Genomic DNA, 56,884 nt, shown 5'->3' on the forward strand with positions numbered 1-56,884 from the left:
CTAGCTGAGAGAACTCAAAAGTCTTTATCTGAAATAGAAGCTAATACTAATTTACTTGTTCAATCTATCAATGATATGGCAGAAAGTATTAAAGAACAAACTGCAGGTATTACTCAAATCAATGATAGCGTAGCACAAATTGATCAAACTACTAAAGATAATGTTGAAATTGCTAATGAATCAGCTATTATTTCTAGTACAGTAAGTGATATAGCTAATAATATCTTAGAAGATGTTAAGAAGAAGAGGTTTTAATTAGTCATTTATACCTAGTGAAAAACTAGGTATAAATTTTTTCTTCGATTTAAATTTTTCATCAAAATTTCTAAAAAGTTTCCAAATATTTTTATATTTCCATTGTTTTAAATTTTAAATGGAGTAAAAATAAATGGAAAGAATATTGTTTTTAAAAGGTTCAGCTTTAGGTTCTATGGTGGCTTTTTTTAAGTTCAAATTTAAGTGCTGCTATGCTTAAGGATAAGGATTTTCTAGGTTTTAAAGTTGTTGATGCAAGCACACAAGATAAAGTTATAGCACCACAAGGTTATGAAGCAAGGGTTTTAATTTCTTGAGATGATCCACTTTTAGTAAAGCAAAACCTTATGATGAAAATAAAATCATCGATATGAATGCGGTTAAAAATGCTCATTTGGTTTTTTGGAGATAATGATGATGGTATGAATTTTTTCCACTTTCAAAAAACAGAGGAATTTTAGCCGTTAATAATGAATATATAAATCCTGAAATCATATTTAATCATCATGGTAAAAATTAAGCAAAGAAGATATTTTTTTATATGAGCAAGCTAGTGTGGGTGTGAGTATCTTAGAAATCGAAAAAAAGATGATGATTGGACTGTTTTTAGACTCTAAGTATAACCACAGAATCGATGTAAACACTAAAATGCAAGTAAGTGAGCAGCTAAAAAAGAAGTTTTAAAAAATGAAAAATTTATTCATGGAACTTTTGCAAATTATGCAAATGGACAAATACCTTAGGGAGCTTATATCACCTGTGAAGAAAATTTTGACGATTTTTTGAAGTTTAGATGAAAATTTAGAATTTTGATGAAATATTTGATTTAGCTAAAAATATCGACGAAATCAATCTTTTAATATAAAAATATGCTTTAAAAGAACTTCTTTAGGGTGTTTAAACATGTAAATATAGGAATTATCGTAAAAAAGACGGGTTTATATGGGTGAATGACGTGTTATTTTAAATTTATTAGTAAACACAAATATAAAAAAGGTGCTAATATAGCAAAATTATTAGATGAAAGCATTTTGTATATAGGACAGTTTAATGGTAAAGTGGGAGATTTTAAAAGATAGGGAAAATGGATAGCAAGCCATAAACAAAAGTGATTCTAAAGAAGTATTTGCAACACTAACAAATAATAAAAATCGCCAAGAACCTAATGTAGTAAATCCAAAAACAGGGGAAATCAGACGCTTTTTAACAGGGTTTATTGCTTGTGAATTAACAGGGATTGCTTTTAGTGAGGATTATGCTACAATGTTTTGTAGGTATACAACACCCAAGAGAAGGTTTAAAAGGTAGTACTTTTCCTTATGGAAAAACGCCAAGATCGAGTGTAATGATGATAAGAAAACACTTGATGGTGGAGTGATAGGAAGCTAATAAATTCCAAGCTTAAGGCTTGGAATTTAATTACTGCATTAGCAATTACCAGTTTTTAAATATTTTATAATAGCTTCGCTAGCACGATAGGCTAAAGCATTTAGGGTTAAGGTAGGGTTGTAGCTTGGATTATGTGGAAAATTTCCTGCACCTACGACAAAAAGATTGTTAACATCCCAATGTTGTAAATAAGGATTAACTACACTTGTGCTTTTATCTGTACCCATTATAGTTCCGCCAGCAATATGGGTAGAAGTATACCAACCATTTGAAACTACTCCATAATCTCCTAATTTTGGCGAAGTGTAAATATTTTGCGCTCCCATTTCTTGCATGATGCTTTTTAGTTTTGGAAGCATAAAATTATAAAGATTTTTATCTTGTTTGGTAAAATTATAGGTTACGCGGATAAGTGGTAGTCCATAAGCATCTATAAGTTGGATCAAGGGATAAATAATTACCTATATAAGGAATAGATGCACCCTGAGCTCCAATATAAGTAAATCGAGTATAATTATAAATAGAAGCTTTTTTAAATTCGGCTCCCCATGAAGGTATACCTGGTTTAATTGGATTTGATGCTATAGGTCTTGCTCCATTTTGGGAAATTCTAAAGCTTGCTCCATGAATAAAATCAAGTTTGGAATGATCGAAATTATCCCCATTAAAATCATCTATCCAATTGCAAAGTGCCCCAGATCCAAGATAAGAATTAAATGGATCTTTGAAAAAAACCATTAACACTAGGTGTGATTTGATAACTATAATTTTTTCCTAAAGTTCCTTTGCCTGTTTTTGGATTATAAATTTCGCCTATATTAGAAACCATTAAAAGTTTAGCATTGTTGAAAACATAAGAGCCTAGCATAACCACTTCTGCAGGCTGGATAAATTCTTCTAAAGTTAAAGTATTGATAAATTTTACCCCTGTAGCTTTACCATCTTTATGCAAAATTTCTAAAACATTAGCATGCGTTTTAATATCTAAGTTTTTAGTTGCTAAAGCTGAAGGTATAGTTGTTACTATAGGAGAAGCTTTGCACCATATTCACAACCAAAATACTCACAAAAAGCACAATATTGACATGCTCCCAAGCTTTGTTTATCAGGATTTGTATAAGTTTGAGATGAGTTTGAAGCAGGAACCATGCAAGGATGATATCCAAGTTTTTTGGTTGCTTCGTCAATTTTTTAACATAGTTGTTTTTTCTAAAGGAGGATTAGGATAAGGATTGCTTCTTTTTCCTGAGAAAGGACTTTTATCTTTTCCAGAAACTCCCATCATTTTTTCAGCTTTGTCGTAGTAAGGTTCCATTTCATCATAATTTACACCCCAATCTTGAATAGTGTATTCTTTAGAAACTTTATTTTTGCTATATTTTTCTTCTGTTAAAGATTTTATTTGAAAGTCATAAGGTAGAAAACGATAACTCATACCATTCCAATGAACTCCTGCTCCACCAACATTATTACCGACATCAAAAGCATAATTTTTTCTCATTGATTATCATTATTCCTAACACATATACTTTCTTTACTTAAATTTTGTTTCATTGCAGCATTATTTGCATATTTATGTTCATCATGCGCGCCTAAAAAATCCAAAGTATCTTGATGTTTACCTCTCTCTAAAGCGACAACTTTAATCCCTGCTTTAGCACATTCATTTGCAACAATAGAAGAACTCCAACCTAAACCTATAAAACAACATCTGTTTTTTTAAGTATTTTTGCCATTTGTATTCCTTTAATGTGACATATTAGCCAAAGAAATAGGCTCTATCACTTCAAATTTATCTCCATCTAAAACTTGAGCTGCGTAAGTCATTTGAGCGCCTGGGAATTTTTTCATGCGCCAAGCTTGCTATTTGCATTGCCGCCATAAATTGGATCAGCATAAACTCCTGCTATAGTCATGTTTCTTAATTCTGTAAAGAAATCGCTTACTTTTATCTTATCTCCAAAAGAAACTTTTGTTTTATCTTGTTCAAAAGCTCTTAAGACTTCATCTTTTTGTTTCGCATTAAGTTCTATAAAGCTTTTTTTATAACGAAGTTTTGATTCTTCATCTAAAGCATTTACTCCCATTTTAAAAAGTTCGGCTCTAATTAAAGGATATTGATAACCTTGATTTTCTTTCCTTGTATAAAAGGTCCAAAGCGATAATCTTTTGCTCCACTTCCGTAATTTCCTGCAAGTTCATTATCTATAAAAATAGCTACACCTAATTTTTTAGCACCTGGTCCTAAATTATCTTCGGGAAAAATTCTTTCTACTGCTCCACTCAGAATATCAAGTTGTGCAGAATTATTAAAAAAATTCTAGCACGATAATTTTGAGTAGAATTCAAATTGTTTTGATTGTGCGTATGAGCAAAAACCATACTTGGTGCGCTAGCACCTACTAAAGCAAACAAAGATGAGGCTTTAAGAAAATTTCTGCGACTTTGTTTTTTGTCCATGTTTATTCCTTCCTTATTTTTTTAACATAAATAAGTTATAGCTTTTAATATAAAAAATATATTAATTTAAAAAAAATAATATTTTTATATTTTTTTAAATGTATAATTATGTAACAAAATTAAGTATAATTTAAATTATATTTAATAATATTTATAAAACGTTATGAAAAAATATTTTATATTTTTAAGGAGTATTGATATAAAGATTTAGGCTAGGAATTCTAGCCTATAATAAAAAAAATCAATGCAAGCTTTCTATATAAGCCATAGCACTTAATGCAGCTACAGCTCCATCACCTGCAGCACAAATCACTTGCTTAGGTGCATCTTTTCTAAGATCTCCTGCGGCAAAAAGTCCAGCAACACTAGTTTGCATTTTAAGATCAACACTTACTTGCCCACCTTCTTCCATATTGCATAAAAACTTACCATCGTCTTGTTTTAAAATTTCATTTCTTACATTAAGACCAACAAAAGTAAAAATTCCTGGAATATTTAAATCTCTAATGCTACCATCTTTTAATTTTACTTTTACACCAGTAACACCCATTTTATCACCATATACTTCATCTACACTTGCACTAGTAATGAGTTCTATTTTTTCATTTTTCTTAACTTTTTCTACTGTAGATGGAGCTGCTCTAAATTCATCTCTGCGGTGGATAAGATAAACTTTAGAACAAATATTTGCTAGATATAAAGCTTCTTCTAAAGCCGTATCTCCGCCACCTAAAACTGCAACTTCTTTATTTTTATAAAAAAATCCATCACAAGTTGCACAAGTACTTACACCTTTTCCAAAAAATTCATCTTCGCCTTTAAAACCTGCTCTTTTTGGAGCCGAGCCTGTGCAAACTATCACAGCTTTAGTAAGTTCTGTTTTACCACCTTCTAATTTGATGGTAAAACTTCCATCACTATTTTTTAAAATTTGTTCTACTCCAACCATTTCATGTTTTAAACCAAAACGCATACATTGTTCATTCCAAGGAGTCATAAAAGAAATTCCATCCATAACTTGGGCTACACCTGGATAATTTTCTATTTCAGAACTTGAGGTAATTTGTCCACCAGGCATACCTTTTTCAAACATTACTACATTCTTAAGACCACCTCTAGTTGCATAAAGTCCAGCACTAAGTCCAGCAGGACCTCCACCTATGATTGCTACATCTAACATTTATATTTCCTTTATATTGAATTTTATTATTAATAATGATATAAAAATTATTCTTAATAGTAGTTAATAAAAATTATTATTTAGTATAAATTTGAAATTTTTAAGAAGAAGGCTAGTTATACTAGCCTTTAGTTTATAGTAAAGAGTTTAGTTTATCACTAATTGCTTGTTTAGATTGTGCACCAACGAGTTGATCTACAACTTCACCATTTTTAAAGAAAATAAGCGTAGGAATAGAGCGAACACCAAATTCAGCTGCTAAATCACCTTGTTCATCTGTATTTACTTTGCAAATTTTAGCTTTACCATCAAAGTCATTTGCAAGTTCATCAATAACTGGAGCAAGCATTCTACAAGGTCCGCACCATGGAGCCCAAAAATCAACTAAAGCTACACCTTCTTTTGCTTGAGCAAAATTATCACTTGTTAATTCAATATATTTTCCCATAATTTTTCCTTTCTTTAATTTTTGTCTAATTGTATTTTATTTTTTTAAATATCAGCTTAAAAACTTATATTTTCGCAAAATTGTATCATATCATTTTTAATGCAAATCAGATCAATCTGAAAATCCGATGAAATTCCATTTTTAAGATGATAAAATTCTATAGTTTTTAAAATTTTTTCAAGTTTTTTTCTATCCAAACGCTCGGAAGCTTCATAATCATTTTGAGTAAATTTAACCTCTATAAAATGTAAAATTTCATCTTTTTGGGCTATTATATCAATTTCCCCAAATTTAGAATGGAAATTTCTTTTTAAAATTTCAAAGCCTTGTTTTTTTAAAAATTTACAAGCCTTATCTTCACCTAAAATTCCATCTAAATAAGCTTTTACACCCATTATTCTATACGCATCATAAAAGGCTTGGTTTTTATAAAATCTTGTTTGCGTAAAATTTCAAGCAAATTTTGTATGCTTTTTTCATAAGTTAAATGCGTAGTAAAAAATAAAGTACTGTAATTTTCATCATTTTTTTTAGGTTTTTGTAAAAAACTATCGATAGAAATATTATTTTCACTCATCAATTGTGTGATTTTAGATAAAATCCCTATTTTATCTTCAACTTTCACCCTTAAATAATATTTTGTATAAATTTCATCTTTGCTTAAAAGCTCGTATTCTAAAGTATTCACAAAACCAAGCATTGGTGTTTTTACCTGATCTCTTGCTATATCCATAAGATCTGAAATCACAGCACTTGCAGTGGCCTCTCCTCCTGCTCCTGCCCCATAATACAAACTTTCACCCAATAAATCTCCATTAATACTTATAGCATTCATCACTCCATCGACTTTTGCAAGCATTTTTTCTTTATCTATCATAGTAGGATGCACTCTTAATTCTACTTTATCTTCACGCACCTTGGCTATACCTAAAAGTTTTATGGTAAATTCAAACTCATTAGCAAAATACATGTCTTCAGGCGCAATTTCGCTAATACCCTCGATCAAAATATCTTCAGGTTTAGCTTTAAGATTATAAGCGATACTTGATAAAACAAGCAGTTTATGAGCTGCATCTTGTCCTTCTATATCAAAAGTTGGATCAGCTTCTGCATAGCCTAAATTTTGAGCTATTTGTAAGGCTTGTTTAAAACTCATATTTTTTTGACTCATAGAACTTAAAATATAATTACTCGTACCATTTAAAATCCCTTTTATAGCCAAAATATTATTTGCACTTAAACCTTCTTTTAAAACCTTTATAATAGGAATTCCCCCAGCCACACTTGCTTCATAACCAAAGGCTAAATTTTTAGCCAAATTTTCAAGTTCATAACGATGATAAGCAAGCATAGCTTTATTTGCAGTAACAACGGCTTTTTTCTTTTTTAAAATTTCACTCACTATTTTAAAAGCTTCATCCACTCCACCCATTAACTCCACAAAAACATCTACATCAGCATTTAAAATTTCTTCAACGCTATGAGTAATTGGAATTAAAGCGTTTTTTTTAGGACTTCTAGCAAGAGCGATCACAGGAGTTATGCTTTGCCCACATCTCGCACGAATAAGTTTATTGTTTTCTAAAAGAAATTTAACCACTGCACTTCCAACAGTGCCATAACCAAGAATTGCTACTTTCATAACTTACTCTTTTAAATATTTTTTGATATTGCGTGCAGCTTGGCGTATGCGATTTTCATTTTCAATTAAAGCAATTCTTACATACTCATCACCTGCTTCGCCAAAACCTACCCCAGGACTTACTGCAACACTAGCACGTTGTAAAAGTTGCTTTGAAAATTCTAAACTTTTTAAATGTCTTTTGCTTTCAGGGAGTTTTGCCCAAGCAAACATACTTGCTCTTGGTTTTTGAAGTTTCCAGCCTGCATTTTCAAAAGCTTCAAGTAAAATGCGCATTCTTTTATCATAAGTTGCACGGATTTCATCCACACAAGTTTGATCTCCATCTAAAGCTATGGTAGCTGCTACTTGAATAGGTGTATACATACCATAATCAAACCAAGATTTTATTTTTTTAAGCGCGCTGACTAAGCGTTTATTTCCTGCTACAAAACCTACACGCCAGCCTGCCATATTGTAAGATTTTGAAAGAGTGTAAGTTTCTACCGCTACATCTTTTGCACCTTCAATTTCCAAAATAGAAGGAGTTTTATAGTCATCATAAGTTAAATCTGCATATGCAATATCTGAAATAATATAAAATCTTTCTTTTTTTGCCGTTGCTATCAATCTTTCATAAAAACTTTTCTCGCAAGTTACTGTTGTTGGATTATGCGGGAAATTAACAACGACATATTTTGGACGCGGGATACTTTCATTTAAAGTTTTATGTAAATTTTCAAAAAATTGATTTTCATCAAGCTCAAATTTTTCATTATAAGCTAAAGGCATTTTTGCTACATTGCCTCCTGCTATAATAAAAGCTTGAGTATGTATAGGATAAGCAGGAGTTGGTACAATAGCAACATCTCCAGGATTTATAATCGCTCTTGCAAGATTTACAAAACCCTCTTTTGAACCCATGGTAGCTACAACTTCATTTTCAGGATCTAGATTGACATTATATTTTCTTTTATACCAATTACAAATTGCTAAGCGAAGTTTATAAATCCCCATGGATGTAGAATATCCCGAGGTTTTATCTTTGTTAGCGCTTTCACAAAGTTTATCTATAATGTGTTGTGGAGTTTTACCATCGGGATTTCCCATTGAAAAGTCGATGATATCCTCTCCAGCACGTCTTGCTGCCATTTTTATCGCATTTACTTCTGCGAAAACATAATTTGGAAGTCTTTCTATGGTATTAAAACGGATTTCATCAAACATTTCTTAATCCTTTATTTTTTAAGTGTGATTTTTAAACCCCTGCGTATATTATCTAAACTATACATATCGCTTACAATAGCATATATAGCACCATTTGGAATAAGTTCTGAAAAATGATTATTTTTATTTTCGCTTTTTACTGCTTTAATTAGATTTAGATTTTTATCTAAAAAGAAGATTTTAGGAAACCAATTGTCTAAATCATTTGCATCAATAATCAAATTTGTAGCATTTTTTAAATCAAGCACATAGTCTTTAAGGGGTTTTTCTAATGATTTTGGAGTATTTAAATTAACATTTGTATTGGTTTTTAATACAGCATTGGAAAAATTTAAATCATATTCATAATCATATGCCCCAATACGCTTAATATTATCTATATAGACAGAATTTTCTTTTAAGAGATTGTAAAGCGTTCCAGGATCTAAAACATATTGGGATTCTACTTGTATGGTATAGTCAATATTTCCTTCTCTTAAAATCAAATCTGTAGGGATAAAATATATATATCCAGCATCTGTTAAAACATCGGATAAAATTTTAAAAAACATAACTTCATCAGCTTTTGCTTTAAAATTTAGTCTTAGACTTTGAGGATTTGATAGTGTTAAGGCAATTAAAGAATTGGTTTTTAATATTTGAGATATTTTTGCAATATCACAATTTCCATTATTATCTATGTAAGAATTATTTGAAAATAATAATTCTAGTTGAGAATTTTTACTAGGATTGTTTACTAAATTTTTTGCCAAATCAAGACTTGAGATTGCAAAAGATATATTAACATAAAGAGTAAGAATAATAATTTTTTTTACCATTCTTTACCTTTATTTAATTTTGCAAATTCAGCAGCTGAAATACTTGTAATTTTTCCATCTTTAATCAAGAAACGTTTTGAAATTCCTGCAGGAAATTTTTGTTCTTTATTTTCTTGATCAAACATTGTTAAAGCTGCAGCTCCTGTTAAAATTAACTGATCTTTATCTAAAGAAATATTAAAATCTTTTTCTTTAACAAAGCTTGTTTTTTTAAGGCTTTTTAAATCTATCAAACCTATCCAAATCTTGGTAGAGGTTTTAAAATGTGCTTCTTTTAAAGAATCAGTTTTTGGTGTATTTATGTCTTCTTGGATTTGGGTATTTTTTTCTTCATCGAGTAAGGTTGTGTTATTTTCACTGATATTATTTTCTATGCTTATGTTTTTATCATTTTCTTGTAACGAGATGTTTTGGCTTGGTAAAACGCTCTCTGTTTGATTTGTTTCTTGTGCTTTATTGTTGTCTATAACAACAACATTATTTCCACCTAAAGATTTTAAATTTTCTTGTGCTTGTCCTATGATATCTATAACTGTTGTGCTAGTATTATTTTGTTCATCTTTGAAAAAAGTTTTAAGTGTATCAAAATAATAAATTCCACTTCCTATAATCACTAAAACAATAAGAACAATCAAAAAAGGCCAAGCATTAGAGGATTTTTGACTATAAGCATCTAGTTTTGGGGTTATCATTTTTGATTTTGTTTGTGGAGTAGGATTGTTTTCGTTAAGATAAGCTTCATACTCTTCATTAAAATCACTAAAGTCGAGTTCGTATTCTCTGCTTAAAATTTTAACAAAACCTTTAACATTAAAACGACTTAAAACAACAAAATTCTTTTCTGCTAAAGCTTCAAGAAAATCAAGTTCAATTTGCGTTTTTGCTGCAACTTCTTTTAAATTTAATTCTTGTATTTTTTTCCAATTAAGCATTTAACATCCTATCACAAAGTATTGCAAAAGCAGCGCTGACATTAAGACTATCAAAATTATTTTTCATCGCAATGCCCACACATTCATCGCATTTTTTTACAATTTTAGAGCTTAAACCAAAACCCTCACTACCCAAAACTAAAACTTTTTTACCATTGCTTATTTTTACACTGTGAATTTCTTTTCCCGAGCCATCGCTCGCATAAAAATAAAAACCCACTTGTTTTAGTTCATTTATTACACTTAAAGCATCGTTGCTTATCACAATAGGTAAATCAAGAGCCGCTCCGCTGCTTGTGCGAATTACTCCTTCCATGGCTAATTTTTCACCAATAAAAATTAAAGCCCCAACCCCTAAAGCATAAGCTGTACGCGTGATAGCCCCTATATTTCCTACATCGCTAATTCCATAAAGCATAACAATAAAATCATTTTTTTTGATCTCATTTAAATTCGCAAAAGAACTTTCTTTAATATCTAGCAAAAAACCTTGATGATTTCCACCTTTAGCATAAGCTTGAGCAGTTTTAAAATCAAGTTTTTTGATTTTAAAACCTGATTTTGCGATTTTGGAAAAAGTAGTTTTATCACATTCTTTTGCTAAATAAAGCTCATTGATATAGTCTTTATGATATTCTAAAATATAAAAAAATATTTGCTTCCCATAAACTATCATATTAAAATTTTACCTAATCTTGACTTAAAAGCAGTTTTTGATAAATTTCTTTTGCATTTTTTCCATTGATCTTTGATAATAATTTTGCTTTTGCTTTTAAAGACAGCTCTAAATCCATAATATCTTTTTCACAAAGAGTATTTTGCAAAAAATTTTGCTCTTTTGATTGCAGTACTACAACCCATTCACCGTTTAAATTAGACTTTTTTAAAATTTCAAAAAGCTCTTTAGCATTGCCTTTAAATTTATTTTCAAATTTTTTACTGATTTCTTTAATCAAAAAAATTTCTCTTTGGCTGTCTAGAATCATAATTTGTTCTATCAAAGATAAAATACGCTTGGGGGATTCGTAAATAATACTTGGATAAGGAAAGTTTAAAATTTTTTCTATATCTTTTTGTCTTTCTTTGCCTTTATTGGCTAAAAAACCGATAAAGATAAATTCTTTTTGACAAAATGCCGAGCTTACAAGAGCAACTAAGGCTGCATTTGCACCTGGTAAAATTTCATAGGCGATATTATTTTCTTGTGCAAATTCTACCAAAGCCTTGCCAGGGTCACTAATCCCTGGCATTCCTGCATCGCTTAAATAAGCTACATTTTTTTCAAATATTTTTAAATCAATACTTGCTAAAACCTCTTTTTCATTATGGGAGTGTAAGGCTATAAATTTAGAAATATGAATATCAGTGTGAAATTTCGCATTTAATAACGAAATTAAAGACTTACTTATTCTCGTATCTTCGCAAAACACAAGATTGCAAGTCTTTAAAAGTTCTAAGGCTCTAAAAGAAATATCGCTTAAATTTCCTATGGGAGTAGGAATAAAATAAAGCATAATTATTGCATTGCGTATTTTTTCTTAAATTTCTCTACACGACCTGCAGCATCTACAATTTTTTCACTACCTGTAAAAAAAGGATGGCAATTTGAACAAATATCTACTTTTAATTCTGCTTTGTTTGACTTTGTTGTAAAAGTATTTCCACAAGCACAACTTACTTTGCATTCTACGTATTCTGGGTGAATTTCTTTTTTCATTAGTTTTCCTTAAAAATTAAAACAATAAGCCGTGATTATAAATTATTTAACATAAAAAAGAGATTAATTTAAGAAAAGTTAAAGCAAAATTTTTGAAGCTATAGCTATAATAGCTGTTTGACTTTTTAGAATATTAGAGCTTTTAAGAGAGATTTTCCGGTTAAACAATAATCTCTCATCATTGTTAAATCCACCTTCAGGACCTATAAAATATAATTCTTTTTCATCGAAATGACTTTGTTGTTCTCCTTGAAAATCAACCATAATTGCATTTGGAAATTTTTGAACAAATTCTTGAGTGCTTTGATGGATAATTAAATCCATTTTAGTATTTCTACCGCATTGTTCACAAGAAGAAATAATGATTTTTTCAAATCTTTCTAAATCGATTTTAAAATTTCTTTGTGAAAAATTTGTAAAAACCAAATGTAACTTTTTTACTCCAAGTTCATTTAAGAAAGGTAGAGTTTTTTCTAAAATTTTAATATCTATAATGGCTAAGGCTAAGTTTAATTCACTTTGTTTTATATTTTGTGATTTTTTGTTTAAAAATTTTAAAGTGCAAGAATTTCTTGTTAAATTTGTGATTGTATAGTTGTAAAGAAAATTATCTTGTAAATTTCTAAGATTTAGCTCCGAATTTTCCTTTACTCTTCTTACTTTTAAATGGTTAAAGTTTTCACCTTGAAGTTGTATAAACTCTTCTCCAGCTTGCTTGTTATACAAAAATTGCATTTTATAGATATCTTTCTATTAAAAAAGGCAAAAACAATAAAAAAATTTCAAAAGGTAAAATCAAACAACTAATCCATCTAAAAGTGGCATATTTTCTAAATCTTCTTGCTTTTTTAAAACAAACAAAGTGAAAAATTGCTAAGGCAAAAATTAAGATCCAAGAAAAAATCATTACCCAGATATTGACATTCATTTGAAATTGTTTCATTGCTGATAACAAACAACCTGTAAAAATAATCAAAGCTAAAAATAAATAATAAATTGGTAAAAATAATCGTATTCTGCGAATAAAAATGAATTCGGTTTTAAAATTTCCTTGTGTTAGTATAAGATAAAAAAGCATTAAAAAACCGCTCGCATAAAGACTATAAAGATGTAAAGCTAAAAAGAATTCGTAACTTTGATCCATTATTTTCCTTTGTTTATAAAATCAGCTAAATTTTGAATTTGTTCATCGCTTAAAAAACTATGGTTTTTATCTTTTATCGTTTTTATTTTTTGTATAAAAATTTTATTGCCCAAGGTTTTAATGGCTGTGCTGTTTTTGGGTTTTAATTCCCCTTTTTCTCCATGACAAGTGGCGCATTTTTGTTTATATAAAGAGTTGATAATAGTAGGATTGGCTTCATGTTCATCATCTGAACTTTGTGCTTCATCATCTACAGGTAAAGGCAGGTTGGAGTCACTTAATTCTGTTTTTTCATCGTTTTGTTCTATTTGAACTACTTCTTGATCTGTATTTTGAGTCTTGGAAATATTTTTTTCATCATTAGAACAGGCAGATAAAACTAATAAAAAAAAACTTAAGGCAATTAAAATTTTAGCTTTTTGCATTAAATCTCCTTTGGATTTATAAAAATTTCTTCATTTTTTAATTTGTTATAAAAATCTATATCATTCCATTCTGCTTTAATGCCATTGGAAAATTCTATGTCTTGAAGTGAAATTTTTGGCATTAGCTCACTATAGGCATCTTCTCTAAAACCTTGTGCATAGCCTGTTCTTGTTTCATGAACAATGATGCTTTGTAAAGTCACTCCTTGTTCTCCATTTACCATTTTTGTTTGTTTTAATAAAGCATCTATAAGTATGAAAAATACACGACAAAAATTTTCAGCACTTACATTAACAGGCAGGCAAATCCAACGACTTGAATATTTTTTCATTTCTTCTAAATATTTTGCGTCATCATATTTAAAAAGAGTGATAGCATGATCAAAACTATCAATAATTTGGCGTATATAGGTTTTTAAAAGTCCAAAATCATAGACCATTCCAGCATTATCTAAATATTTGCTTTCAAGTAAAACTTCAACTTTGTAAGAATGTCCATGAATGCTACTTTTGCAACGTTTAGAAGAACAAAATCTAACAATGTGTGCGTTTTCAAATTCAAATAATTTTCTTATAATCATACACCCTCTTTATTGTTCCAAAGACGAATATGAATTCTATCAGAGTAATTATAACCATTCTTAATACAAAATTCAGCAATTTTTTGAGCATTTTTTTTAAGATTTTGCTCATTTTCACCCATAGGCATACAAAAAATTTGATTTGGAGCTTCTTTTAGAATTTCATTGATTTCTAAAAATGAATTATCAAGGGTATTGGCATCTAAAACAAATTTATAAAAACTATCTTTTGCGTAATTTTTAAATGCTTTTAAAGCTTTAAAATTTAATCGTTTATCTTTTTTTATCCCGCTATTTTGGAGTTTAACGCTTAAAGCAAAAACACATTCTTTGTAAAAAGGATATCTATCAAAATCAATTTCTATGCTTCCATTGCTTTCAAAGTGTATTTCGAATTTATTTTTTAATAACATTTGGATAAATTCTATAAATTCAGGATTTTCATAATGGATTAATGGCTCTCCACCTGTGATAACAACTATAGGATTAAAGCCTTGTTTTAATTTTATCACTCTTTTTAAAAGTTCATTAGCATTTAAAGTTTCATAACTTTCTTTAAAATCTTTTGTGAAAACAGCTCTTATCGTGTCACATCCGATGAGAGTTTTATTGTTTTTTGATATTTTTACATTAAAACCTAAACAGTTGAAATTACAGCCAGCAAAACGCATAAAAATAGCTAATTTTCCATTATATTTACCTTCTCCTTGAATACTTAAGAAACTTTCAACAAGTTGCAAAATTAACCTCCAGTTTGATAAAAAGCACGAGATGAGGTTTTATTATCAACAACACTCCATTTATTTTTTTCTGGTTTATTTCTTAATACTTCTTGTAATATTTCTACAGCGGCTTTAATATCACCTTTTCGAACCGCTTCTTTTATACTTAATGCTTCATCAAAATAAAGGCAAGGTATTAACAAGCCTTCAGCACTTAAGCGTATACGATTGCAAGAATCGCAAAATTCATGGCTATGAGGATCTATAATTCCGAATTCATAATCATCTGCCTTGTAAATACTCACAGGTGCTTTTTCATCTTTTTTTATAAGTTGAATTTGATATTTTTGACTCAAAATTTGTATAATTTCATCTCTTTTTAATCCTTGTAATTTACCATAAGCATGAGTATTTTCCATAAATTCTATAAAGCGAATTTGAGCTTTTTTTGATTTTGCAAATTCCAAAAGAGATATCAGTTCATCATCGTTTAAATTTTTAAGAGCTACAGTATTAAGTTTTACTTTCAAATCTAGATTTAAAGCTTCATCAATTCCAGATAAAACACTATCTAATACATCTTTTTGCGCAAGAGTTTTTGCTTTTTTGTGATCTAGGGTATCAAGTGAAATATTAAGTCGTTTAAGTCCAGCATTTTTTAAGTCTTTAGCAAAGTCTTTTAGTAAAAATCCATTTGTAGTTATAGCAAGGTCAATATCGCTTTTATAATCGCTAATCATTTTTATAAAAATACTTAAATCTTTTCTTAATAAAGGTTCCCCACCTGTTATACGGATTTTTTCAATTCCTTCGTCTATAGCTGCTTTGATAAATAAAAAAAGTTCTTCGAAGCTTAATAAATTTTCTTTTGGCTGATAATCGAAAGGAATTTTTGGCATACAATAAAGGCAGCGAAAGTTACATCTTTGTGTAACTGAAATTCTAAGATAATTTATTTTTCTACCGAATTGATCTATAAGCATTTATTTTCCATTCTATTTTATTAATTTCTTAAATTTTAAGACAAGTTCTACATTTCCAGTGCCAATGCGTAAATCTTTAGCGATTTGTTCTATGCTTTTTCCTTCTTTGAAAAGATTTTCTATTTTTTGTTCTTCTGTATCGTAATTTGGTGTAAGTTTAGCCATGCTTTGTGCTTTTTGTTCCAAATTTAAAAGACGATTTTGTTGTTCATTTTGAAAATCTTCTATGATATGTTCCATAGTTTTTAGTGTTCTTAAAACAGGAGTGATTTTTGAACTGATTTGTTTATCAAGTTCAATCATAATTTCTTCTTTTAAAAGAGAGATTTTATAGTCTTCATCCTCTTCGCTATCATCTTTAACCCCTAATTCTTTACGAAAATAATGAAGTTCTTTGGTAATATCTTCTATCACATTTTGAAGTTTTGCTATTTTTGCATTATTTTCTCTTTCTTTGATATTCATATAGGCTAGCATTGCAATTAAAAGCACAATTATAAAAACTAAATAAAGTACATCATCACTCATTCTTGGCCTTTCTTATTTCTTATCATATTTCTTTGAATTTCAACAACAAAAGCATCAAAAGCCATTTTGTCTTCGGGCTTAATTTTGATAATTTTTGCCAATGTTTGACTTTGAGCTTTGATAAAAATAGCTATTTTTTGATTATTTAAATCAAATCTTAAATAATATTCTTTATCTTCTTCTAAAATAGTATCCAAAAAATTTAGATATTCAAAATTCAAAGATTCTACTACCCCTTTTTGCTTAAGCGGTATAAGTTCTTTATTTTTATCTAAAGAATTTTCAAGCCTTAAAATATCTTCTTTTAGACTTAAAAGAAGATCAAAAATAATTTTTTCACCTTCGTCAAAATCAATGCGTAAAGCAAGTTTTTTCCATTTTAAAATTTGAGAAATTGCTCCAAGTTTTAGGTATTCTCCAAGAAAACGGTTATTTTCTATTTTACAACATTCTAAATGAGCTTCAAATCCTGCTTTAAAAAGTGTTAATTCCATAATAAATCAATCCAAATAAAAATAAAAAAGATAATACTTAAATAACCATTGAGAGTAAAAAATGCTCTATCAATATGAGCAAAATTCTTGTGAACAATTTTATGTTCCAAGGCTAAAATAATACCGCTTATAATTACCCCAGTAAGTGCTATTTTTCCAAGTGCTACACCCCAAACTTCCCACACAAAAAGAAGCCAAAATAATACCGCTAAAATATGGCAAAAAGCTGATATAAATAAAGTAGCCTTTGAGCCAAATTTAGTAGGGATAGAGTGAAGTCCTATTTTTTTATCATACTCCATATCTTGTAAAGAATAAAGCAGATCAAACCCAGCTGTCCAAAAAGTTACACCTAAACATAAAATAACGCTATAAATGTGAATTTCACCCATAATTATAACGCTTCCTGCAATAGGCGCAAGTCCTAAACAAAATCCTAAAACTAAATGCGCTAAAGAACTAAAGCGTTTAAAAGCTGAATAAATAGCCAATACAAAAAGCACAGGAAAAGACAAATAAAAAGCCAAGGTATTAATAAAATAAGAACATAATATAAAAATAAGTGCATTAATAATAATAAAAATCCATACGCTTTTTCTACCTATTTTTCCACTGACATTAGGACGATTTGCACAACGAGGATTATCCTTATCTATATCTTCATCCATTAAACGATTTGTAGCCATGGCAAAATTTCTTGCACTTACCGCACAAATAATGCCTAAAATCAATGCCTTAAAACCAAACCAAGCAGTGTCATTTGCAAGTTTTGATGCTACAATCATAGAGGAAAATAAAAAAGGCAAAGCAAAAATAGAATGCTTAAATACTACAAGTTCTAAAATATCTTTAAATTTTATCCAGAATGTGTTCATTTTTCTACTTTAAAATATTTTTTGCTATGATTTTACTAAAATTTTTATAAATTTTAGGATAAATATTAAAATGTTTTTTGAAATAGCATTAATAGGAACAACCGCGAGTGGAAAAACATACATAGCTAATACTTTAGCAAGAGAATTTGATGCTGTTGTTTTAAGTCTTGATAGTCTTTGTGTTTATAAAGAAATTAATATAGCAAGTGCCAAGCCTTCACAAGATGATCTTGCGAGTATAAAATACTTTGGGGTAAATTTATTGAGTGTGAATGAACATTTTAATGTTGAGCTATTCATAAGAGAATATCAAAAAGCAAAAGAATTTGCTTTAGCTAGAAATTTACCTCTAATTATAGTAGGTGGAACTGGATTTTATTTAAAAACTATGATAGATGGTTTGAGTGAAAAAACCTTAGAGTCAAAGAGTTCTTTAAATAATGATGAAATTTATGCTCTTTTATTAAATATTGATCCAAACTATAAAATAGAAAAAAATGATACTTATAGATTAAAAAAATGGCTGGGTATTTATGAGCAAACAAGAGAAATTCCTAGTGAATTTTTAAAAAGAACACAAAAAACTGGGGTGCTTAAAGATATAGAAATTTATGAGCTTGAGTGGGATAAAGAAATTTTAAAAAAACGTATTCAAACTAGAACAAAAGAAATGCTTGATAATGGACTTTTAGATGAAGCAAAAATTCTTTTTTCTAAATTTGATCATAAGCTTAAAGCATTAAATTCTATAGGTTTGAAAGAGTGTAAAGAATATTTAGATGGAGAAATTTCCTTTAAAGAGCTTGAAAATTTAATCTCGATACATACTACGCAACTTGCCAAAAGACAAAGAACTTTTAATAAAAAATTTCAAAGTAAAGCCTTGGAATTTGATAAAGCTTTAGCTACTTTAAGAATGAAATTTTCAATCGAAAAATAAATGTTCTACTAGAATTTTTACTCCTAATATAATTAAAACCAATCCGCCTAAAAGTTCAGCTTTATTTTTAAGATAAATTCCAAATTTATTTCCTATTTTTAGAGCAATGATACATAAAATGAAGGTAATAATACCTATTAAAAATATGGCTAATAATAAATTTACATTTAAAAATGCAAAACTCACACCAACTGCTAGTGCATCGATACTCGTAGCAATTGCTAAAGCTAGCATGGTTTTAAAGCCAAATTGGTTGGCATTACTATCGCAATTTTCATTTTCCAATGACTCTTTGATCATTTTTAATCCTATTAAAGAAAGTAAAATAAAAGCTATCCAATGATCAATACTCGCAATAAAAGATGCAAAAGTTATACCTATAAAATAACCAATAGTTGGCATCAAGGCTTGAAATCCACCAAAATAAATTCCAACAATAAGATAATGTTTTAAATGTAGTTTTTTAACACTAAAACCTTTGCATAGTGATACAGCAAAAGCATCCATTCCTAAAGCACAGGATAAAAAAATAAGACTATAAAAATCCATAATAAATCCTAAAATTTTATAAAAAATTGAAGATGAAATTATAATCAAACAAAGATAAAAATCACATAATTTTGATATATTTAATTAAATTTTAAGAAATAAATATATATAATTCAATTTCATTTTTATTTTTTACTCCTTAAAAGTGGCCCATTCGTCTAGCGGTTAGGACATCGCCCTTTCACGGCGGTAACACGAGTTCGAGTCTCGTATGGGTCACCACTTTTTAATTTTTCTTTTAAAATAACTATTTTTTCATTTTTCTATTAAAATTTAATAAATATTAATAATTTATTTTGTAGAATACGGATAGCTTTTGATATAAGTCTATTATAGACTTATATCAAGGCTGGGCATTATTGAGCTGGTGTTTGCTCTTTTGTTTTTTTGTGAGTTTTAGCTTCATGTTTTTTATCAGCTTTAGCTTTTGAATGATGAGCTTTTGTATGTGTTTGATTCACATCGCTTGGAGTATTAGCTGCAAAAACATTAGCTGCGAGAGCACCTAGTAATGCTGAGATTAGTACAACTTTTTTCATATTTTCCTCCTTATGAATAATTTTTAGTTGCAAATTAATTGTAATTATTAAAAACCAACAAATAGATATTTTTTGTAAAAATATTTCAAAAAAATATAATTTTTTATATACATTTAAATTATTATTAAAATATATTATAAATATATCTTATTTTATTTAGATTAAATAAATAGAAATTTTACCCACTAAGCTTTTAAGATATTTTTACTCTTTTTAATATTATTATGGTAATATTTTCAATATCAAACTAAAAATAAAGGAGAAATTATGTTTGAATTAAGAAAATTACCTTATGATACCAATGCTTTTGGTGATTTTTTGAGTGCTGAAACTTTTAGCTATCATCATGGAAAACATCACAATACTTATGTTACAAATCTAAATAATCTTATCAAAGATACTGAATTTGCAGGTAAAGATCTTGTAAGTATTATCAAAACTTCAAATGGGGGCGTATTTAATAACGCAGCTCAAGTTTATAATCATGATTTTTATTTTGATTGCATTAAGCCAAGTACAGGCTGTGGTTGTGGCGGTTCATGTCAAAGTATAGATGCTAATTTACAAGCGGCGCTAGAAAAAGAATTTGGATCTTTAGAAAATTTCAAAGCTGAATTCATCAAAGGTGCTACAGGAGTTTTTGGTTCAGGATGGTTTTGGTTAGTTTATAATACTAAAAATCAAAAGCTAGAATTTGTAGGCACTTCAAACGCAGCTACACCGATTACTGAAGATAAAGTTCCTTTACTTGTTGTAGATGTTTGGGAACATGCTTATTATGTAGATCATCGTAATGCACGCCCTGCTTATTTAGAGAAATTCTATGCTCATATCAATTGGGAATTTGTTGCAAAAGCTTATGAATGGGCTTTAAAAGAAGGTATGGGATCAGTTAGTTTTTATGCAAATGAACTTCACCCTGTAAAATAATTTTAATCCTTTTTGTGTTAGAATGAATTTTGGCTTAATGTCAAAATTCTATACGAAAAGGAGCAAAAAATGGATAATTCTTTATCTGCATATACTCAAAAATATGACAAAGAAGGTTATGGACTTCAATATCCTGATGGTCATGTTATAAGATTTTACGAGAGAATCTTAAAATACAAACTAAGCAAAACAAGTGGAAAATTACTTGATTTTGGTTGCGGAAATGGAGTGCATTCTAAGTATTTTAAAAATATAACTGGGGGGGGGTATAGAGCCTTATGGCATTGATATAGTTCCTAGTTTAAAAAAAGTTTGGGAAAAAGATCCTTGCTTAGATTCTAAAAATTTTCACATCATATCTCCTAATTCTAGCTTTAAAAAACTCTTCAATACAAAAATGGATTTTATATTTGCAAATCAAAGCTTATATTATCTTACAAAACAAGCTTTTAAAGAAGCTGTGCAAGAATTTTATGAACTATGCAATGAAGGAGCTATTATATTTGCAACTATGATGAGTGATAAAGGCTATAGTATGTATGAAAGAGGAGAACTTATGGATAATGGCTTACGTGAAGTAAAAGGATGTCCAAGTGGTAGATTGAGCGGTTCTTCATATATACGCTTTACTAAAGACATAGAAGAATTAAAAGAAGATTTTAAACCTTTTAAACCTTTATTTTGGGGAGATTATGAATTAATTAATCTATATAATTTTGAAGGCAGTGTGGAGCACTTTATTTATATAGGACAAAAGTAAGTGCTCTAGCACTTACTCTCCTAAGCTTGGAGTCATTTCGATAATCTTCCAAGGAAGTCCTTGAGAATTCAGCTCTTCCATAAAAGGCTTAGCGTCAAATTCTTCCATATTAAACACGCCTTTTCCTTGCCAAATTCCTTTAGCGATTAATTTCGTACCTATCATAGCAGGAACACCTGTAGTATAGCTCACAGCTTGTGCACCAGTTTCTTTATAACATTCTTCATGATTGCAAACATTATAAATATAAACTTGCTTGTCTTTTCCATCTTTTTTACCACGAATCACACAACCTATATTGGTATAACCTTTGGTGCGTGGTCCCAAACTTGCAGGATCAGGAAGTAAGGTTTTTAAAAATTCTATAGGAATGATTTCTTTTCCTTGGTGCATCACAGGTTTAATCCCTAGCATTCCAACATTTTCAAGGCATTTCATATGAGTTAAATAACTTTGTCCAAAAGTCATAAAAAAGCGTATTCTTTTTAAACCTTTGATATTTTTTACCAAGCTTTCAAGTTCTTCATGATAAAGCAAATAGCTATCTTTCACACCTACTTCTGGATAATCCCACTCCATTTTTATTTCCATAGGCTCTGTTTCTATCCACTTGCCATTTTCCCAATAACGCCCTTTAGCAGAAACCTCACGTAGATTGATTTCAGGGTTGAAATTGGTCGCAAAAGCATAGCCATGATCACCTGCATTGCAATCTAAAATATCTATATAAGAAATTTCATCAAATAAATTTTGCTGTGCATAGGCACAAAAAACATTAGTTACACCAGGATCAAATCCACTTCCTAAAAGTCCTAAAATTCCTGCTTGTTTAAACTCATCATTTCTCGCCCATTGCTCTTTGTATTCAAATTTAGCTAAATCAGGATGTTCATAATTTGCCGTATCTACATAATCAATCCCTGCTTTTATACAAGCATCCATTAAACTCAAATCTTGATAAGGCAAAGCAACATTGAGTAAAATTTGCGCTCCTGTTTTCTTGATAAGTTCTACAACCGCATTGCTATCATCAGCATCAATTTGCGCCGTTTCAATTTGAACCCCTAAACGCTCTTTGATAAAAGCAGCGATCTCATCACATTTGCTTTTTGTTCTACTAGCTAAAGTGATTTTGCTAAAAGTATCAGAATTCATTGCGCATTTTACAGTAGCCACACGACTTACCCCACCTGCGCCTATGATTAAAAGATTTTTCATGAAATTTGTCCTTAAAAGATTTTTAGGAATTTTAACTAAAAATTGATAATATCAAAATTTATTTTTTCTTCTAAGTTATAATTTGAACTTAATAACATAAAAAATTCTATATTTTTATATCTTAACTTAAGTCTATAAAAAGCCCCTAAAAATTCTTTTTGTAAAATTTTAGCCTCAAAGCGATTTCCTATTTTAAGCTCTGCATAACCAAAAATATAATTTTTTGAAGCTATCCAAGCAAAAAATTCATCTTCTAAATCAAGTTTTTCTTCTATGATATTTAAATCAGGTAAAATTTGCGCACTTTTAAAATCAGGCTTAAAATAAAGCTCTTTAGGATTTGCATGAGCTAAGATTTTTCCTTTTTCTAAAAAAGCGATTTGATCAGACATGCAATAAGCATCTTCAATATCATGAGTTACCATAATAGCCGTAATGCCTTGATTTTCTATCATTTTTTTCAATTCTCTTCTTAAATCCTGTTTTAAATTTTGATCCAAATTAGAAAAAGGTTCATCTAAAAGCAAAAGCTTACATCCTCTTGCTATAGCTCTAGCAAAAGCCACTCTTTGCGCTTGCCCTCCTGAAATTTCATCGATTTTTTTATATCTTAAATCTTCAATTTCAAAAGTTTTAAGCAAATGATTTAAAATTTGATTTTTATCTTTTTTATCGTAAAGTGCAAAAAGTATGTTTTTCTCAACATTTAAATGAGGAAATAAAGCATAATTTTGAAACATCAAAGCCACTTCACCTTTGCAAGAAAACAAATCATAAGAACTAGCTTGTTCAAGCTTAGCAATAATCCTTAAAAGCGTGCTTTTTCCGCTTCCACTACCTCCTAAAATGCTTAAAAATTCTCCTTCTTTGACATGAAGATTGATATTTTCTAAAGCTTGTATTTTTCCAAAATTTTTAGATAAATTTTTAATTTCTAACATCATCTTTCCTTGTGATTTTATCCATCCAAACAACAACCATTAAAGAAAGAAAAACGATAAACAAGGAAGGCAAAGCTGCATCATAAATTCTTTCATCACTTGCAAACCAGAAAGCTTTAACACTTAAAGTTTCAAAGCCAAAAGGTGCTAAAATTCTACTTAAAGGAAGTTCTTTAATCGTATCAATAAAAACAATAATAAAAGCTAAAAATAAAAAATGTTTCATTAAAGGTGTGTGAATTTTAAAAAATAAAATAAAATAACTCGCTCTTAAATTTAAACTTGCCTCATCAATATTTAGATGAATTTTATTATATCCTCCTTCTAAAGAATAAATTGCACTCGCTAAAAAACGAATTATATAAGTAAAAACAAGAACAAATAAAGAATTTCCCAATAAACTCATGTGAAAAATTTTATCCAAAAATACAAAAAGCACTATAATGCTAATCCCTAAAGCAGCAGCAGGTATAGAATAACCCAAAGAACTTATTTTTAAAATAAATAAATTAAAAAAATGATTTTTAACTATCCTAGAACTAAACATCAAAAAATAAGCTAAAAAAGTGGTAATTAAAGCAGTGATTAAAGCTAAGATTATAGTTTGAAAACTGATAATATAAAATTGTGATTCAAAAAGCTTATGATCTTTTAGCCCCCAATAAACTAGCCAAATAAAAGGTAAAATAAAACCTACCAAAGCAATCATAAAACAATAAATACAGGATAGAATTTGTTTAATAGGATTTAATTTCCTTTTTTTGATAAAAAGAGTTAAATTTTGATTAAAACTATAATGATGTTTATTTTTATAATAATAATCCACATACATAATCAAAAATACAAAAAGCATTAAAATACCCGATAAAACACTAGAAGAATAAGAATCATTCAAATCATACCAGAGTTTAAAAATTCCAGCCGAAAAAGTATCCACTCCCAAATAAGCACTTGCACCATAATCACTTAAAGTTTCCATTAAAACCAATAAAGCTCCAGAAAAAATGGCAGGTCTTGCGCTCAAAAGTGCCACGCGTGTAAAAATTCTAAATTCAGAATATTTCATAATTTTAGCTACTTCATAAGCCTCTTTAGCTTCACTCTTAAAAGCTGTTTTAGCAAATAAATAAATATAAGGATATAAAGAAATAGCCAAAACAAAAATAACACCATAATGATTGAAAAAATCTATCCTAAAGCCAAAATTTTCATGAAAAAATCCTTGAAAATCCATAATTCCCACATAAACAAAGGCTAAAATATAAGCAGGTATGGCCAAGGGTAAAATGAGTAATTTTTCTAAAATTTTACAGAAATAAAAATCATAATTTGCGATCAAATAAGCAGAACTCACACCCAAAATCAAGCTTAAACACAATACTCCCACGCTAATTATAAAAGTATCTTTGATGAATTTTAAAAATAAATAATCAAAAAAATGACTCAAATTTTCTTTAATAGATGAAAATTGGGTTAAAACATTTGTGTTAAAATTTTGAAATAAAATATAAAAAAGTTCAGCAAAAATACCAAAAATAGGCAAAGCAAGAAAAAGGGCAAGTAAAATTGCCCCGAGTTTATAGTATTTTAAGGTTTTATACATTATCTAAAACCGACTTCATCGTAAATTTTAACAGCTTCTTTAATATTTTCTGCTATCTTACTCACAGGAATTTGATCTTCTTTAAAAGTTCCAAAATCCTTTACCGTTTGGCTTAATTCTACATCATTTCTTATAGGAAATTCATAATTACTATCAGTAAGAATTTTTTGAATTTCAGGACTTAACATAAATTCCATAAATTTTTTAGCCGCATCTTGATTTTTACTTGATTTTGTCATAGCAATACCGCTAATGTTAATATGCGTTCCTCTATTGTCTTGATTAGGAAAAATAATACCCAAAGAATTCCCCACTTCTACATCTTTTGGATTTTTAGAATTCTTTAAAAGCCCTATATAATAAGTATTCATAACTGCAAATTTAGCTTCGCCTGCAAATACTTGTCTGGCTTGATCTCTATCCCCACCCTTTGGGTTTGTCGCAAGATTCTCAAGTACACCTTTAGCCCATGCTTTAGCCTCTTTACTTCCATCATTAGCTATAATAGATGCTAAAAGAGTTTTGCTATAAGGAGCTGTAGCACTTCTCATGACAATTTCTCCTTTAAATTCAGCTTTTGCTAAATCTTCATAATTTTTCATTTTGCTAATGTCGATATTTGCGTTTTTATTGTAAGCAATAATTCTTGCTCTTTTTGTAATCGCAAACCATTCTTTATCCTTATCTCTTAAATGAGCAGGTATAAATTCTTCTAAATATTTTGATGAAACAGGGGATAAAAGTCCTAAATTTTTAGCTTCTGTAAGATTTGAAATATCAGCTGTGATGAAAATATCAGCAGGAGAGTTATTTCCTTCAAGAGAAAGCCTTTTAATAAGTTCTGAAGCTTTAGCTTGAGTATGATTGACCTTAATGCCTGTTTTTTCTTCGAATTTTTTTATGATTTCAAAATCAGCATCATAATGTCTTGCTGAGTAAATATTAAGCTCGCTAGCACCTAAAAATGAAAAAGCCGTTAAAAACATAAAGAAGATTTTTTTCATATTTTATCCTTTATTGAGAATTATACTTGGTTTTATTAAGATCTTTAAAATCAGTATGAGAATGTTCAGAGCAAGCAAAAGCAAAGCCAACGCATAGTAAAAATAAAATTATTTTTTTCATAGACATTAATTCCTTTTTTAGATATTTTGATAAGAAATATTAATATTAAAAAGTAAATATGACGTAATATTTATATTTTTATATTTCTTTAAAGAATAAAGAGGTTTATTTTTGACACATATATTGATAAATTTATGATTTTTAATAAACTCTTGATTAAATAAAGTTGATTAAAATTTTTCTTTTAAAAGGTGGTAGCATGTTTTCTTCATTTTTTAAAAGTAAAAAATGGGCTTTATGGGCTTATTTAGGACTTTTTTTACTCTTATTTTTTCTTTTTATTCAAACAAGTCTTAATGTTGCTATAAATTCATGGTATAGTGATTTTTACAATGTTTTACAAAAGCCAAAAATAGAACTTTTGGATTCTAATTCTACGCAAAAAATAGAAACTAATTTCGAAAATAATGCCACTTTAATCCAAGAGGCTAATCAAAGAGCTGAGCAAAATTTCCAAAAAGCTAATTTTATCAATAAAGGCGCATTGTATTATTATCAAAATTTATTAGAATATTTTTTCAACTCTAGGGCTATGATTGAAAAGCCAAATTATTCAGCAAATGATTTTTATGCTTTGATTTTAGTTTTTTTGGCTATTGCTATTCCTTATGTTTTAATCGCTACGATTAATATCTATTTTGCTAGCGTCTATGCTTTTAAGTGGCGTGAGGCTATGACTTTTTCTTATTTAAAATTTTGGAAAAATAAAGATGACAATATAGAAGGAAGTTCGCAAAGAATCCAAGAAGATACTTATAATTTTTCCAAAATCGTAGAGAGTTTAGGACTTAGTTTTATAAAAGCTTTGATGACCCTTGTAGCATTTATTCCGATTTTATGGAGTTTAAGTGATGTTGTGAGTAAAGCTTTATTTGCAAATTTAAGCGAAAATTCTTCTTTTTATTTTTTAAAAAACATTGATGGTTTGCTTGTTTATATTGCACTTTTGATTTCTTTAGGAGGCTTGGTTGTGTCATGGTTTGTAGGTATTAAGCTTCCTGGACTTGAATATAACAATCAAAAAGCTGAAGCAGCTTTTAGAAAAGAGCTTGTTTATGCTGAGGATAATCGCAAAGAATATGCTAAAAATGAGACTATGATAGAGCTTTTTACAGGGCTTAAATTTAACTATAAAAGACTTTTTTTACATTATGGATATTTTAATATTTGGCTCATTTTATTTGAGCAAATGATAGTTATAGTGCCATTTTTAATCATGGCACCAGGGCTTTTTGCTGGAGCTATAGGACTTGGTATTGTAATGCAGATTAACAATGCTTTTGATCAAGTACGAAGCTCTTTTAGTGTTTTTATCACAAACTGGACAACTATCACTCAACTTAGAAGCATATATAAGCGTTTAAAAGAATTTGAGAAAAATATTTCTTATAAGTCTTAGCTTTTATCTTAATAAGATACAAGAAAAAATTCAAATATTAAATTTACTTTTAATTGTGTATAATAAGGTTTAATAATATTTTATTTCTTAAGGAGCTTCATTGGACCCCAGTCAGGTTTTGGATTTAAACCAAACTTCTACAGCATCTTTTGATGCAGGATATTCTATACTTATGGTTGTTGTTGCACTTGCTCTAGTGTTTTTAAATGGTTTTTTTGTTTTGTCTGAATTTAGTATTGTTAAAGTACGTCGTTCCAAGCTTGAAGAGATGGTAAAAGAAAAAAAAGCTGGTGCCAAGAAAGCTTTGGAGGTTACTTCAAGACTCGATACTTATCTTAGTGCTTGTCAATTAGGAATCACTTTAAGTTCTCTAGCTCTTGGTTGGATAGGTGAACCTGCTATTGCAAAAATGCTAGAAATTCCGCTTATTAATCTTGGTTTTAGCACTGTTATTATCCATACTATAGCTTTTATTATTGCTTTTAGCATTATTACTCTTTTACATGTGGTTTTAGGAGAACTTGTGCCAAAAAGTATAGCTATTGCAGTTGCGGATAAAGCAGTTTTATTTATAGCTAGACCGCTTCATTGGTTTTGGATACTCTTTTTGCCTTGTATTAAAATTTTCGATTTTTTAGCAGCTATAAGTTTGAAACTTTTTGGAATAAAACCTGCTAAAGAAAGCGAGCTAACTCATAGCGAAGAAGAAATTAAAATCATAGCAAGTGAGAGTCAAAAAGGTGGAGTTTTAGATGAATTTGAAACAGAGATCATACGCAATGCTGTTGATTTTTCAGATACTGTTGCTAAAGAGATTATGACTCCTAGAAAAGATATGATTTGTCTAAATAAACAAAAAAGTTACGAAGAAAATATGCAAATCATTTGTGAACATAAACATACTCGCTTTCCTTATATTGACGGTTCTAAAGATACTATTTTAGGGATGATACACATACGAGATATAATACAAAATGAATTAAGCCATAAAAGTCAAAATTTAGATACTTTTGTTAAACCTTTGATTTTGGTTCCTGAAAATATCAGCATTTCAAAAGTACTTGTAATGATGAATAAAGAACGCTCTCATACTGCATTAGTAGTTGATGAGTATGGTGGAACTGCTGGAATTTTAACCATGGAAGATATCATGGAAGAAATTATTGGCGAAATTAAAAGCGAGCATGAAGAAGACAGCTATAAAAAACTTGCCGAAAATATCTATGAATTTCAAGGACGATGCGATATAGAAACTGTTGAAGAAATGCTTGTAATAAACTATGATGAGGATTTAGAACAAGTTACTATAGGTGGATATGTATTTAATCTTTTAGGACGCTTGCCTATAGTAGGAGATCGCATTGAAGATGAACTTTGTTACTATGAAGTTAAAAAAATGGATGGGAATTCTATAGAGCGTGTTAAGGTAGTTAAAAAAACAAATAAAGATGAAGAATAAGCCTCTTTAGGCTTATTTCTTTTTGTAAATTTGGTTTTTAATTTCAATACACTCAAAACCTTTTTTATCTAGTGTAACTACGCGTAAATATCCACCATCATCTATTTTACCCTCGCATAAAAATACTCTTTTGGCTATTTTCATAGGAAGTTTTTCTTTATTTCTGTGTCCAAAGATTTGATAAAGATTGTCCGAGGTGAAATTACAAAATTGATTTGCCACTTTTTGACTGTCTTCATATCCACCTACACCATAAATAAAATCATGGCTTGGTATAAAACTTATTTTTTCAGGTTTGGAGGGTATAAAATTTACTCCTCCATGTGAACAAAATATGAATTTATTTTGGAATTTGTAGTATAAACATTCTTTTAGATGAGGATAGAGTTTTCTAGCATCTCTTGGAGTAAGTTTTTCTTTTCTAAAATCCTTTAAAGTATTTTCATTAAATTCTTTGGAATTTGACAATTCTCCATTAGCCCATTTTATAAGATGTCTTTCGTGATTTCCTTCTAATAAGCATACATTTTCTTTTTCGCAAATTTTTAAAAGAAATTTTATTACTTTGCCATTTTCTATACCTCTGTTGATATAATCTCCCAAAAATATATAAAATTCATCTTCTTTGATTGTTTTAATGTATTCTTTTAAAACACTATAACAACCTTGTAAATCTCCTATATGATGAATTTTTTTATATTTACTTAAATTTGGCATTTGGTAAAGACATTTTTTCCAATCGCTCGAGTCTAAAATTGGGTATTTTTTTGGATTTTTTTTGAGCAAATCTTGAGTTTTTTCCAAAAGAGCATAAGGGATGATATATCCATTTTTTTTAGCTTCTAAAAGATTTTTTTCTTGACATTGTTTTAAAGAGCTATCAAAAACAATAACATACATTTTATAGCGATATTGTTTAGCTAAGTCTTTGTAAATTTTTAATGTTTCATTGTAAGCGTTTATGATGCAAAACTCACCTTTTTGCATACGCATTTCTAGAAGTTTGAGTAAAATTTTACTCAAATCTTCATCATTTTTAACATTTAAAATTTTATATTCACTGACTATATTTTTAACGCTTCCTGATAAAAGACGCAAAGCATTTAAATCAAGTGTATAATTTTGAAGTTTATTATTTTTGATAAATTCTTCTTGTCCTGCGTAATAATTCCCTCTTAAAACAAGTAAGATTCGCACATTCTTTGCCTAGATTTTCTTTAAAAATTCAGTTTTTAAAACAATAACGCCAAATTTATCTACTCTAGCCTCAATTTCATTTTCTTTAGAAGTGAACTTAATATTTTTTATAGTAGTTCCACGTTTTAAAGTTGTACTTGCACCTTTAACCTTAAGATCTTTTATTACACTCACGCTATCACCTGCGTTAAGTTCTGTTCCATTAGCGTCTTTAGCCATTTTTTTCCTTTCTTTGATTTAAAATATTTAAAATTTGCACCACTAAAGCAAAAGCCATAGCAGTATAAATATATGCCTTATCAATATGAATATCAAAACTTTCAGCAACTAAAACTACGCCTATTAGCACCAAAAAAGCTAAGGCTAAAATTTTAATGCTTGGATATTTTTCAACAAAATCTGCTATAGGTTTAGAAGCAAAAAGCATCACAGCTACTGCGATAATAACAGCGATAATCATGATGGTTACATCTTGAGCAATTCCTACTGCGGTAATAACACTATCAAGTGAAAATACTATATCAATCACAGCAATTTCAGCTACAACTATCCAAAGTTTATTGCTTGCTTTAAAATGACTTTGGCTTTCTTCTTGATGAGAAATTTGCTCTTTAATTTCTTTAATAGACTTTACAATCAAGAAAAGCCCACCTAGTAAAAGAACTAGATCTCTACCTGAAATTTCATTGCCCAATACACTAAACAAAGGTGTTACAAGTTTCATCACCCAAAAAAGAGATAAAAGAAGTAAAATTCTTGTAATCATTGCAAAAGCTAAACCTAAGATACGTCCTTTATCACGATGTTCAGGGGGTAGTTTACTTACTAAAATAGCTAAAAAAATGATATTATCTATCCCTAGTACAATTTCAAGAGCACTTAAAGTAGCTAAAGTAATCCAAGCATCAATACTAAATATCCATTCAAACATAAATTTCCTTGAAAATTTTAAAATTTTTTTTAAAGCGACATTTTATAGTTTTAAAGCAAATACCTTTAATTCTTTAAGAAAAAATTTCAATCACACTTAAGGGTAAAATTTCATGTTCTAGGCTATGAATTTTTTCTTCAAATTCTTCAAAACTCAAATTTCTTTTTTCAAAAGCTTTTTGAGCTATAATCATCCCACCATCAAGTTCTTCATTGACCCAATGCACACTCACGCCAGCCACTTTCATATCACTTTCATAGCTTTCTTTAATCGCATGTGCTCCTTTAAAAAGTGGCAATAAAGAAGGATGAAGGTTGATCGCTTTAATATTTTTTGTAAAAACAGGACTTAAAATTCTCATAAAACCTGCTAATACAGTAAGATTTGCTCCACTTTCTTTGATTTTTTGTACTAAAATCGTATCAAATTCTTCACGAGTATTATAAGCCTTATGATCAACAATCACAGTATCAAGACCAAATTTTTTTGCCCTTTGTATACCAAAAGCATCTTTTTTATTGCAAAGGCAAAGTACTACTTCATAGGTATTTTCTCCTATAGTTTTTTTATGAAGTTTTTCTAAAATATTTTCTAAATTACTTCCATTTCCACTAAAAAGTACAGCTAATTTTACAAGCATTTTAATCCTTTGATAAGTTTTAAAGCATCAAAGCTATTTTTATTAAATTTATATTTCTTTGCAACAAGTCCATGGGCTAAAGTAGCATTTTTTGCTGCTTCTAAAGCACTAAAACCAAAACCTAAATGCGCAGCAATCATTCCACTTAAAACATCTCCACTCCCACCTTTAGCTAAGGCTTGATTTCCTAAATTTACAACAAATAATTTTTCTTTTTGTACAATAATAGGATTTGCTCCTTTTAAAACAAGAACACAATCATAATTTTGTGAAAATTTTCTAGCGTAGAAAAAGCGATTTTTTTGCAATGTTTCTATATTTAAATCCTCATCAAAGCATATTTTATAAAGTCTTATAAATTCTTTTGGATGAGGGGTTATAACAACATCTTTTCTGTTTAAATACCAAAGCAAAGCTTCACTTAAAAAGCAGTTTGCATCCAAGATCAAAGGAGTGTTTTGCAAAATTTCATCTTTTAGAAAATCCAAATTTTCAAGCCCCATACCTAAAGCAATAGCACTTGCATTATTTTCAATTTTTTCTTTTAACATCAAAAGAGGCGAGAAGCTTTTTTGTGCTACTAAAGAAACAAGACCTGCTCCAAAATTTAAGGCTCCAAGTCCTGCTAAAGTTCCAGCGCTTGCATTGGCAACTATATAAATATGGCCAAAATTTCCTTTATTAGCGTTGATTTTTCTATCTATAGTTTTTAAATCTTTTTTTTTAAGCAAAAAAGCTTGAGAATTAGGGTAAAATTTCTTAGAGCTAATGCCTAAATTGGCTATTTTAATCCTTCCTACAAATTCCTTAGCAAAATCTTCAAGTAAAATTTCCTTTAAGGCTCCCATGCAAAGTGTAATATTAGCTTTAAAACAAGGATAAAATCCCAAATTTGTAGGCATATCACAAGCTATTTTTAAAGCCTTGCTTTGATTAGCTTTTTGAATTATTAAACTTGTTTTTTCATCTAAGCAACGATTTAAGCCTGTGCCTAAAATACAATCAATGATAATATGAAATTTTTTAAAATCAGGTTCTTTTTTACAAAATTTAAAAGCATAATTTTGTAAAATTTGCTCTTGTTTTTTAAAAAGCGTATTTTCTTTAAAGCCTACTTTATAAGCTTTAGCGTGTTTTAAATTTCTTAAAGCCACCAAGCCATCTGAAGCGTTGTTACCCCCGCCTAATAAAAAAAGTATTTTTACTTTTTTAATCTTGCGTTGAATGCAGATTTTTTTAGCTTCTTTTTTAATTAGTTTGGCTAAATTTAATCCCGCATTTTCCATTAAAATAAGCTCATCTAAGCCTTTATTTATAGCATTTTGTTCTAAAATGTTTATATTATCAATAATAGCTTTCATAATCTTTTTTCACCAAAAAATATATATTTTTTTCTCTTTCTTCTTCAAATTTTTTCATTTTAGGTAAAAATTTCTGGATCAAAGCACGAAAATTCTTAAAACCATAATTTTGCGGATGAAAATCCGAGTATTTGCGGTTCATATTAGTGCGTATTAGTGCGTATTCGGCACGCCCCTTTTCATCGATGAGCTGTTCGGTGATATTGATTAAAGCTCTTAAATAATCCTTACTTAAAATATCTTCTTTTTTACTCTCATCTTTATCTAAATAAAAAAATTCACTAAAGGCATTTACATAGGATTTTATAGATTTTTCAAGCCCCATTCCTATAACCTGTTTTTTATTTTCTCTTAATTTTTGAATGAGTGAAGTATAATCGCTATCGCTTGAAACAATAACAAAAATATCTATGTTTTTTTCATAAAATATGGACATGATTTCAGTGATTAAATACATATCGCTTGAGTTTTTGTTGGCTGCAAAATTAAATTGTTGCATAGCAATTAAAGAATATTCAGCAATTTGCTCTCTCCAACCTTGTATATTTTTTTGAGTCCAATCTCCATAAATGCGTTTAATGATAACCTCTCCATAATCTGAAGCGATATCAAAAATACTTTTAGCGTATTTTGCAGGGATATTTTCTGCATCTATAAAGATAGCTATACTTTTATTTTCCATTTTAATTCCTTGCTCTAAAGCTTAAAGCTTCTAAAATATGGGTTTTGTTAATATTAAGACTTTGTTCTAAATCCGCTATACTTCTTGAAACTTTTAAAATTTTATTGAGTGATCGCAAAGAAAGATTATAACGTGAAATTGCTAAATCTAGTGTATCTTTGGCATCTTTTTCCAATACACAAAAACGACTTAAATCTTCATCTTTTAATTTCCCATTAAATTCTTTTTGCCCCCGTTTTTTACCAAAAATAAAAGCTTGTAAAATTTTTTCACTCATTTCTTTAGAACTTATACTCGTTTTATCATCCTTACTAATCTCATCCATAGCTACATAAAGATCAATCCTATCCATAATAGGAGCTGAAATGTGATTTTTGTATTTTTTAATCTCATTTTCACTACAAACACAAGAAAGATTTTTAGAAAATAAATTTCCGCAAGGACAAGGATTTTGAGCGGCTATAAAGCTAAATTTTGTTTCATAAGTGATTTTAGAATTTACTCTTGAAATATGAATTTTATAATCCTCTAAAGGTTCTCTTAAACTCTCTATGATTTGCTTGTTAAAATGTGGAAATTCATCAAAAAACAATACTCCACCATTTGCAAGTGCGACTTCTCCAATTCTAGCATTTTTTGTTCCTCCGCCAAAAATACTTGCTCTTGTAGAAGTATGATGAGGATGACGAAAAGCACGAATTTTAGTAAATTCACAATCTTTTGAATCTAAAGACATATAAGCATTTTGCATTAAAATTTCACTTAAACTTTGAGGAGGCATGATATAAACAAGACGTTTAGCACACATACTTTTACCACTTCCTGGACTTCCTTCAAATAAGATATTATGCATACCTAAAGCAGCTATCATACAAGCTCTTTTAGCTTTTTCTTGCCCTTTGATGTCTTTAAAATCAAGTTTAAAATCCATATTTTGTAAAAAAATTTCATTTTCTATTTGCAAAGGGTTTGTAAATAAAGGATGATTGTGCGAGAAGTGAAAATTTTCATAATTTTTTTCTTTAAAAAACTCTATTGCTTCATTTAAATTTTCAAGTCCATAAACCTCTAAATTCGGTATCATGGAAGCTTTTTGTGCTATACTTTTTGGAACAACGATTTTAGCTTTTTTAATTTTAGCAGAAAGAAACAAAAGCAAAGAAAAAAGCTCATTTGTGCTTTTAATACTTCCATCAAGTCCTAATTCTCCTACTACAAAAAAGTCATCTAATTCTTCATTTTGTAAAAGGATTAATAAAGCAATGGCCAAATCAAAATGAGATCCCTTTTTTGGGATGCCTGAAGGACTAAGATTGATAGTAATTTTTTTAGCAGGAAAAGCAAAATCACAACTTAAAAGCATGGCTTTGATGCGTTCGACACTTTCCTTAATCGCTACACTTGCAAGTCCTACTATGCTTAAATTTGGCAAACCTCTTGTAAAAGTGGATTCTACCTCTATAATGTCTAAGCCTTCATGAAAGCTTATGCACTTTAGTTTTTTCATTTCTCTTTTTTATGATTTTTCTTCTTTTTCTTAAATTCTTTATCGAATTTTTGACGCTTAGCAAAAGAAATTTTTTCTATAAATAAATGTCCATTCAAATGATCATTTTCGTGTTGAATAGCCACAGCTAAAAAACCTTTTGCTTCAAGTTCTTTAAATTCTCCAAAGCGATCTTGATATTTAAGTAAGATATGATTATAGCGTTTTACTTCTTCGAAAAAATCTGGCACACTCAAACACCCTTCGGTACAAGTGATCATTTCTTCATCTAAAGGAATAATTTCAGGATTAATAATCTCTAGCAAATCTTCTTTTTTTTGTTCATCATTTTCATCAAAAATATTCACAAGTAAAGCACGCAAAGGAATATCCACTTGAATAGCTGCTAAACCTACTCCATTACTTGCTATCATAGTTTCATACATATCATCAAGCAAGGTGTGAAGTTCTGTATCAAATTTATTTACAATTTCAGAGTTTAAAAAAAGTCTAGGATTAGGATAAGTGATAATTTTTCTAACCATTAAAAAACCTTTGTTTTAAATGATCTCCAAAGAAATCATTTAAAACTTTTTTCCAAAACCTTATCAATCAGTCCATATTCTTTAGCTTCTTGTGCTGACATGAAAAAATCTCTTTCTGTATCTTTTGCTATTTTTGTAACTTTTTGCTTAGTATTTTTTGCCAAAATATCATTAAGTATAGTTTTAAGTCTTAAAATTTCTTTAGCTTGAATTTCAATATCTGTGGCTTGACCTCTAGCTCCACCTAAAGGTTGATGAATCATAATGCGTGAATTAGGCAAAGCAAAACGTTTTCCTTCTGCGCCACAACTAAGCAAAAATGCTCCCATAGAAGCAGCTTGTCCTATGCAAATCGTACAAACATCAGGTTTGATATAGTTCATAGTATCATAAATACTAAAACCACTTGTAATGACACCGCCTGGAGAATTGATATAAAGATAAATATCTTTTGTAGGATCTTCAGCTTCTAAAAAAAGAAGTTGTGCTACGATAGAAGCAGCAAGTTCATCATGAATTTCGCCACTTAGCATAATAATTCTATCTTTTAAAAGGCGTGAATAAATGTCATAACTTCTTTCACCACGACTGGATTTTTCAATAACATAAGGAATAAACATTATTTATCTTCTTTCTCTTTTTTGCTCGCTTTTTCCGATTTTTCTGTTTTTGGCATAAAAATATCATTAAAAAGTTTTTCTTCAATTAAAGCCATTTTCACAGCAGGTAAAGCTCCTTGTTTTTTATAGTTTTCTAAATGCTCTTTTGGATTCATACCATAGCGATATGCTTCAAAATAAATCGCTTGAATCAATTCTTGATCATTTACTTCAATCTTACGCAATTTTGCAAGCTCATCAATAATAAAAGTAAGTTTTACACTTTTTTGCGCTTCTTCTTTAAAAGAATCACGTTTTTCTTGATATTTTTCTTTACTTGCTTTAAGCTCTTCAATTTCTTTTTCGCTAAAAGTATTAAAAGCTGCACGCATTTGCATATCAGTTTCTTGTTCTACTATGCCTTTAGGTAAATCAAAATTATATTTTTCAATCAAAGCATCTGCAAATTTACCTTTTAATTCGTCATTTACAAGTTTAAAAAGCTTTTCGTTTTTGATTTGCTCTTTTAATTTTTCATCTAAAACTTCAACACTAGTTTTTTCTTCTCCTGGTAAAAGTTTTTTAAGCATTTCTTCATCAAGTTCTGGAATTTTAAGCTCTTGAATTTCATGTAGTTTTACTTTAAATACGGCATCTTTACCCGCTAAATGCGCTGCACCGTATTCTTTAGGGAAAGTTACTTTGATATCTTTTTCTTCACCTATTTTCATTCCTACCATACCATCTTCAAAACCTGGAATAAATTGCTTAGAACCAATTTCTAAAACATAATTTTCAGCTTTACCACCTTCAAAAGCTTTATCATCTACAAAACCTTCAAAATCAAATTTTGCAAAATCACCTTCTTTTAAAGCTCTTTTTGTTTTTATAGCTTCAGGAGTAGCAAAACGCTTTAAAAGTTCATCTTTTTTCTCATCAATTTCTTTTTTACCTACTTTTGGAGTTTGGTATTCAGGAATGAGTTTTTCATAACCCTCAAGTTTGATTTCAGGTTTAAAAGAAAGTATTAACTCAGCAATAATTTCTCCATCTTTACGATCAAATTTTTCAAAATATGGCTCACCTACAAGCTCTTTACTTTCTTTTTTAAGTTCTTGTAAAGCACTATTTACAGCAGATTTAAAAAGATTTTGTTCCGCGTCTTGAGTGAGTTCTCTTTCATATCTTTTAAGTACAGCACTTACAGGAACTTTTCCTGGTCTAAACCCATCCATTTTTACACTTTTAGAAGCTTTTTTTGCTAAATTTTCTACTTCACTTTTGATCATTCCTGAAGGAATTTTTACACTAGCAGTCGCATTAACAGAATCTAGTTGCTTTGCCTTTACTTCCATAGTTTTTTTCCTTATAAAATAAAATTTGCTTTCAATCATAGCAAATTTTTCCTTATTACTTGCATAAAATTTTAAAGTAATTTATGATAAAATTGCAATATTACATTATTATTAAAATAATAAAAATATTTTTGGAGAAAAATTTGCAAAAAAAATTTGAAGATTGTGTTAAAACTATGCTTGAAATTATAGGAGAAAATCCAAATCGTGAAGGACTGATTAAAACACCAAATCGTGTTTTTAAAGCTTATGAATTTCTTGCTAGTGGTTATACGCAAAATGTCAAAGATATTTTAAATAATGCTTTATTTGAAAGCTCTAATAATGAAATGGTTTTGGTGCGTGATATAGAATTTTACAGTCTTTGCGAACATCATCTTTTACCTTTTTTTGGGCGTGCTCATGTAGCCTATATCCCTAATAAAAAAGTAGTAGGTTTAAGCAAAATTCCACGCCTTGTAGAAGTGTTTGCAAGAAGACTTCAAATTCAAGAACAACTTACCGAACAAATCGCACAAGCTTTAATGGAAAATGTCGATGCAAAAGGTGTGGGTGTAGTCATAGAAGCAAGACATATGTGTGTTGAAATGCGTGGAGTACAAAAAGCTAATTCCACCACTACAACTTCAGCTTTGCGTGGAATTTTCTTGAAAAATGAAAAAACTAGAGAGGAATTTTTTTCTCTCATAAACTCTGCTAAACAGGTAAGATTTTAATGAATCTTGAAAAACTACGTTCCAAACTTGGTAAAGAAAATTTAAGTGCTATTTTTGGAGAGATTACAAAAATTTCTGCTACAAGTATAGAAATTCGTGGGCTTAAAACAGGGGTTGGAGATATAGTGAAGTTAGTTTCCAATGAAAATGAAAATTTAAACACTCTAGCTATGGTCGTAGAAATCAAAGAACAATTTAGCTATTTAAGCCCATTTTCTTTTATAGAAGGTTTTAAGATAGGCGATCGTGCTTTCATAAGTGATGCAGGTATGCAAATAGGCGTTAGCGATGAACTTTTAGGCAGAGTAGTAGATCCTTTTATGCGTCCAAAAGATGGTAAAGGAGCTATAGAAGTAAGTAAATATATGCCTATAATGCGTGCACCTATTGATGCGATGAAAAGAGGGCTTATAGAAGAAGTTTTTCCCGTGGGTGTTAAAACCATAGACGCACTTTTAACTTGTGGTGTAGGGCAAAAACTTGGTATTTTTGCAGGAAGCGGGGTAGGAAAATCCACTCTTATGGGAATGATAGTTAAAAATTCCAAAGCTCCTATAAAGGTAGTGGCACTCATAGGAGAAAGGGGGCGTGAAATTCCTGAATTTATACAAAAAAATTTAGGCGGAAAGCTCGATGATACAGTGATTATTGTTGCTACAAGTGATGATAGTGCTTTGATGCGTAAATACGGTGCTTTTTGTGCAATGAGTGTGGCAGAATACTTTAAAGAACAAGGTAAAGATGTACTTTTTATCATGGATAGTGTAACGCGTTTTGCTATGGCGCAAAGAGAAATAGGACTAGCTCTTGGAGAACCTCCTACAACCAAAGGTTATCCACCAAGTGTTTTAAGTCTTTTGCCTCAACTCATGGAAAGAACGGGTAAAGAAGAAGGTAAAGGCACTATAACAGCCTTTTTTACCGTTTTGGTAGATGGAGATGATATGAGCGATCCAATTGCTGATCAAAGTCGTTCTATCTTAGATGGACACATTGTTTTAAGTCGTGAATTAACAGACTTTGGAATTTATCCTCCTATTAATATACAAAACTCTGCTTCAAGGGTGATGAGTGACATTATAAGTCCTGAACATAAACTTTGGGCAAGAAAATTTAAGCGTTTAAACTCGCTTTTAAAAGAAAATGAAGTATTGCTTCGCATCGGTGCCTATCAAAAAGGAAGTGATAAAGAACTTGATGAAGCTATTTCTAAAAAAGAATTTATGCAAAAATTCTTAGGGCAAAATCCTGAAGAAAGCTTCGAATTTAATCAAACTTTAGAGCTTTTAAGTCAAATTGATACACCAAATACTCCTTTGCCACCAGCTCAAAATATAAATGTAGGAAGTGCAAGTGCAACCTTGCCTAATCCTAATTTAAAATAAAATTATTTAATAAAATAATCCCCATCAAAACTGATTAAAGAATATTTCCTTTCATTGCCTATGCTTTGGGTTAATTCTTCTATGCTTAAAAAACTTAGCGTATCAGCTTCTACATATTCACGCACTTCTTCAGTATTTTTATTTGCGCTGATAAGTTCTTCAAAAGTTGGAGTATCTATGCCATAAGTATCAGGAAATTTGATCTCAGGACAAGCTATGGCAAGATGGATTTTGCTCGCTCCTGCAGCACGAAGTAAAGAAATTATTTTTTTAGAAGTAGTGCCACGCACCAAGCTATCATCAATGACTACAATTTCTTTGCCTTCTAAAACTTTACGCATAGGGTTAAGCTTTAGTTTTACTTTTAAATTTCTAAGCTCTTGAGTTGGCTCTATAAAGGTTCTTCCTACATAATGATTTCTTACTATTGCCATTTCAAGAGGAATTTGTAAATATTGCGCAAAACCTATAGCTGCACTTACTCCACTATCTGGCACAGGCACGACAAAGTCTGCTTTATAAACAAATTTTTTAGCTAAAGCTTCGCCCATTTTTTTACGCACTTCATACACGCTTTTGCCTTCTACTATGCTATCAGGTCTAGCAAAATAAATGTATTCAAAAGCACAAATTCTAGGAGTTTGAGAAAAAAGTTCTATACTTTCAAATTTATCATTTCCTTGAGTAAAAATAAGCATTTCCCCTGGTTTAACATCACGAATAAATTCAGCCTCTATAAGATCAAAAGCACAAGTTTCACTAGCAACTATATAGCCTCCATCTTTTAAACGTCCTAAAGATAAAGGACGTACTCCATGAGGATCTCTTACAACATAAAGTTTATCTTTGCTTGCTAAAACAAAACAATAAGCCCCTATACATTCTTTTAAACTCTCAATAAATCTATCTTTTAAGCTTTCTTGCTTACTTCTTGCGATAAGATGGACAACATTTTCTGTATCCATATTGGTTTGAAAAATAGCCCCATCTTGAATAAGTCTTGATCTTACTTCTTCTTTATTAACTAAATTTCCATTATGCGCTAAAGCAATATCACCTAAAACCGAAGTAGCTGCTATGGGCTGAGCGTCATTTAAACTTGAATTTCCTGCTGTAGAATAGCGATTATGCCCTATAGCGATTTCACCTTCTAAAGTTTTTAGATTATCAGGATTAAAAATTTGACTCACTTCACCTTTAGCTTTAATAGTCTTAATATTTTTACCATTGCTTACACTAATACCACTTGCCTCTTGCCCACGGTGTTGCATAGCAAAAAGTGCATAATACGCATAAGTGCTAGCATTTTTTGAATTGATAACTCCTACAACTGCACACATTTTAAATTCCTAAAAAATCATTGATTGAATACATTTTTGCTTCTTGCTTACTAAGCCAAATAGCGATTTTAATCGCACCTTTAGCAAAAGTCGCCCTTGAAGTAGCGGTATGATTAAGTTCTAAAAATTCCCCATCTTCATAAAAACCTACTGTATGACGTCCTACTATATCGCCACCCCTTAAACTCATCACGGCAATCTCATCTTTGCTTCTTTCACCTATAATGCCATCTCTTCCACTTACTCTTACTTTTTCAAGTTCTAAATTTCTAGCTTTTGCTATACTTTGGGCTAAAGTCATAGCCGTACCACTTGGTGCATCTTTTTTATGGCGATGATGCATTTCTAAAATTTCTATATCAAAATTTCTTAGCATTTGACTGGCTTTACTAGCAAGATAGTTTAAAACTGCAACACCTAAAGACATATTGGTCGCATAAAAAATCGGCATCACTTCACTAGCACTTTGCATCAAATGTAAAATTTTCTCATCAAGTCCTGTTGTACCTATTACCAAAGGTTTAGGCATAGTTCTTGCATAATTTAAAAGCTCATGAGTTCCACTTGGGGAAGAAAAATCAATAATCACATCGCTTTTTTCAAAAAGCTCTTCTAAATTTCCACCCTTATTATAAAGTATCGAAATTTGTGCTTGCGTTTCGCTTTTTAAACATTCTTCAATCTGTTTTCCCATGCGTCCTTTAGCGCCATAAATTCCTATTTTAATCATCTTTTTCCTTGAAAATAAAATATTGATTTTAGCATTTATTTTGTAAATTTTAAATAATAAAATTAAGCTTTATAATTTTTTAATTTATATAAATTATCTAACAATTTTGCTTCTTCTCCTAAGCCCTTGCTATGATAAAATTTTAAATTTTTACTAAGATATTTTTGCTCTACCCAGCCACCAAAATCATGTGGATAAAGATAGTTTTGTTTTTCTTGATGATTGTTGTTAAGATAATTAGGTATTTCTAAAGCTTCATTATTTTTTACATAGTTTAAAGCTTCATTGATAGCTTTGTAGCTTGCATTAGATTTGATTGTGCTTGCTAAATAAACTACGCATTGGGCTAGGATAATTCTTGCTTCAGGATAACCTATATTTTTAACAGCCTCTAGAGTCGAAACCGCTAAATTTAAAGCATTTGGATCGGCATTTCCGACATCTTCACTTGAAAAAATCACCAAACGCCTAGCGATAAAATCCGCACTTTCTCCTGCATCAATAAGTCTTGCAAGATAATAAATAGCTGCATCAACGTCACTTCCGCGTAAACTTTTTATCATTGCACTTGCTAAAATATAATGTGTATCTTTTGAGCTAACACCTTCACTATTTATGGTGTTGCGAAGTTTTTTAAGATTTTCAAGACTGATATGTTTTTCATCTAAAACCAAGACAAATTCAAGCAAATTTAGCATAGCTCTTGCATCAGCACTTTTAAGTAGAAAATCTTTAGCTTCTTTATCAATACTAAATTTCATTTTTTCTTGTACACGCAAAAGTAAAGTTTCAAGTTCCTTTACCCCTAAAGATTTAAATTCGAAAAGCATGGAACGACTTCTTATGCCAGAACTTAAAACAAAATAGGGATTTTCAGTGCTTGCGCCGATTAAAATTAAACGGTAATTTTCCATAGGAATTAAAAGCATTTCTTGTTGGGTTTTGCTAAGGCGGTGAATTTCATCAATAAAAATTAAAGGCTTATAAAGACTATTTTTATAATTATCTAAAATTTTTCTTAGTTCTTCGAGTTTAAAATTTCCTCCATCAAATTCATAAAAATCTAAGCCAAATTCTTTGGCTACAACTCTAGCAAAAGTTGTTTTTCCAGAACCTGCTGTTCCAAAAAAAATACTATGAGGAAGTTTTTGTAAAGCAGTAAATTTTTTGAAAATTTCTATAAGCTCATATTGTCCTAAAATATCATCAAAATTTTCAGGGCGAAAGGTTAAAGCTAGGCTCATTAATTTAAATCCATATTTGAAAATTCACTACCATTAATTTTTAGCTGAGGATTGGCTAAGCTATCATAAGATAAATTTAGAAAAAAGTTATTATTTTCTTTTAAAAAATATTGATTTAAACCTCCATAATCCTTTGTCCAAGGAAAAATTTCATCTGGCTCATCTGAACTGATAACTTGTAATTTTGCTTGATAAGAGTTGTTAATATTTAAATTGCCTTGTAGACTGATATTTTGTTTATTTTTTTCAAGAATTAAATTTTGTATTTTTAGATCAAGATTTTTTTGAATAAAATGAGAGATATTGAAATTTGAGTTAAGAAATTTATTTATGGTTATGTTAAATTTTGTTTTGTCAAAATTCAAATTCTGACCCAATAAAGATTTAAGATCAATATTAATTTCATTGGATTTTCCTTGTATGTTTAAGTTTATTGCTGAATTTTCTTCATTAAAATTTACTTGGTTTTTGCTATAAAAAGAATTGATTTTATTGTTATCTAGCACAAGATAATCAAAGTTGATCTCTTGTTGGCTATCGCTAAATAAATTTAACTCATAAAATTGTACAGGATTGTTAAAAAATTGTTCGTAATTTAAATTTTGCAATACAAATTTAGTATAAAATTGAGAAAAATCAATCATATCAAAATGTATTTTAATGTTTTTAATTTCTAAATTTTTATTCATTAAAGCTTCAATATATCCGCCGTTTATGATGGTATCTCCACCTTCATTGCTTAAATTTATATCTTTAATATTTAGAAATATTTTAGAGTTGTTATCGTGTAATTTAAGAGTAAAAGTTCCTAATTTATTGTTTTTTAATGCTTCATCTAAAAAATCAAAAGGATTTGTAAAATTTCCTTTTATAATTTTATTTAAGAAAAAATAATTATTAAATTTAAGGTTGATTTTGGTTGAAAGCTGTGTATGAGAGTGATTTAAAGTAAAACTTCCTTTAGAAGTTAAAAAACCTTTTTTGAAGTAAATATCTGTAATTGTATAATCAGGATTGCTGTTTTTAATAAATTTATTAAATAAAAGTTCGTTAGTGTATCCTATATAAAATATATGAATAATAAAACCTAATATAAAACAAAAAACAATAAAAATCCATTTTTTCATTATTTGCCTTAGATGAAAATATAAGTGTTATTTTATAAATTGCTTGTTAAAAAAGAGTTTAAATTTTTATTTAAGAGTGATGAAGTAGTTTAGTAAAGAATGATTTTTATAAATCCCTTGTTAAGGGATTTATATTAATAAGCTTTTTTATAACATTGAATTTCAATTTTTCTAGCTACTGGAATAGCCTGAGTATTTGGCGTAGCAGGTGTTCCATAAGAAATTTTACTTTCTAAAAAATTTCCAACCTTTAAATCTTTAAAAGTTCCATCTTTATCTGTTCCAAAAATACCACAATCATCCATTTCTATTTCGGTATTTGGTAGAACTTTTATAGCCATTTGTCCGCCATAAATCGAGTCAATAAGCAAGGTTTTATTGTTATCATAAATTTGTGCAATAGTACCTTCAAGTTTTAGACTATCTGCAAAAAGCATTGAGCTAGCTAAAAGTGCTGATGCAAATAAAATACTTTTTTTCATAATTATTTCTCCTTCAATGTAAAGTGATAACATTATAAACTTTTTAAGTGAAGTGAATGTGAAGTTAAAATTTTGACTTTTTAGTTTTGATAATATTATGCAACTTATTATATTTTGACTATCGTTACTTCTAGTTGTAAATTTAAAAGAGTGAATACTTTATCAAAAATAATTAAAAATTATTTTTTTATTCTTGTTTAAAATGGTTACATTAAAAAATATATTTTTTCCAAAAAGCTATAAATTTAAACACATATAAGTTGGACTTAAAATATCCTATTTTATTATCGAATAAAAATGATACAAAAGGATAGGATATGGAAATTTTTTTAGCTTTATTGGGTTTTTTCTCATTAGGATTGATAGTTTGGCTTTTGCTAAAAGATTATACTACTCCAGCATTAGCTTTTATAAGTGTAAGTATTAGTGTAGCTTGTATTTTACTTATTCTTGAACAACTTGGTTTTGGCGTGGGTGCAGCTTTAGGGGTTAAAGGAGGTGTTTTTGATATTAAAACATTGGTTGCTTTTATTAAAGATGGAGTCAAAAGCGTAACGGATACGGCAGCTTTGTTTGTTTTTTCTATACTCTTTTTTAGTGTTTTAAATGCAAGTGGTTTTTTTACTAAAATTTTAAATGCATTTTTATCAAAAATGAAAGCTAATGTATATCAAGTTTGCATTCTTACTGTTTTTATTGCTGCTGCTGTGCATTTAGATGGTTCAGGTGCTTCTACTTTTCTTATTGTAATACCTGCATTATTACCTATTTATGAGCGTTTAGGTATAAGAAAGACTTCAATGTTATTGATTATTACTTCGGCTATGGGGGTTATGAATGTTATTCCTTGGGGTGGTCCTACTTTAAGAGCGGCTACTAATATAGGAATGGATGCAAATTTGCTTTGGCACCATATTATACCTATTCAGATTGTAGGTTTGGTATTATCCCTTCTTTTGGCAATTTGGATTGCTAAGATAGAAATAAAAAGAGGTGCAGGCGCAGGTAACTTGTCTGGAATAAATTTAAATATAGAAAAAAGCGAACACCATAATGAAAAATGGTTTTGGTTAAATTTACTTGTAGCTATTGGGGTTATTGGGCTTTTAATTAGTGGTATTTTTCCTAGTTATATTTGCTTTATGATAGGACTTGCAATAATTTTACCGCTTAATTATCCTAATTTAAAAATAGCTAAAAAAGTTTTAGATCGTGCAAGTGCTGGTGCAATGCTTATGTATATTACTTTAATTGGTGCTGGGATATTAATAGGCGTATTTGATAAAAGTGGTATTATGGAGAAAATGGGTGTTTTGATTTTAAATTTTGTTCCAGATTATTTAGGTGCTTATATTCCTTTGATGGTAGGGGTATTGGCTGTTCCAATGGCAATTATTTTTTGTACAGATTCTTATTTTTATGGAGTGATGCCTATAGTTTTGAGTGTAACTAAGGCTTTTGGCGCTGAACCTTTGACTATAGCTATTATCATGGTGATAGCAAGAAATTGTGCGACATTTATTTCTCCTGTTGTGCCTGCAACTTTGCTAGGTTGTGGTTTAGCAGAGGTTAATATTAAAGATCATATCAAAAGAAGCTTTTTTTATATATGGGGTATAAGTATTATTTGCTTGATTTTTGCTGAGGTAGCTGGGATAATATAATTAAAATAAAAGAACTTTTGATTTTTCAATGATTGGTTCATTGTTTTATGATATTTTTGAGTCAAAAATTTATAAAAATATAAGCGTTTTTTTGTATTATTTTATTTTGCTTTAGAGAAAAATTATAAATTTAAACTTATAAGAATATTTTTTAAGTTGAAAGTAAATTTTAAAACGGAGAAATGATGTACAAAAAACAAAATTTACCAGAACTTACCTTAAGGGGTTTGATTTTGGGAAGCATTTTAACTATTATTTTTACAGCTTCAAATGTATATTTGGGGTTAAAAGTGGGACTTACTTTTTCATCATCAATTCCAGCTGTGGTCATCTCCATGGCGGTTTTGAGTCTTTTTAAGACTTCAAATATTTTAGAAAATAATATGGTTCAAACTCAAGCTTCAGCAGCAGGAACTTTATCATCAGTTATTTTTGTTATCCCAGGGCTTTTTATGTGTGGGTATTGGAGTGAATTTCCACTTTGGCAAACTTTTATGATATGTCTTTGTGGTGGCGGACTTGGAGTGCTTTTTACTATACCATTAAGAAGGGCTATGGTAGTTGAAAGTAAACTTGCTTATCCTGAAGGTAGAGCCGCAGCTGAAATTTTAAAAGTAGCCAATAAAGATCAGAGTAATAAAAAAGGAAAACAAGGCATTAAAGAAATAGCATTAGGCTCTTTTATAGCTGCTATTTTTAGTTTATTAAGCAATGGTTTTAAACTCGCTGCAAGTGAGAGTAGTTTTGCTTTTATTTGGAATAAAATGGCTTTTGGTTTTTCTATGGGATATTCTTTGGCACTTTTAGGAGCAGGTTATTTAGTTGGTTTAGCAGGTGCTATAGCTCTTTTTGTAGGTATGTTTTTAGCTTGGGGTATTTTTACTCCCTATCTTTCAAATTTTGAATTCGATAGTGCAAAAAATGCCGTAGATTTAGCTTCTAGTGTATGGAGTTCTAAAGTAAGGCTTATAGGAACAGGAGCTATTGCTATAGCAGCGTTTTGGACTTTAATAGAACTTTTAAAACCCGTTATTGAAGGTATTAAAGAAATTGTTAAAAATGTTAAAATTACTAATCAAGAAAAAAATGAAAGAACAAATATAGATCTTTCTTTAAAAAGTATTTTTATACTTTTTGTTTTAATGGTTGTGGGTTTATTTATTACTTTTTATAGTTTTGTTGAAGATGCTAACTTAAGTATTTATTATCAAATGCTATTTTCATTTGTTGGAACTTTAGTTTCTGTTTTAATAGGTTTTTTTGTTGCAGCAGCTTGCGGATATATGGCAGGACTTGTAGGATCTTCTTCTAGTCCTATTTCTGGAATCGGACTTATTGGTGTTATTATTTCTTCTATTGTTTTTTTGGTTTTAGGTGTGGAACTTTTTCAAGATCCTATGCTTTCTAAATTTGCAGTAGCATTAGCTATTTTTACTACTAGTGTTATTTTGGCTACAGCTGCTATTTCGAATGATAATTTACAAGATTTAAAGACAGGACATTTAGTTGGAGCTACTCCTTGGAAGCAACAAGTTGCTTTACTTGTAGGCTGTGTTTTTGGTGCTTTGGCTATAGTTCCTGTTTTAAATTTGCTTTATCAAGCCTATGGTTTTGTTGGGGCAATGCCAAGAGAAGGTATGGATGCTTCATCGGCTTTAGCAGCACCGCAAGCGAATTTAATGAGTACTATCGCTCAAGGAATTTTTCATCACAATATAGAGTGGGGTTATATGGCTTTTGGTGTATTTGTAGGAATTTTAATGATTATTATAGATAAAATTTTAAGAAGAACACAGAAGATGTCTTTGCCACCTTTAGCCGTTGGAATAGGTATTTACCTTCCACCTGCTGTAAATATACCTTTAGTTATAGGCGGAATTTTAAAATATATTGTAATGCAATACTTAACTAAAAAATATACAAAAAATTCTCATAAAGAAGAAAAACTTGCAAGTTGTGAGCAAAGAGGCACGCTTTTTGCTTCAGGGCTTATAGTGGGTGAAAGTATTTTTGGGGTAATTATCGCAGGAATTACTGTATTTTCAGTAAGCATGGGTGGTAGTGAAAATCCTTTAGCTTTAAATTTAACAAATTTTCATGATAGCGAGCTTTTAGCACTTATCTTTTTTGTGGGAGTTGTATTATATTTCATTAAGCGTATTGTTAAAAAAGATGCTTAATTTTTGGGGTTAAAACTCCATTTAATCCATTCTGATATAATTTTTCTTTTGCAATTATCATTCAAGGATTAAAATGGAAAATTTATATGCTTTAATACTTGGAATTATAGAAGGTCTGACTGAGTTTTTACCTATTTCTTCAACAGGACATATGATTTTAGGTACGACTATTTTAGGTATCGATATAGATGAGTTTTGGAAAAGCTTTTTGATTATCATCCAGCTTGGTTCTATTTTGGCGGTCATTTTTGTATTTTGGCGTAAATTGTTTCAAGGGCTTGATATTTGGTTAAAACTTGCAGTTGGATTTTTTCCTACCGGAGTTATAGGGCTTTTTGTGGCAAAATACTTAAATGCTTTATTTAATGGTTGGGTTGTGGTTGGAATGCTCATTTTTGGCGGTGTTGTGTTTATTCTTATAGAACTTGCACATAAAAATAAACAATATTGTATCAATTCTTTAGAAGAAATAAGTTTTAAACAAGCTTTTTGCATAGGTATTTTTCAATCTTTAGCCATGATTCCTGGTACTTCAAGAAGTGGAGCAAGTATTATTGGTGGACTTTTGCTAGAATTTAATAGAAAAGTTGCGGCTGAGTTTAGTTTTTTGCTTGCCATTCCAACGATGATTATCGCTACAGCTTATAGCATTTATAAAGAGCCTGAGCTTCTTGGCAATGCAAATTCTTTAATTCCTTTAGGCATAGGTTTTATCACTGCTTTTATTGTTGCAGTTTTAGTTATAAAATTTTTCTTAAAATTTATTTCTAAATTCGACTTTATCCCTTTTGGAATTTATCGTATTATTTTAGGATTTGTTTTCTTTTATTTGTATTATAGTGGGATTTTAAATGCTGGAAGTGAATTTAAGCTATAAATAAATATTAAATTTATTCTAAGATTTTTTTAAAAATAAGCTGAATTTCAAAAATAATTAAGTCTTAGAAAGTTAAAATTAGAACTTTATAAACACTCACAGGGTAAGTGAGCGACAAAGGGTTAAAAATATGGAAAAAGAAGTTATTGCGTATTTGAACAATGAGACAATAATTGACTCTCAAAGTGTGAAAAATACAAATTTAAAAGAAATTTATTTTGATAATTCTAAAGAAAGTTTAGAGGTAATCCGTCATTCTTGTGCGCATTTAATGGCACAGGCGATTAAGAGTTTGTATCCTGAAGCTAAATTTTTCGTTGGTCCTGTTATAGAAGATGGATTTTATTATGATTTTCGTGTGGAAAGTAAGATTGGCGAAGAAGATTTAGTAAAAATTGAAAAAAAGATGAAAGAACTTGCTGAAGCAAAGATTGAAATTTTAAAATATGAAATCACAAAAAACGAAGCTTTGGCTAAATTTCAAAATGATGATTTAAAACAAGAAGTTTTATTGCGTATTCCTGATGGAGCTGTAAGTATTTATAAACAAGGTGAATTTGAAGATTTGTGTCGTGGTCCTCATGTGCCAAATACGAAATTTTTACGCTTTTTTAAACTCACTCGTGTTGCAGGAGCGTATTTGGGTGGCGATGAAAAAAGAGAAATGCTTACTCGAATTTATGGCACCGCTTTTGCAGATAAGGAAAGTTTAAAAGAGTATTTAACCATTATTGAAGAAGCTAAAAAACGTGATCATAGAAAGCTTGGAACAGAGCTTAAGCTTTTTACTTTTGATGATGAGATCGGAGGAGGTCTTCCTATTTGGTTGAGTAACGGTGCAAGACTTAGATCTAAACTTGAACATATGCTTTATAAGATCCATCGTTTACGTGGTTATGAGCCTGTGCGTGGGCCTGAACTTTTAAAAGCAGATGCATGGAAAATCAGTGGGCATTATGCAAACTATAAAGAAAATATGTATTTTACACAAATTGATGAACAAGAATATGGCATTAAGCCTATGAACTGTGTGGGACATATTAAAATTTATCAAAGTGATGTAAGAAGTTATCGTGATTTGCCTTTGAAATTTTTTGAATACGGCGTGGTACATCGTCATGAAAAAAGTGGCGTTTTGCATGGACTTTTTAGAGTGAGAGAATTCACTCAAGATGATGCACATATTTTTTGTATGCCAAGTCAGATTAAAGAGCAGGTTTTAGAAATTTTAGCTTTTGTGGATAATTTGATGAAATTATTTGATTTTAGCTATGAAATGGAAATTTCAACTAAACCTGAAAAAGCCATAGGTGATGATGAAATTTGGGAAATAGCGACTAAGGCTTTAAAAGAAGCTTTAGATGAACAAGGTTTAAAATACGGTATTGATGAAGGTGGCGGGGCTTTTTATGGGCCAAAGATTGATATTAAAATCACCGATGCTTTAAAAAGAAAGTGGCAATGTGGAACCATACAAGTAGATTTTAACCTGCCAAGTCGTTTTAAACTCGAATATACTGATAGTGATAATGAAAAAAAACAACCTGTAATGTTGCATCGTGCGATTTTAGGTTCTTTTGAAAGATTTATAGGAATTTTAACCGAGCATTGTGCGGGTGAGTTTCCATTTTTTATCGCACCAACCGCAGTGGGTATAGTGCCAATAGGCGAAGCACATATTGCTTACGCAAAAGAAATTCAAAAAGAATTATTAGAGCTTAATATCGATAGCGAGGTGTATGAAAAAAATGAGAGCTTAAGTAAAAAAATTCGTATCGCTGAAAAGCAAAAATTACCTATGATTTTAGTTTTAGGCGATGATGAGGTGGCAAAGCGTAGCGTTGCTTTAAGAGATAGAAGAGCTAAAGAACAAAAAAATCTTAGCTTGGACGAATTTATTAAATTAGTTAAGGAGAAAATGAGTGAGGTACACTTTTGAGTAAAGAAAAAGAAGTATTGCTCAATGAAGAAATAAGAGCGGATGAAATCAGATGTGTTGGCGATGATGGCAAAGTTTATGGTATTATCAGTAGTGATGAAGCTTTAGAAATTGCAAATCGTTTAGGACTTGATCTTGTAATGATAGCTGCAGATGCTAAGCCACCTGTTTGCAAGATCATGGACTATGGTAAATTCCGTTATCAACAAGAGAAAAAACAAAAAGAAGCAAAGAAAAAACAAAAAGTGATTGATATAAAAGAAATCAAACTTTCTGTAAAAATTGCTCAAAATGATATTAATTACAAGGTAAAACATGCTTTAGAATTTTTAGAACAAGGTAAGCATGTGAGATTTCGTGTGTTCTTAAAAGGACGTGAAATGGCAACTCCTGAAGCAGGTGTAGTTTTGCTTGAAAAAATTTGGACTATGATAGAAAATGAAGCTAATCGTGACAAAGAGCCAAATTTTGAAGGTCGTTATGTAAATATGCTTGTAACTCCAAAAAAAGCTTAATCCACTTTTGTGGATAAGGCTTTTAAAGGTTTTAAATTTTGAAAGAAAATCCTTCTTTTTTAAAAGAGCAAATTATAACTTATCTTGGAAATAAAAGAGCACTTTTAAGTTTTTTAAATAAGGGCTTTAAGGTAGCTAAAAAAGAACTTGGTAAAGATAAATTTAGTTTTTGTGATATGTTTAGTGGCTCAGGTATTGTAAGTCGCTTTGCAAAGGCATACTCGAGTTATATTTTAGCTAATGATTTAGAAGATTATTCAAAACTTATCAATAAGTGTTATCTTGCTAATAAAGACAAAGATTTACTCCAAAATCTAAAAAAGTGTTATAAAAATTTAACCCAAAATTTAGATTTTCAAAAAGGTTTTATCAGTGAGCTTTATGCTCCAAAAGATGATGATGATATTAAAAAAAATGAAAGGGTTTTTTATACTTTTAAAAATGCTTTATATCTTGATACTATGAGACAAAGAATTGAAAATGAAATTCCAAAAGAATTAAAGCATTTTTTTATAGCCCCTTTAATTTATGAAGCTAGTGTGCATTCAAATACTAGTGGAGTTTTTAAAGGTTTTTATAAGGGTAAGGATGGTATCGGAAAATTTGGTGGCGAAGGACAAAATGCACTTAAACGCATTAAAGGAGAAATAGAGCTTAAAATGCCTATTTTTTCAAATTTTTCTTGCGAATTTGAAGTGATGCAAAAGGATGCAAGCATGCTTGCAAAAGAACTTGATTTTTTTGATGTGGTTTATCTTGATCCTCCTTACAATCAACATCCTTATAGCTCTAATTACTTTATGTTAAATTTAATCGCAAATTATAAAAAACCTGAAGAAATTTCCAAAATCAGTGGCATTCCAAAAGATTGGAATCGTAGTACTTTTAATAAGTCAAAATTTGCCCAAGACGCTTTATTTGAACTTATTAATGATTTAAAAGCAAGAGTGATTTTACTTTCTTATAATTGCGAAGGTTTTATAAAAAAAGAAATTTTTTTAAAGCGTTTAAGTACTCTTGGAAAATGTCGTATTTTAGAACAAAAATATAATACTTTTAGAGCTTCTCGCAATCTTAAAAATCGTAATATTCATCTTCATGAACAACTTTATATTTTAGTTAAAAATTAAATTCTTGTTGCTAAAATTATTTTTTATTTTGCATGATTAAATTAATTTTATTTTTTCAGATGTTTTGATTTTCGAGCAATAAAGATAAGGTTAAAGAGAATAATAGTTAAAATTTTTAACTTTTTTTGTTTATAATATTTGCTTTTACATTTAAAGGATAAAGATGAAAATAAAAGTTGGGATTTTAGGAGCGAGTGGTTATGCAGGTAATGAGCTTGTACGCATTTTGCTTAATCATCCCAAAGTTGAAATTTCTTATTTAGGTTCGAGTTCTAGCGTGGGACAAAATTATCAAGATCTTTATCCTAATACCCCTTTAAATTTATGTTTTGAAAATAAAAATTTAGATGAACTTGAACTTGATCTTTTGTTTTTGGCTACTCCGCATGAATTTAGCGCTAAGCTTTTAAATGAGAATTTGTTAAAAAAGATGAAAATCATTGATTTAAGTGCAGATTTTCGTCTTAAAAATCCTAAAGATTATGAGCTTTGGTATAAATTCACTCATCCTAATCAAGAGCTTTTGCAAAATGCAGTTTATGGACTTTGCGAGCTTTATAAAGAAGAGATAAAAAAAGCAAGTTTGGTGGCAAATCCAGGTTGCTATACCACTTGTTCTATCTTAAGTCTTTATCCGCTTTTTAAAGAAAAAATCATCGATTTTAACTCAGTTATCATTGATGCAAAAAGTGGAGTAAGCGGAGCAGGAAGAAGTGCAAAGATGGAAAATCTTTTTTGCGAAGTTAATGAAAATATCAAAGCTTATGGTTTGGCTTCGCACCGCCATACTCCCGAAATTGAAGAGCATTTAAGCTATGCGGCCAAAGAGAAAATCACTCTACAATTTACCCCTCATCTTGTACCTATGCAAAGAGGAATTTTAATCAGTGCTTATGCAAATTTAAAAGAGAATTTGCAAGAACAAGATATACGCGATATTTATACAAAATACTATCAAAACAATAAATTCATAAGGCTTTTACCGCCGCAGTCGTTTCCGCAGACTCGGTGGGTTAAATCAAGCAATTTTGCGGATATAAATTTTAGTATAGATCAACGCACAAGGCGTGTTATTGTGCTTGGTGCTATTGATAATTTAATTAAAGGCGCAGCAGGACAAGCTGTTCAAAATATGAATTTAATGTTTGATTTTGATGAAGATGAAGGACTTAAATTCTTTGCAAATTTGTAAAGGATAAAAATGATAATACGAGCTATGCAAAAAAGTGATTATGAAGTCGTTTATAAGCTTTGGTGCGAGATAAAAGGCTTTGGGATAAGAAGCATTGATGATAGCAAAGAAAATATAGAAAATTTTTTAGATAGAAACCCAAATCTTAGCGTTGTAGCAGTGATTGATGAAGAAATTGTAGGAAGTATACTTTGCGGGCATGATGGACGCACAGGGGGATTCTATCATGTATGTGTGCATAAAGATCATAGAAAAAAGGGTATAGCACACGAGATGACAAAATTTTGTCTCGAGGCTTTAAAAGCTCAAAAGATCAATAAAATCGCCTTAATCGCTTTTAAAAACAATGATTTAGGCAATGAGTTTTGGAAACATTATGGTTTTACTTTAAGAGAGGATGCGAATTATTACGATCTTTCTTTAAATGAGTATAATCAAACCAGCTTTAATGTTTAAGGAATGATCATGCAAAAATATTTAGAAAAAGCCAATGTCTTAATCGAAGCTTTACCTTATATACGCAAATTTAATTCTAAGATTATACTTATAAAATACGGTGGATCAGCTATGGAAGATGAAGAGCTAAAGCATTGTGTGATGCAAGATATAGCTCTTTTAAAACTTGTGGGTTTAAAGCCTATCATTGTACATGGCGGGGGAAAAGATATTTCTGCTATGTGTGAAAAATTAGGCGTAAAGAGTGAGTTTAAAAACGGTCTTAGAGTTAGTGATAAAGCCACTACTGAAGTAGCAAGCATGGTTTTAAATCATATCAATAAAAATTTAGTTCATAGTTTGCAAAATTTAGGAGTTAAAGCCATAGGGCTTTGTGGTAAAGATGGTGCACTTTTAGAATGTGTGAAAAAAGATGTAAATTTAGCTTTTGTTGGCACGATACAAAAGGTAAATTCGAAAATTTTAGAAGAGCTTTTAGAAAAAGATTTTTTACCTATCATTGCTCCTATTGGCATGGATGAGGATTTTAATACTTATAATATTAACGCTGATGACGCAGCTTGTGCGATTGCTAAGGCTTTAAGGGCTGAAAAACTTGCTTTTTTAACCGATACTGCAGGGCTTTATGAGGATTTTAATGATAAAAATTCTTTGATTTCTAAAATCAGTCTTGAACAAGCTAAAATTTTAGCTCCTAAAATAGAAGGCGGTATGCATGTAAAATTAAAATCTTGCATTGATGCTTGTGAAAATGGAGTTAAAAAGGTGCATATTTTAGATGGGCGCGTGAAGCATTCTTTGTTGCTTGAGTTTTTTACTGATGAAGGTATAGGCACTTTGGTGGGTTAAAGAATGAAAATGGATTATAAAGAACAAAGTCATATTATCCCTACTTATAAGCGTTTTGATATAGTTTTAGAAAAAGGGCAGGGGGTTTATCTTTTTGATGATAAGGCTAAAAAATATCTTGATTTTTCAAGTGGTATAGGCGTTTGTGCTTTAGGATATAATCATGCTAAATTTAATGCTAAAATCAAAGCTCAAGTGGATAAGCTTTTACATACTAGCAATTTATATTATAATGAAAACATAGCCGCTGCAGCTAAAAATTTAGCCAAAGCTAGTGCTTTAGAGCGTGTTTTTTTTACAAATTCTGGCACAGAAAGTATAGAAGGAGCGATGAAAACAGCTAGAAAATACGCCTTTAACAAAGGTATTAAGGGCGGACAATTTATCGCTTTTAAGCATTCTTTTCATGGGCGTACTTTAGGGGCTTTATCGCTTACTGCTAATGAAAAATATCAAAAGCCTTTTAAACCTTTAATTTCAGGGGTTAAATTTGCAAAATATAATGATATTTTAAGCGTTGAAAAACTAGTAAATGAAAAAACTTGCGCCATTATCTTAGAAAGCGTGCAAGGAGAAGGTGGGATAAATCCTGCAAATAAAGATTTTTACAAAGCCTTAAGAAAGCTTTGCGATGAAAAAGATATATTATTAATCGCTGATGAAATTCAATGTGGCATGGGTAGAAGTGGAAAATTTTTTGCCTATGAGCACGCACAAATTTTGCCTGATATTATGACTTCAGCTAAGGCCTTAGGTTGTGGGCTTAGTGTGGGTGCTTTTGTAATAAATCAAAAAGTAGCAAGCAATTCTTTAGAAGCAGGCGATCATGGTAGCACTTATGGGGGAAATCCTTTGGTTTGCGCAGGAGTGAATGCAGTTTTTGAAATTTTTAAAGAAGAAAAAATTTTAGAAAATGTCAATAAACTCACGCCTTATTTAGAGCAAAGTTTAGATGAGTTGATAAAAGAATTTGATTTTTGTAAAAAACGCAAAGGCTTAG

63 protein-coding genes, 1 tRNA gene and 3 pseudogenes (1 of these 67 cut by a window edge) are annotated in these 56,884 nt (G+C 29.8%); 22 read left to right on the forward strand and 45 right to left on the reverse strand.

Features of this window, described 5'->3' with window-relative positions; genetic code table 11:
• The 3 genes and pseudogenes from AJ930_RS04060 to AJ930_RS10820 form a co-directional block, all read left to right on the forward strand.
• Positions 1-255 (forward strand): methyl-accepting chemotaxis protein (locus AJ930_RS04060; RefSeq protein WP_032600453.1); only part of this gene is annotated, 255 nt, incomplete at its 5' end.
• 133 nt (positions 256-388) lie between these two features.
• Positions 389-1,524: pseudogene (locus AJ930_RS04065) on the forward strand (PhoX family protein); the annotation flags it as partial.
• Positions 1,511-1,633, forward strand: coding sequence for a hypothetical protein (locus AJ930_RS10820; RefSeq protein WP_435370149.1), 123 nt, complete (start codon positions 1,511-1,513; stop codon positions 1,631-1,633). The pseudogene AJ930_RS04065 and the gene AJ930_RS10820, both read left to right, overlap by 14 nt.
• A 49-nt stretch (positions 1,634-1,682) precedes the next feature.
• Here the strand turns inward: AJ930_RS10820 and AJ930_RS10755 are convergent.
• The 23 genes and pseudogenes from AJ930_RS10755 to mqnP form a co-directional block, all read right to left on the reverse strand.
• Positions 1,683-3,380, reverse strand: a pseudogene (locus AJ930_RS10755) (GMC family oxidoreductase).
• A gap of 111 nt (positions 3,381-3,491) precedes the next feature.
• Positions 3,492-3,752 carry a gluconate 2-dehydrogenase subunit 3 family protein gene (locus AJ930_RS10265; protein WP_261659493.1) on the reverse strand — a complete coding sequence of 87 codons (261 nt, stop codon included), beginning with the start codon at positions 3,750-3,752 and terminating at the stop codon, positions 3,492-3,494.
• Positions 3,752-3,934: a gluconate 2-dehydrogenase subunit 3 family protein gene (locus tag AJ930_RS10825; RefSeq protein WP_186820858.1), complete on the reverse strand. Its 183-nt coding sequence runs from the start codon at positions 3,932-3,934 to the stop codon at positions 3,752-3,754. The genes AJ930_RS10265 and AJ930_RS10825 overlap by 1 nt, the downstream gene beginning before the upstream one ends.
• Positions 3,928-4,104 carry a twin-arginine translocation signal domain-containing protein gene (locus AJ930_RS10275; protein ID WP_172671516.1) on the reverse strand — a complete coding sequence of 59 codons (177 nt, stop codon included), beginning with the start codon at positions 4,102-4,104 and terminating at the stop codon, positions 3,928-3,930. Before AJ930_RS10275 ends, AJ930_RS10825 begins: the two co-directional genes overlap by 7 nt.
• A gap of 241 nt (positions 4,105-4,345) precedes the next feature.
• Entirely contained in the window at positions 4,346-5,284 is a 939-nt protein-coding gene (gene trxB, locus AJ930_RS04080) for a thioredoxin-disulfide reductase (protein ID WP_070274887.1), read from the reverse strand.
• A 133-nt stretch (positions 5,285-5,417) separates the two neighbouring features.
• A complete protein-coding gene (gene trxA / locus AJ930_RS04085; RefSeq protein WP_002778629.1) occupies positions 5,418-5,732 on the reverse strand; it encodes a thioredoxin in 315 nt (104 codons plus the stop codon).
• A gap of 56 nt (positions 5,733-5,788) precedes the next feature.
• Positions 5,789-6,127 carry a YraN family protein gene (locus AJ930_RS04090; protein WP_070274888.1) on the reverse strand — a complete coding sequence of 113 codons (339 nt, stop codon included), beginning with the start codon at positions 6,125-6,127 and terminating at the stop codon, positions 5,789-5,791.
• Positions 6,127-7,374, reverse strand: coding sequence for a homoserine dehydrogenase (locus tag AJ930_RS04095; RefSeq protein ID WP_070274889.1), 1,248 nt, complete (start codon positions 7,372-7,374; stop codon positions 6,127-6,129). Before AJ930_RS04095 ends, AJ930_RS04090 begins: the two co-directional genes overlap by 1 nt.
• Before the next feature lie 3 nt (positions 7,375-7,377).
• Positions 7,378-8,580, reverse strand: coding sequence for an LL-diaminopimelate aminotransferase (locus AJ930_RS04100; protein WP_070274890.1), 1,203 nt, complete (start codon positions 8,578-8,580; stop codon positions 7,378-7,380).
• An 11-nt stretch (positions 8,581-8,591) separates the two neighbouring features.
• On the reverse strand, positions 8,592-9,398 hold the full coding sequence (locus AJ930_RS04105; RefSeq protein ID WP_002860973.1) for a hypothetical protein: 807 nt from the start codon (positions 9,396-9,398) through the stop codon (positions 8,592-8,594).
• Entirely contained in the window at positions 9,392-10,330 is a 939-nt protein-coding gene (locus tag AJ930_RS04110; protein WP_070239759.1) for a hypothetical protein, read from the reverse strand. The genes AJ930_RS04105 and AJ930_RS04110 overlap by 7 nt, the downstream gene beginning before the upstream one ends.
• Positions 10,323-11,006, reverse strand: coding sequence for a 23S rRNA (guanosine(2251)-2'-O)-methyltransferase RlmB (gene rlmB, locus AJ930_RS04115; protein WP_070210175.1), 684 nt, complete (start codon positions 11,004-11,006; stop codon positions 10,323-10,325). The genes AJ930_RS04110 and rlmB overlap by 8 nt, the downstream gene beginning before the upstream one ends.
• A 13-nt stretch (positions 11,007-11,019) precedes the next feature.
• The gene (gene rsmI, locus AJ930_RS04120) at positions 11,020-11,844 is read right to left on the reverse strand and encodes a 16S rRNA (cytidine(1402)-2'-O)-methyltransferase (protein WP_070210174.1); all 825 of its coding nucleotides are present in this window, start codon (positions 11,842-11,844) and stop codon (positions 11,020-11,022) included.
• A 2-nt stretch (positions 11,845-11,846) separates the two neighbouring features.
• Entirely contained in the window at positions 11,847-12,047 is a 201-nt protein-coding gene (gene rpmE, locus AJ930_RS04125; RefSeq protein WP_002860977.1) for a 50S ribosomal protein L31, read from the reverse strand.
• A gap of 78 nt (positions 12,048-12,125) precedes the next feature.
• Positions 12,126-12,782, reverse strand: coding sequence for a 16S rRNA (uracil(1498)-N(3))-methyltransferase (locus tag AJ930_RS04130; RefSeq protein ID WP_002851903.1), 657 nt, complete (start codon positions 12,780-12,782; stop codon positions 12,126-12,128).
• A gap of 1 nt (position 12,783) precedes the next feature.
• Positions 12,784-13,191, reverse strand: coding sequence for a membrane protein (locus AJ930_RS04135; protein ID WP_002851635.1), 408 nt, complete (start codon positions 13,189-13,191; stop codon positions 12,784-12,786).
• Positions 13,191-13,616, reverse strand: coding sequence for a c-type cytochrome (locus tag AJ930_RS04140; protein WP_002860979.1), 426 nt, complete (start codon positions 13,614-13,616; stop codon positions 13,191-13,193). The genes AJ930_RS04135 and AJ930_RS04140 overlap by 1 nt, the downstream gene beginning before the upstream one ends.
• Positions 13,616-14,197, reverse strand: a complete 582-nt coding sequence (locus tag AJ930_RS04145; RefSeq protein WP_002858675.1) for a 6-pyruvoyl trahydropterin synthase family protein — start codon at positions 14,195-14,197, stop codon at positions 13,616-13,618. Before AJ930_RS04145 ends, AJ930_RS04140 begins: the two co-directional genes overlap by 1 nt.
• Positions 14,194-14,937, reverse strand: a complete 744-nt coding sequence (locus AJ930_RS04150) for a 7-carboxy-7-deazaguanine synthase QueE (protein ID WP_070274891.1) — start codon at positions 14,935-14,937, stop codon at positions 14,194-14,196. The genes AJ930_RS04145 and AJ930_RS04150 overlap by 4 nt, the downstream gene beginning before the upstream one ends.
• Positions 14,938-14,939: 2 nt before the next feature.
• Positions 14,940-15,902, reverse strand: a complete 963-nt coding sequence (gene moaA / locus AJ930_RS04155) for a GTP 3',8-cyclase MoaA (RefSeq protein WP_002860981.1) — start codon at positions 15,900-15,902, stop codon at positions 14,940-14,942.
• A gap of 12 nt (positions 15,903-15,914) precedes the next feature.
• On the reverse strand, positions 15,915-16,430 hold the full coding sequence (locus tag AJ930_RS04160) for a DUF6115 domain-containing protein (protein ID WP_044778712.1): 516 nt from the start codon (positions 16,428-16,430) through the stop codon (positions 15,915-15,917).
• Positions 16,427-16,924, reverse strand: coding sequence for a hypothetical protein (locus AJ930_RS04165; RefSeq protein WP_002860983.1), 498 nt, complete (start codon positions 16,922-16,924; stop codon positions 16,427-16,429). The genes AJ930_RS04160 and AJ930_RS04165 overlap by 4 nt, the downstream gene beginning before the upstream one ends.
• Positions 16,915-17,799: a menaquinone biosynthesis prenyltransferase MqnP gene (gene mqnP / locus AJ930_RS04170; RefSeq protein WP_070239763.1), complete on the reverse strand. Its 885-nt coding sequence runs from the start codon at positions 17,797-17,799 to the stop codon at positions 16,915-16,917. The genes AJ930_RS04165 and mqnP overlap by 10 nt, the downstream gene beginning before the upstream one ends.
• Before the next feature lie 70 nt (positions 17,800-17,869).
• On the opposite strand from mqnP, the gene miaA reads away from it, so the two are divergent.
• Positions 17,870-18,739 (forward strand): tRNA (adenosine(37)-N6)-dimethylallyltransferase MiaA, encoded by an 870-nt coding sequence (gene miaA / locus AJ930_RS04175; protein ID WP_070210600.1) that lies wholly within the window; start codon positions 17,870-17,872, stop codon positions 18,737-18,739.
• On the opposite strand, the gene AJ930_RS04180 is transcribed toward miaA, so the two are convergent.
• Positions 18,725-19,288 (reverse strand): manganese efflux pump MntP, encoded by a 564-nt coding sequence (locus AJ930_RS04180; RefSeq protein ID WP_070210601.1) that lies wholly within the window; start codon positions 19,286-19,288, stop codon positions 18,725-18,727. The two genes, miaA and AJ930_RS04180, sit on opposite strands and share 15 nt — an antisense overlap.
• 147 nt (positions 19,289-19,435) lie before the next feature.
• Here AJ930_RS04180 and AJ930_RS04185 point away from each other — a divergent pair.
• Positions 19,436-19,510 (forward strand) — tRNA-Glu (locus AJ930_RS04185).
• Positions 19,511-19,644: 134 nt separating this feature from the next.
• On the opposite strand, the gene AJ930_RS04190 is transcribed toward AJ930_RS04185, so the two are convergent.
• Positions 19,645-19,827 (reverse strand): hypothetical protein, encoded by a 183-nt coding sequence (locus AJ930_RS04190; RefSeq protein ID WP_070239765.1) that lies wholly within the window; start codon positions 19,825-19,827, stop codon positions 19,645-19,647.
• Positions 19,828-20,094: 267 nt separating this feature from the next.
• On the opposite strand from AJ930_RS04190, the gene sodB reads away from it, so the two are divergent.
• From sodB to AJ930_RS10525, 3 genes are all read left to right on the forward strand, one after another.
• Positions 20,095-20,757 carry a superoxide dismutase [Fe] gene (gene sodB / locus AJ930_RS04195; protein ID WP_002851662.1) on the forward strand — a complete coding sequence of 221 codons (663 nt, stop codon included), beginning with the start codon at positions 20,095-20,097 and terminating at the stop codon, positions 20,755-20,757.
• A 69-nt stretch (positions 20,758-20,826) separates the two neighbouring features.
• On the forward strand, positions 20,827-21,045 hold the full coding sequence (locus tag AJ930_RS10520; RefSeq protein ID WP_002857297.1) for a hypothetical protein: 219 nt from the start codon (positions 20,827-20,829) through the stop codon (positions 21,043-21,045).
• 109 nt (positions 21,046-21,154) lie between these two features.
• On the forward strand, positions 21,155-21,517 hold the full coding sequence (locus tag AJ930_RS10525; RefSeq protein WP_002870694.1) for a hypothetical protein: 363 nt from the start codon (positions 21,155-21,157) through the stop codon (positions 21,515-21,517).
• Positions 21,518-21,529: 12 nt separating this feature from the next.
• On the opposite strand, the gene AJ930_RS04210 is transcribed toward AJ930_RS10525, so the two are convergent.
• The 5 genes and pseudogenes from AJ930_RS04210 to AJ930_RS04230 form a co-directional block, all read right to left on the reverse strand.
• Positions 21,530-22,735 (reverse strand): saccharopine dehydrogenase family protein, encoded by a 1,206-nt coding sequence (locus AJ930_RS04210; protein ID WP_002881175.1) that lies wholly within the window; start codon positions 22,733-22,735, stop codon positions 21,530-21,532.
• A 35-nt stretch (positions 22,736-22,770) separates the two neighbouring features.
• Positions 22,771-23,679, reverse strand: coding sequence for an ABC transporter ATP-binding protein (locus AJ930_RS04215; protein ID WP_072223564.1), 909 nt, complete (start codon positions 23,677-23,679; stop codon positions 22,771-22,773).
• The gene (locus AJ930_RS04220; protein WP_070239767.1) at positions 23,663-25,279 is read right to left on the reverse strand and encodes an ABC transporter permease; all 1,617 of its coding nucleotides are present in this window, start codon (positions 25,277-25,279) and stop codon (positions 23,663-23,665) included. The genes AJ930_RS04215 and AJ930_RS04220 overlap by 17 nt, the downstream gene beginning before the upstream one ends.
• The gene (locus AJ930_RS04225) at positions 25,279-26,283 is read right to left on the reverse strand and encodes a Fe(3+) ABC transporter substrate-binding protein (protein ID WP_002870690.1); all 1,005 of its coding nucleotides are present in this window, start codon (positions 26,281-26,283) and stop codon (positions 25,279-25,281) included. Before AJ930_RS04225 ends, AJ930_RS04220 begins: the two co-directional genes overlap by 1 nt.
• Positions 26,280-26,410: pseudogene (locus tag AJ930_RS04230) on the reverse strand (hypothetical protein). The gene AJ930_RS04225 and the pseudogene AJ930_RS04230 overlap by 4 nt, the downstream one beginning before the upstream one ends.
• A gap of 193 nt (positions 26,411-26,603) precedes the next feature.
• Here AJ930_RS04230 and AJ930_RS04235 point away from each other — a divergent pair.
• Both AJ930_RS04235 and AJ930_RS04240 read left to right on the forward strand, forming a co-directional pair.
• Positions 26,604-27,803: a putative transporter gene (locus AJ930_RS04235; RefSeq protein WP_052859058.1), complete on the forward strand. Its 1,200-nt coding sequence runs from the start codon at positions 26,604-26,606 to the stop codon at positions 27,801-27,803.
• A gap of 100 nt (positions 27,804-27,903) precedes the next feature.
• Complete coding sequence (locus AJ930_RS04240) at positions 27,904-29,262, forward strand: hemolysin family protein (RefSeq protein WP_002860995.1); 1,359 nt, start codon at positions 27,904-27,906, stop codon at positions 29,260-29,262.
• A 12-nt stretch (positions 29,263-29,274) separates the two neighbouring features.
• Here AJ930_RS04240 and AJ930_RS04245 read toward each other — a convergent pair whose 3' ends face one another.
• The 10 genes from AJ930_RS04245 to tig form a co-directional block, all read right to left on the reverse strand.
• Positions 29,275-30,459, reverse strand: coding sequence for a metallophosphoesterase (locus AJ930_RS04245; RefSeq protein ID WP_002892648.1), 1,185 nt, complete (start codon positions 30,457-30,459; stop codon positions 29,275-29,277).
• Between the two features lie 9 nt (positions 30,460-30,468).
• Entirely contained in the window at positions 30,469-30,678 is a 210-nt protein-coding gene (locus AJ930_RS04250) for an alkylphosphonate utilization protein (RefSeq protein WP_070248052.1), read from the reverse strand.
• Positions 30,671-31,390 (reverse strand): TerC family protein, encoded by a 720-nt coding sequence (locus tag AJ930_RS04255; protein WP_044778720.1) that lies wholly within the window; start codon positions 31,388-31,390, stop codon positions 30,671-30,673. Before AJ930_RS04255 ends, AJ930_RS04250 begins: the two co-directional genes overlap by 8 nt.
• A 73-nt stretch (positions 31,391-31,463) precedes the next feature.
• Positions 31,464-32,030: a phosphoribosylglycinamide formyltransferase gene (gene purN, locus AJ930_RS04260; RefSeq protein WP_002870679.1), complete on the reverse strand. Its 567-nt coding sequence runs from the start codon at positions 32,028-32,030 to the stop codon at positions 31,464-31,466.
• Positions 32,021-33,391 carry a bifunctional ADP-dependent NAD(P)H-hydrate dehydratase/NAD(P)H-hydrate epimerase gene (locus AJ930_RS04265; protein WP_070274892.1) on the reverse strand — a complete coding sequence of 457 codons (1,371 nt, stop codon included), beginning with the start codon at positions 33,389-33,391 and terminating at the stop codon, positions 32,021-32,023. The genes purN and AJ930_RS04265 overlap by 10 nt, the downstream gene beginning before the upstream one ends.
• Positions 33,375-34,073: an NYN domain-containing protein gene (locus tag AJ930_RS04270; RefSeq protein ID WP_052949937.1), complete on the reverse strand. Its 699-nt coding sequence runs from the start codon at positions 34,071-34,073 to the stop codon at positions 33,375-33,377. The genes AJ930_RS04265 and AJ930_RS04270 overlap by 17 nt, the downstream gene beginning before the upstream one ends.
• Position 34,074: 1 nt before the next feature.
• Positions 34,075-35,580: a YifB family Mg chelatase-like AAA ATPase gene (locus AJ930_RS04275; protein WP_070274893.1), complete on the reverse strand. Its 1,506-nt coding sequence runs from the start codon at positions 35,578-35,580 to the stop codon at positions 34,075-34,077.
• Positions 35,577-36,104: a peptide deformylase gene (def, locus tag AJ930_RS04280; protein WP_002861002.1), complete on the reverse strand. Its 528-nt coding sequence runs from the start codon at positions 36,102-36,104 to the stop codon at positions 35,577-35,579. The genes AJ930_RS04275 and def overlap by 4 nt, the downstream gene beginning before the upstream one ends.
• A gap of 35 nt (positions 36,105-36,139) precedes the next feature.
• Complete coding sequence (gene clpP, locus AJ930_RS04285; RefSeq protein WP_002861003.1) at positions 36,140-36,724, reverse strand: ATP-dependent Clp endopeptidase proteolytic subunit ClpP; 585 nt, start codon at positions 36,722-36,724, stop codon at positions 36,140-36,142.
• Entirely contained in the window at positions 36,724-38,058 is a 1,335-nt protein-coding gene (gene tig, locus AJ930_RS04290) for a trigger factor (protein ID WP_070274903.1), read from the reverse strand. Before tig ends, clpP begins: the two co-directional genes overlap by 1 nt.
• Before the next feature lie 143 nt (positions 38,059-38,201).
• Here tig and folE point away from each other — a divergent pair, with 143 nt between their 5' ends.
• On the forward strand, positions 38,202-38,774 hold the full coding sequence (folE, locus tag AJ930_RS04295) for a GTP cyclohydrolase I FolE (protein ID WP_070274904.1): 573 nt from the start codon (positions 38,202-38,204) through the stop codon (positions 38,772-38,774).
• The gene (gene fliI / locus AJ930_RS04300) at positions 38,774-40,159 is read left to right on the forward strand and encodes a flagellar protein export ATPase FliI (protein WP_070274894.1); all 1,386 of its coding nucleotides are present in this window, start codon (positions 38,774-38,776) and stop codon (positions 40,157-40,159) included. The genes folE and fliI overlap by 1 nt, the downstream gene beginning before the upstream one ends.
• 2 nt (positions 40,160-40,161) lie before the next feature.
• Here the strand turns inward: fliI and purF are convergent, their stop codons facing one another.
• The 5 genes from purF to AJ930_RS04325 form a co-directional block, all read right to left on the reverse strand.
• Entirely contained in the window at positions 40,162-41,499 is a 1,338-nt protein-coding gene (purF, locus tag AJ930_RS04305) for an amidophosphoribosyltransferase (protein ID WP_070274895.1), read from the reverse strand.
• Position 41,500: 1 nt separating this feature from the next.
• Positions 41,501-42,229, reverse strand: a complete 729-nt coding sequence (dapB, locus tag AJ930_RS04310; protein WP_070274896.1) for a 4-hydroxy-tetrahydrodipicolinate reductase — start codon at positions 42,227-42,229, stop codon at positions 41,501-41,503.
• 62 nt (positions 42,230-42,291) lie between these two features.
• Positions 42,292-43,473 (reverse strand): replication-associated recombination protein A, encoded by a 1,182-nt coding sequence (locus AJ930_RS04315; protein ID WP_002861008.1) that lies wholly within the window; start codon positions 43,471-43,473, stop codon positions 42,292-42,294.
• Positions 43,473-44,600, reverse strand: a complete 1,128-nt coding sequence (locus AJ930_RS04320) for a hypothetical protein (protein ID WP_070239772.1) — start codon at positions 44,598-44,600, stop codon at positions 43,473-43,475. Before AJ930_RS04320 ends, AJ930_RS04315 begins: the two co-directional genes overlap by 1 nt.
• A gap of 134 nt (positions 44,601-44,734) precedes the next feature.
• Positions 44,735-45,082, reverse strand: a complete 348-nt coding sequence (locus AJ930_RS04325; RefSeq protein WP_002915799.1) for a hypothetical protein — start codon at positions 45,080-45,082, stop codon at positions 44,735-44,737.
• Between the two features lie 317 nt (positions 45,083-45,399).
• Here AJ930_RS04325 and AJ930_RS04330 point away from each other — a divergent pair, with 317 nt between their 5' ends.
• The 10 genes from AJ930_RS04330 to AJ930_RS04375 all read left to right on the forward strand — a co-directional run.
• Complete coding sequence (locus AJ930_RS04330) at positions 45,400-46,746, forward strand: CitMHS family transporter (RefSeq protein ID WP_070239774.1); 1,347 nt, start codon at positions 45,400-45,402, stop codon at positions 46,744-46,746.
• Between the two features lie 182 nt (positions 46,747-46,928).
• The gene (locus AJ930_RS04335) at positions 46,929-48,926 is read left to right on the forward strand and encodes an OPT family oligopeptide transporter (RefSeq protein ID WP_079264243.1); all 1,998 of its coding nucleotides are present in this window, start codon (positions 46,929-46,931) and stop codon (positions 48,924-48,926) included.
• Between the two features lie 73 nt (positions 48,927-48,999).
• Complete coding sequence (locus tag AJ930_RS04340) at positions 49,000-49,803, forward strand: undecaprenyl-diphosphate phosphatase (RefSeq protein ID WP_002870666.1); 804 nt, start codon at positions 49,000-49,002, stop codon at positions 49,801-49,803.
• 130 nt (positions 49,804-49,933) lie between these two features.
• Positions 49,934-51,742, forward strand: coding sequence for a threonine--tRNA ligase (gene thrS / locus AJ930_RS04345; protein ID WP_002870665.1), 1,809 nt, complete (start codon positions 49,934-49,936; stop codon positions 51,740-51,742).
• Positions 51,739-52,257: a translation initiation factor IF-3 gene (infC, locus tag AJ930_RS04350; protein ID WP_002861015.1), complete on the forward strand. Its 519-nt coding sequence runs from the start codon at positions 51,739-51,741 to the stop codon at positions 52,255-52,257. The genes thrS and infC overlap by 4 nt, the downstream gene beginning before the upstream one ends.
• A 38-nt stretch (positions 52,258-52,295) precedes the next feature.
• Positions 52,296-53,387 (forward strand): DNA adenine methylase, encoded by a 1,092-nt coding sequence (locus tag AJ930_RS04355; protein ID WP_002870664.1) that lies wholly within the window; start codon positions 52,296-52,298, stop codon positions 53,385-53,387.
• 163 nt (positions 53,388-53,550) lie between these two features.
• On the forward strand, positions 53,551-54,579 hold the full coding sequence (gene argC, locus AJ930_RS04360) for an N-acetyl-gamma-glutamyl-phosphate reductase (RefSeq protein ID WP_002861017.1): 1,029 nt from the start codon (positions 53,551-53,553) through the stop codon (positions 54,577-54,579).
• Positions 54,580-54,588: 9 nt separating this feature from the next.
• Complete coding sequence (locus tag AJ930_RS04365; protein WP_002861018.1) at positions 54,589-55,035, forward strand: GNAT family N-acetyltransferase; 447 nt, start codon at positions 54,589-54,591, stop codon at positions 55,033-55,035.
• A gap of 3 nt (positions 55,036-55,038) precedes the next feature.
• Complete coding sequence (argB, locus tag AJ930_RS04370; RefSeq protein WP_079396354.1) at positions 55,039-55,884, forward strand: acetylglutamate kinase; 846 nt, start codon at positions 55,039-55,041, stop codon at positions 55,882-55,884.
• A gap of 3 nt (positions 55,885-55,887) precedes the next feature.
• Positions 55,888-56,884 carry the 5' portion of an aspartate aminotransferase family protein gene (locus tag AJ930_RS04375; RefSeq protein ID WP_083261778.1) on the forward strand. The gene runs 191 nt beyond the window's last position, so only the first 997 of its 1,188 coding nucleotides appear in the window; its start codon is at positions 55,888-55,890; the stop codon falls past the right edge of the window.

Origin of the sequence: Campylobacter sp. BCW_6871 (assembly GCF_001762325.1) — a bacterium.
Taxonomy (GTDB): domain Bacteria; phylum Campylobacterota; class Campylobacteria; order Campylobacterales; family Campylobacteraceae; genus Campylobacter_D; species Campylobacter_D jejuni.

Coding starts and splice junctions, on each gene's coding strand:
- AJ930_RS10820 (WP_435370149.1), top strand. CDS start 1,511: ATGCTACAATGTTTTGTAGGTATACAACACCCAAGAGAAGGTTTAAAA.
- AJ930_RS10275 (WP_172671516.1), bottom strand. CDS start 4,104: ATGGACAAAAAACAAAGTCGCAGAAATTTTCTTAAAGCCTCATCTTTG.
- trxB (WP_070274887.1), bottom strand. CDS start 5,284: ATGTTAGATGTAGCAATCATAGGTGGAGGTCCTGCTGGACTTAGTGCT.
- trxA (WP_002778629.1), bottom strand. CDS start 5,732: ATGGGAAAATATATTGAATTAACAAGTGATAATTTTGCTCAAGCAAAA.
- AJ930_RS04090 (WP_070274888.1), bottom strand. CDS start 6,127: ATGGGTGTAAAAGCTTATTTAGATGGAATTTTAGGTGAAGATAAGGCT.
- AJ930_RS04095 (WP_070274889.1), bottom strand. CDS start 7,374: ATGAAAGTAGCAATTCTTGGTTATGGCACTGTTGGAAGTGCAGTGGTT.
- AJ930_RS04100 (WP_070274890.1), bottom strand. CDS start 8,580: ATGTTTGATGAAATCCGTTTTAATACCATAGAAAGACTTCCAAATTAT.
- AJ930_RS04105 (WP_002860973.1), bottom strand. CDS start 9,398: ATGGTAAAAAAAATTATTATTCTTACTCTTTATGTTAATATATCTTTT.
- AJ930_RS04110 (WP_070239759.1), bottom strand. CDS start 10,330: ATGCTTAATTGGAAAAAAATACAAGAATTAAATTTAAAAGAAGTTGCA.
- rlmB (WP_070210175.1), bottom strand. CDS start 11,006: ATGATAGTTTATGGGAAGCAAATATTTTTTTATATTTTAGAATATCAT.
- rsmI (WP_070210174.1), bottom strand. CDS start 11,844: ATGCTTTATTTTATTCCTACTCCCATAGGAAATTTAAGCGATATTTCT.
- rpmE (WP_002860977.1), bottom strand. CDS start 12,047: ATGAAAAAAGAAATTCACCCAGAATACGTAGAATGCAAAGTAAGTTGT.
- AJ930_RS04130 (WP_002851903.1), bottom strand. CDS start 12,782: ATGCAATTTTTGTATAACAAGCAAGCTGGAGAAGAGTTTATACAACTT.
- AJ930_RS04135 (WP_002851635.1), bottom strand. CDS start 13,191: ATGGATCAAAGTTACGAATTCTTTTTAGCTTTACATCTTTATAGTCTT.
- AJ930_RS04140 (WP_002860979.1), bottom strand. CDS start 13,616: ATGCAAAAAGCTAAAATTTTAATTGCCTTAAGTTTTTTTTTATTAGTT.
- AJ930_RS04145 (WP_002858675.1), bottom strand. CDS start 14,197: ATGATTATAAGAAAATTATTTGAATTTGAAAACGCACACATTGTTAGA.
- moaA (WP_002860981.1), bottom strand. CDS start 15,902: ATGCTTATAGATCAATTCGGTAGAAAAATAAATTATCTTAGAATTTCA.
- AJ930_RS04160 (WP_044778712.1), bottom strand. CDS start 16,430: ATGAGTGATGATGTACTTTATTTAGTTTTTATAATTGTGCTTTTAATT.
- AJ930_RS04165 (WP_002860983.1), bottom strand. CDS start 16,924: ATGGAATTAACACTTTTTAAAGCAGGATTTGAAGCTCATTTAGAATGT.
- mqnP (WP_070239763.1), bottom strand. CDS start 17,799: ATGAACACATTCTGGATAAAATTTAAAGATATTTTAGAACTTGTAGTA.
- miaA (WP_070210600.1), top strand. CDS start 17,870: ATGTTTTTTGAAATAGCATTAATAGGAACAACCGCGAGTGGAAAAACA.
- AJ930_RS04180 (WP_070210601.1), bottom strand. CDS start 19,288: ATGGATTTTTATAGTCTTATTTTTTTATCCTGTGCTTTAGGAATGGAT.
- AJ930_RS04190 (WP_070239765.1), bottom strand. CDS start 19,827: ATGAAAAAAGTTGTACTAATCTCAGCATTACTAGGTGCTCTCGCAGCT.
- sodB (WP_002851662.1), top strand. CDS start 20,095: ATGTTTGAATTAAGAAAATTACCTTATGATACCAATGCTTTTGGTGAT.
- AJ930_RS10520 (WP_002857297.1), top strand. CDS start 20,827: ATGGATAATTCTTTATCTGCATATACTCAAAAATATGACAAAGAAGGT.
- AJ930_RS10525 (WP_002870694.1), top strand. CDS start 21,155: ATGGATTTTATATTTGCAAATCAAAGCTTATATTATCTTACAAAACAA.
- AJ930_RS04210 (WP_002881175.1), bottom strand. CDS start 22,735: ATGAAAAATCTTTTAATCATAGGCGCAGGTGGGGTAAGTCGTGTGGCT.
- AJ930_RS04215 (WP_072223564.1), bottom strand. CDS start 23,679: ATGATGTTAGAAATTAAAAATTTATCTAAAAATTTTGGAAAAATACAA.
- AJ930_RS04220 (WP_070239767.1), bottom strand. CDS start 25,279: ATGTATAAAACCTTAAAATACTATAAACTCGGGGCAATTTTACTTGCC.
- AJ930_RS04225 (WP_002870690.1), bottom strand. CDS start 26,283: ATGAAAAAAATCTTCTTTATGTTTTTAACGGCTTTTTCATTTTTAGGT.
- AJ930_RS04235 (WP_052859058.1), top strand. CDS start 26,604: ATGTTTTCTTCATTTTTTAAAAGTAAAAAATGGGCTTTATGGGCTTAT.
- AJ930_RS04250 (WP_070248052.1), bottom strand. CDS start 30,678: ATGGCTAAAGACGCTAATGGAACAGAACTTAACGCAGGTGATAGCGTG.
- AJ930_RS04255 (WP_044778720.1), bottom strand. CDS start 31,390: ATGTTTGAATGGATATTTAGTATTGATGCTTGGATTACTTTAGCTACT.
- purN (WP_002870679.1), bottom strand. CDS start 32,030: ATGCTTGTAAAATTAGCTGTACTTTTTAGTGGAAATGGAAGTAATTTA.
- AJ930_RS04265 (WP_070274892.1), bottom strand. CDS start 33,391: ATGAAAGCTATTATTGATAATATAAACATTTTAGAACAAAATGCTATA.
- AJ930_RS04270 (WP_052949937.1), bottom strand. CDS start 34,073: ATGGAAAATAAAAGTATAGCTATCTTTATAGATGCAGAAAATATCCCT.
- AJ930_RS04275 (WP_070274893.1), bottom strand. CDS start 35,580: ATGAAAAAACTAAAGTGCATAAGCTTTCATGAAGGCTTAGACATTATA.
- def (WP_002861002.1), bottom strand. CDS start 36,104: ATGGTTAGAAAAATTATCACTTATCCTAATCCTAGACTTTTTTTAAAC.
- clpP (WP_002861003.1), bottom strand. CDS start 36,724: ATGTTTATTCCTTATGTTATTGAAAAATCCAGTCGTGGTGAAAGAAGT.
- tig (WP_070274903.1), bottom strand. CDS start 38,058: ATGGAAGTAAAGGCAAAGCAACTAGATTCTGTTAATGCGACTGCTAGT.
- fliI (WP_070274894.1), top strand. CDS start 38,774: ATGAATCTTGAAAAACTACGTTCCAAACTTGGTAAAGAAAATTTAAGT.
- purF (WP_070274895.1), bottom strand. CDS start 41,499: ATGTGTGCAGTTGTAGGAGTTATCAATTCAAAAAATGCTAGCACTTAT.
- dapB (WP_070274896.1), bottom strand. CDS start 42,229: ATGATTAAAATAGGAATTTATGGCGCTAAAGGACGCATGGGAAAACAG.
- AJ930_RS04315 (WP_002861008.1), bottom strand. CDS start 43,473: ATGAGCCTAGCTTTAACCTTTCGCCCTGAAAATTTTGATGATATTTTA.
- AJ930_RS04320 (WP_070239772.1), bottom strand. CDS start 44,600: ATGAAAAAATGGATTTTTATTGTTTTTTGTTTTATATTAGGTTTTATT.
- AJ930_RS04325 (WP_002915799.1), bottom strand. CDS start 45,082: ATGAAAAAAAGTATTTTATTTGCATCAGCACTTTTAGCTAGCTCAATG.
- AJ930_RS04330 (WP_070239774.1), top strand. CDS start 45,400: ATGGAAATTTTTTTAGCTTTATTGGGTTTTTTCTCATTAGGATTGATA.
- AJ930_RS04335 (WP_079264243.1), top strand. CDS start 46,929: ATGATGTACAAAAAACAAAATTTACCAGAACTTACCTTAAGGGGTTTG.
- AJ930_RS04340 (WP_002870666.1), top strand. CDS start 49,000: ATGGAAAATTTATATGCTTTAATACTTGGAATTATAGAAGGTCTGACT.
- thrS (WP_002870665.1), top strand. CDS start 49,934: ATGGAAAAAGAAGTTATTGCGTATTTGAACAATGAGACAATAATTGAC.
- argC (WP_002861017.1), top strand. CDS start 53,551: ATGAAAATAAAAGTTGGGATTTTAGGAGCGAGTGGTTATGCAGGTAAT.
- AJ930_RS04365 (WP_002861018.1), top strand. CDS start 54,589: ATGATAATACGAGCTATGCAAAAAAGTGATTATGAAGTCGTTTATAAG.
- argB (WP_079396354.1), top strand. CDS start 55,039: ATGATCATGCAAAAATATTTAGAAAAAGCCAATGTCTTAATCGAAGCT.